33 protein-coding genes, 1 tRNA gene and 1 pseudogene are annotated in these 45,916 nt (G+C 46.1%); 17 read left to right on the top strand and 18 right to left on the bottom strand.

Annotation, left to right across the window (positions count from 1 at the left end):
• Positions 1–86: 86 nt before the first annotated feature.
• The 5 genes from B0H50_RS01645 to B0H50_RS01620 all read left to right on the top strand — a co-directional run bounded on the left by B0H50_RS01645 (position 87) and on the right by B0H50_RS01620 (position 9,333).
• Complete coding sequence (locus B0H50_RS01645) at positions 87–818, top strand: hypothetical protein (RefSeq protein WP_146193653.1); 732 nt, start codon at positions 87–89, stop codon at positions 816–818.
• A 406-nt stretch (positions 819–1,224) separates the two neighbouring features.
• Complete coding sequence (locus B0H50_RS01635) at positions 1,225–1,956, top strand: DsbA family protein (RefSeq protein WP_106198152.1); 732 nt, start codon at positions 1,225–1,227, stop codon at positions 1,954–1,956.
• A gap of 45 nt (positions 1,957–2,001) precedes the next feature.
• On the top strand, positions 2,002–5,184 hold the full coding sequence (locus tag B0H50_RS01630) for a carbohydrate binding domain-containing protein (RefSeq protein WP_106198151.1): 3,183 nt from the start codon (positions 2,002–2,004) through the stop codon (positions 5,182–5,184).
• A gap of 171 nt (positions 5,185–5,355) precedes the next feature.
• Entirely contained in the window at positions 5,356–7,314 is a 1,959-nt protein-coding gene (locus B0H50_RS01625) for an FISUMP domain-containing protein (RefSeq protein ID WP_109587138.1), read from the top strand.
• A gap of 12 nt (positions 7,315–7,326) precedes the next feature.
• A complete protein-coding gene (locus B0H50_RS01620; RefSeq protein WP_106198149.1) occupies positions 7,327–9,333 on the top strand; it encodes an FISUMP domain-containing protein in 2,007 nt (668 codons plus the stop codon).
• A gap of 87 nt (positions 9,334–9,420) precedes the next feature.
• On the opposite strand, the gene B0H50_RS01615 is transcribed toward B0H50_RS01620, so the two are convergent.
• Together B0H50_RS01615 and B0H50_RS01610 are read right to left on the bottom strand one after the other, a co-directional pair.
• A complete protein-coding gene (locus B0H50_RS01615; RefSeq protein WP_106198148.1) occupies positions 9,421–9,996 on the bottom strand; it encodes a uracil-DNA glycosylase family protein in 576 nt (191 codons plus the stop codon).
• On the bottom strand, positions 9,993–11,204 hold the full coding sequence (locus tag B0H50_RS01610) for a tetratricopeptide repeat protein (protein WP_158256443.1): 1,212 nt from the start codon (positions 11,202–11,204) through the stop codon (positions 9,993–9,995). The genes B0H50_RS01615 and B0H50_RS01610 overlap by 4 nt, the downstream gene beginning before the upstream one ends.
• A gap of 76 nt (positions 11,205–11,280) precedes the next feature.
• On the opposite strand from B0H50_RS01610, the gene B0H50_RS01605 reads away from it, so the two are divergent.
• The 9 genes from B0H50_RS01605 to B0H50_RS01565 all read left to right on the top strand — a co-directional run bounded on the left by B0H50_RS01605 (position 11,281) and on the right by B0H50_RS01565 (position 21,198).
• Positions 11,281–12,114 (top strand): undecaprenyl-diphosphate phosphatase, encoded by an 834-nt coding sequence (locus B0H50_RS01605; protein WP_106198159.1) that lies wholly within the window; start codon positions 11,281–11,283, stop codon positions 12,112–12,114.
• Positions 12,115–12,151: 37 nt separating this feature from the next.
• On the top strand, positions 12,152–13,300 hold the full coding sequence (locus B0H50_RS01600) for an MraY family glycosyltransferase (RefSeq protein ID WP_106198146.1): 1,149 nt from the start codon (positions 12,152–12,154) through the stop codon (positions 13,298–13,300).
• 7 nt (positions 13,301–13,307) lie between these two features.
• The gene (locus B0H50_RS01595) at positions 13,308–14,534 is read left to right on the top strand and encodes a UTP--glucose-1-phosphate uridylyltransferase (RefSeq protein ID WP_109587137.1); all 1,227 of its coding nucleotides are present in this window, start codon (positions 13,308–13,310) and stop codon (positions 14,532–14,534) included.
• A 6-nt stretch (positions 14,535–14,540) separates the two neighbouring features.
• Entirely contained in the window at positions 14,541–15,371 is an 831-nt protein-coding gene (locus B0H50_RS01590; protein ID WP_109587136.1) for a lysophospholipid acyltransferase family protein, read from the top strand.
• Positions 15,368–15,835, top strand: a complete 468-nt coding sequence (locus B0H50_RS01585; RefSeq protein WP_106198143.1) for a Smr/MutS family protein — start codon at positions 15,368–15,370, stop codon at positions 15,833–15,835. The genes B0H50_RS01590 and B0H50_RS01585 overlap by 4 nt, the downstream gene beginning before the upstream one ends.
• A gap of 64 nt (positions 15,836–15,899) precedes the next feature.
• Positions 15,900–15,973, top strand: a tRNA-Pro gene (locus B0H50_RS01580).
• Between the two features lie 108 nt (positions 15,974–16,081).
• Positions 16,082–16,573, top strand: coding sequence for a hypothetical protein (locus B0H50_RS01575; RefSeq protein ID WP_109587135.1), 492 nt, complete (start codon positions 16,082–16,084; stop codon positions 16,571–16,573).
• Positions 16,574–16,756: 183 nt separating this feature from the next.
• Positions 16,757–18,607 carry a DNA topoisomerase IV subunit B gene (locus tag B0H50_RS01570; protein WP_106198141.1) on the top strand — a complete coding sequence of 617 codons (1,851 nt, stop codon included), beginning with the start codon at positions 16,757–16,759 and terminating at the stop codon, positions 18,605–18,607.
• The gene (locus tag B0H50_RS01565; RefSeq protein WP_106198140.1) at positions 18,607–21,198 is read left to right on the top strand and encodes a DNA gyrase/topoisomerase IV subunit A; all 2,592 of its coding nucleotides are present in this window, start codon (positions 18,607–18,609) and stop codon (positions 21,196–21,198) included. Before B0H50_RS01570 ends, B0H50_RS01565 begins: the two co-directional genes overlap by 1 nt.
• A 545-nt stretch (positions 21,199–21,743) precedes the next feature.
• Here B0H50_RS01565 and B0H50_RS01555 read toward each other — a convergent pair.
• Positions 21,744–22,601, bottom strand: a complete 858-nt coding sequence (locus B0H50_RS01555) for a patatin-like phospholipase family protein (RefSeq protein WP_106198138.1) — start codon at positions 22,599–22,601, stop codon at positions 21,744–21,746.
• A 66-nt stretch (positions 22,602–22,667) separates the two neighbouring features.
• Here B0H50_RS01555 and B0H50_RS01550 point away from each other — a divergent pair, with 66 nt between their 5' ends.
• Both B0H50_RS01550 and sufB read left to right on the top strand, forming a co-directional pair.
• Entirely contained in the window at positions 22,668–23,456 is a 789-nt protein-coding gene (locus B0H50_RS01550) for a NifU family protein (RefSeq protein ID WP_158256442.1), read from the top strand.
• 1 nt (position 23,457) lies between these two features.
• Positions 23,458–24,894, top strand: a complete 1,437-nt coding sequence (sufB, locus tag B0H50_RS01545; RefSeq protein WP_106198136.1) for a Fe-S cluster assembly protein SufB — start codon at positions 23,458–23,460, stop codon at positions 24,892–24,894.
• Positions 24,895–24,937: 43 nt separating this feature from the next.
• Here sufB and B0H50_RS01540 read toward each other — a convergent pair whose 3' ends face one another.
• Positions 24,938–25,954 (bottom strand): hypothetical protein, encoded by a 1,017-nt coding sequence (locus B0H50_RS01540; RefSeq protein WP_106198135.1) that lies wholly within the window; start codon positions 25,952–25,954, stop codon positions 24,938–24,940.
• Positions 25,955–26,030: 76 nt separating this feature from the next.
• Here B0H50_RS01540 and B0H50_RS01535 point away from each other — a divergent pair, with 76 nt between their 5' ends.
• The gene (locus B0H50_RS01535) at positions 26,031–26,273 is read left to right on the top strand and encodes a zinc ribbon domain-containing protein (protein WP_106198134.1); all 243 of its coding nucleotides are present in this window, start codon (positions 26,031–26,033) and stop codon (positions 26,271–26,273) included.
• On the opposite strand, the gene B0H50_RS01530 is transcribed toward B0H50_RS01535, so the two are convergent.
• The 14 genes and pseudogenes from B0H50_RS01530 to B0H50_RS13250 form a co-directional block, all read right to left on the bottom strand.
• A complete protein-coding gene (locus B0H50_RS01530; protein ID WP_109587133.1) occupies positions 26,253–30,194 on the bottom strand; it encodes a response regulator in 3,942 nt (1,313 codons plus the stop codon). The two genes, B0H50_RS01535 and B0H50_RS01530, sit on opposite strands and share 21 nt — an antisense overlap.
• Positions 30,194–31,282: a response regulator gene (locus tag B0H50_RS01525; protein WP_106198132.1), complete on the bottom strand. Its 1,089-nt coding sequence runs from the start codon at positions 31,280–31,282 to the stop codon at positions 30,194–30,196. The genes B0H50_RS01530 and B0H50_RS01525 overlap by 1 nt, the downstream gene beginning before the upstream one ends.
• A 115-nt stretch (positions 31,283–31,397) precedes the next feature.
• Positions 31,398–33,011: a cellulase family glycosylhydrolase gene (locus B0H50_RS01520; protein WP_106198131.1), complete on the bottom strand. Its 1,614-nt coding sequence runs from the start codon at positions 33,009–33,011 to the stop codon at positions 31,398–31,400.
• 186 nt (positions 33,012–33,197) lie between these two features.
• Positions 33,198–35,225 (bottom strand): OmpA family protein, encoded by a 2,028-nt coding sequence (locus tag B0H50_RS01515; RefSeq protein WP_109587132.1) that lies wholly within the window; start codon positions 35,223–35,225, stop codon positions 33,198–33,200.
• Positions 35,226–35,533: 308 nt separating this feature from the next.
• Positions 35,534–36,565 carry a hypothetical protein gene (locus tag B0H50_RS01510; RefSeq protein WP_106198129.1) on the bottom strand — a complete coding sequence of 344 codons (1,032 nt, stop codon included), beginning with the start codon at positions 36,563–36,565 and terminating at the stop codon, positions 35,534–35,536.
• Positions 36,566–36,582: 17 nt separating this feature from the next.
• Positions 36,583–38,706, bottom strand: coding sequence for a caspase family protein (locus B0H50_RS01505; RefSeq protein ID WP_106198128.1), 2,124 nt, complete (start codon positions 38,704–38,706; stop codon positions 36,583–36,585).
• Positions 38,706–39,467, bottom strand: a complete 762-nt coding sequence (locus B0H50_RS01500; protein ID WP_109587131.1) for an anti-sigma factor family protein — start codon at positions 39,465–39,467, stop codon at positions 38,706–38,708. Before B0H50_RS01500 ends, B0H50_RS01505 begins: the two co-directional genes overlap by 1 nt.
• Positions 39,454–39,969, bottom strand: a complete 516-nt coding sequence (locus B0H50_RS01495; RefSeq protein ID WP_106198126.1) for an RNA polymerase sigma factor — start codon at positions 39,967–39,969, stop codon at positions 39,454–39,456. The genes B0H50_RS01500 and B0H50_RS01495 overlap by 14 nt, the downstream gene beginning before the upstream one ends.
• Positions 39,970–40,016: 47 nt before the next feature.
• Positions 40,017–41,099 carry a hypothetical protein gene (locus B0H50_RS01490; protein ID WP_106198125.1) on the bottom strand — a complete coding sequence of 361 codons (1,083 nt, stop codon included), beginning with the start codon at positions 41,097–41,099 and terminating at the stop codon, positions 40,017–40,019.
• A 43-nt stretch (positions 41,100–41,142) separates the two neighbouring features.
• Positions 41,143–41,946 (bottom strand): metal ABC transporter permease, encoded by an 804-nt coding sequence (locus B0H50_RS01485; protein ID WP_106198124.1) that lies wholly within the window; start codon positions 41,944–41,946, stop codon positions 41,143–41,145.
• 51 nt (positions 41,947–41,997) lie between these two features.
• On the bottom strand, positions 41,998–42,708 hold the full coding sequence (locus B0H50_RS01480) for a glutaminyl-peptide cyclotransferase (protein WP_106198123.1): 711 nt from the start codon (positions 42,706–42,708) through the stop codon (positions 41,998–42,000).
• Complete coding sequence (locus B0H50_RS01475; protein ID WP_109587130.1) at positions 42,708–43,745, bottom strand: TolB family protein; 1,038 nt, start codon at positions 43,743–43,745, stop codon at positions 42,708–42,710. The genes B0H50_RS01480 and B0H50_RS01475 overlap by 1 nt, the downstream gene beginning before the upstream one ends.
• Positions 43,746–43,785: 40 nt before the next feature.
• A complete protein-coding gene (locus B0H50_RS01470; protein ID WP_109587129.1) occupies positions 43,786–44,721 on the bottom strand; it encodes a hypothetical protein in 936 nt (311 codons plus the stop codon).
• Positions 44,722–44,807: 86 nt separating this feature from the next.
• Positions 44,808–45,916: pseudogene (locus tag B0H50_RS13250) on the bottom strand (TIGR02171 family lipoprotein); the annotation flags it as partial.

Raw genomic sequence — 45,916 nt, 5'->3', positions numbered from 1 at the left:
TCTGGTCCCGCCCGGCCCTCCCGCTCCTGCGGGCCGCCTAGAACCCGTATCCGGCCCCGAATCCGGACGTCATCCACGCAAGCCCGATGCCGCCGACAGACGCCTACATAAAGAAAATATTTGCGGACTCCAGCGGACTTTATGTGGGGACCTACCGATCCGGGGAAATCTGGCGATATTCACCGGAAGACAAAACATGGACAAGACTGTTGAAAAAAAACAATGACGCAGGTGGAGAATTCCATGTTGTCGGCATCGGAAATCTTTCCGGACGATTGGTCGCAAGCATTGCCGGATACAAGGACAGTCTTGACAAGGCGGAAAAACGCATCACGACAGTCATCGCCATCCAGAAGGATTCCAGTTGGGATCAATACGAAGAGGAAGACGGCCTGCAATTTTTGAGCACTGTAGAAATTTCCGGCACATTCTTTGTCGCTGCATACGATTTGGGCGTCTGCAAATTGGATCTGAACTCAGGAACCTACCAAAAGCTCGCACGATTTCCGCCTTACCTTCAGGAAGACTCCGTCAATTGGATCGATGAGCTCCTCGTCCACAAAGAAAAACTCTACGCCCTCACGCAAAGCATCATCTACCAATGGGACGAAGCCGGATACTGGATATCGATTGACAGCATTTACTACGAACAACGCGAGGTTTTCCGGATAATTCACAGCAGTGCACCGAATTACATCAACGCATTCGCGACAGATGGAAAACATCTGTTCTCCGGCGGAAGAATCCCCTCCATTCCGATGGTCTATATGGGCGACTACGGGCCGCCTTACGGAAGTGACCCCAAAGGTTGGCCCTGATTGACGGCAACTGGTGTACCAAGCATGAATGCCAAAGTAAAGACGCCATTCGAAGCCTTGACGCGGTCGGCGACACGCTTTATGCAGCCACGGGAGATGGCCTGTTCAAATTTCCTCTCGCAGAACTGGACAGCACTATTGCGAAAGAAGATTCTTACTACTTGATCCCCGGGGATTGATTGATTCATCCCGTCGAACAGTGCGGTTTCTAGCGGAGGAAATCCTTCATTCAGAAGAAAAGCTTTTCACAACAAGCTCTTCATTCCAGTCCAGCTTTTTGCGCTCAATTGTAAATTTTTGTTTTTCTAAAAACGGATTCCTTCGTAACCGAAAGTCTTTTTTTTAAGTTCCATCAAACATCCTTTTATATATTTTGACAAACGAAATTTCACCATAAGGATAATCCATGAAATCATTCCCGTTGGCGCTTTCTGCCGCTCTTCTCTTTTCTCTTTCCGCTTGCAATCAAGCTTCTGCGGGTTCTGCTTCGTCAAACGCAAAACTCGATAGTCTTGCAGCCGAAGTCGCCACAATGCACGAAGAATTTGAAGTGCTCAAATACGGTCTCGAAAAGCGCGGTCTTTCGATTGAACAGATGAAAGCTGAAATGGAAGCCGACAATAAAGTTTGGGAAATTCCCGATGGCAATAGCCCGGTTTTCGGCAACACCAAAAATCCGAAGCTCACCATCGTTGAATTTTCGGAATTTCAGTGCCCGTATTGCGCACGCATCGCTCCCGCTATTCACGATTTGATGGACAAGCATAAAGACGAAATCAAATTTGTCTTCAAACATTTCCCGCTCAGTTTCCACCAAGATGCGGGTCCAGCGGCAGCCGCTTCGATCGCTGCTCAAGAACAAGGAAAATTCTGGGAATTCCGTTATGCGCTCGCCAGCCATAACCGCGAACTCAATCCGGAAACCTTCAAGAAAGTGGCTAAGGAAGTCGGACTCGATATGGCGAAGTTCGAAAAGAGCATGGCGCTCGATTCCGCAAAACAAAAACGCATCGACGAAGACTTCCAGTTGGGCGTAAAAGTCGGCGTGCAAGGAACTCCGAATTTCTACATCAACGGCAAGCGTCAAGACCGCTTTAGCCCAGAACTCGTGGAAAAACTCTTGAAAGAAGCCAAGTAAGGCTTTGCATTTCTAAAAACACAACAACAAAAAGGAACATACCGAATGAAACATCAATTTCTGAAGGCGTCCTCTTTGCTCTTCTTAGGGCTTGCAACGACTGCAGCGATGGCACAGCGTCCGCCGCGCATCGTCGTTTACAAGTTCTTTGATGACGCTTATCGTCAGGGTGGCTACGACTACTCTTACGGTGGCAAAAGCAAAGGCGTGACCATTACGAAAGAAGGCGGCTACAAGTCCAAATCCGCATTGGACATTCAGTTGGATCCGAGCGAATACTCGGGCGCATCCATCTGCCTTTACAACGAAGTGTTCGACTTGAACAAGTTGATGCTGGATTCGAAACTCGAATTCATGATCAAGGGCAAACACGGCGGCGAATCCGTTAAAATCGGTCTTTTGGACGAAGAAGTTTCTGACGGTAAAAAGACTCAAGTTGTGCTCCCGATGAACAAATACATCGAAGGTGGCGCAGTTACTACCGATTGGAAAAAAGTTTCTATTCCTCTCGTCGACTTCCCGGACCGCGGCCTCTACTGGGACAACACCCGCAAGTCCGAATTCCCGGCTCGCATCGATTGGGATAAGATTGCCGAAATCCGCTTCTCGATTGATAAGAGCGGCGCAAAGGATTTCGAAATTTGGGTCGATAATATCGAAATCGTCAAGGGCAACAAGAAGGCAAAGCCAAAAGCCAAGATTGTCTACTGGGACGAAAATAGCGATGTAATCGATGGTCCGAAGAATCCAGAAAAACTTGACGGCAAGGCAAAGCCTGTCAAGAACGGCATCTTCTACGATAACCAGCTCAAGGGCTTCAGCTACAGCTACGGTGGCCTTTCTGCTCAACGTGAAGCTGATTCGAAGACTCCGGGCAACCCGAATGTCCTCGCGCTTTACATCGATAATAACGACTGGTCTGGTGTGACTTACTCGCTCGGCGAAGGCAAGTACATCGATCTTTCGAAGGTTCGCAACAAGGGCGGTCTCTACTTCTGGATCAAGGGTAAGCTCGGTGGCGAAAAAGTTTACGTCGGTATCTTGGACAACCAAGGCAACGACATCAAGAGCCAGACGAAGATCAGCTTGAACGACTGGATCGAAGGCTCGAAAGTCGGCACCGATTGGAAACTCGTGAAGATTCCTCTGAAGAAGTTCGTCGACAAGGGTAAAGCTTGGGACGCAAACAAGCAAGCCGAAGTTGCAAAGGACGTTCAGTGGGATAAGATTCAAGAAATCCGCTTCTCTGTCGGCAAGGGTGAAAACCAGGGCGAACCGGGCAAGCCGGCTCCTGTCACCATCTTTGTAGACCAGATTACCTTCACCGAAAATATCGACTGGATCGACCCGGATATCAAGTGGGATAACTGGAAGTCGAAGACTCCGGATCTCGTGATTTCGGACTTCGAAGGTAACTTCGCCAAAGACAACTGGGAACCGTCTAAGGGTCCGAAGTCTCAGGTCGAAGTGGAAGTTCCGTTCAAGTCCAAGACTCTCGATGGCAACTCTTTGAACGTCAAGCATTTCGTGATGTCTGACTGGGTTGACATTGTTCTTGATTTCACAAAGAATACAGCAAACCATGGCGCAAAGCTCCGCGATTGGACAAATCACTGGGGCATCATGTTCGACGTTTACTCCGAACGTGCATGGCAGTCCATCACCGTCCAAATCGGCGATGCGGGCAACGAACTCTTTGTTGCAAACACCGGCGTTCCTCGCGGCCGCACAACCGTGATCGTTCCGTTCCGCAACTTCTCGAAGTTCCCGTATTATCAACCGCCTAACGCAAAAGAAAACGGCGTCTTCGATTTGAAGGGCGTTGTTTCTCTCGACTTCAAACCGGGTGGAGAAGGTTCGAACGGTTCCTTCGAAATCGATAACATTAAGCTCACGAACCAGAAAGAAGTCAAGGCTGCTGCTCGTCCGGCTGTCGTGAAGATTGACGTGAAGGGCTCTTCGAAGGTCATCAACCCGAATATTTCGGGCGGACTCTTCGGTATCAACTCTGCACTTTGGGATGGCGACATGCTCGACAATTCGAAGTTCAAAGTTCAGACCCGCGACTTCGTCAAGCGCATCAACCACGGCATTATCCGTTACCCGGGTGGTCTCCGCGCTGATGACGACCACTGGAAGGAAATTCTTGACAATAAGGACTGGATGGTCGATACCGACGAATTCCTTGAATGGTTGAAGAAGACTGGTTCGAATGCTATGTTCACGGTGAACTTCGGTTCGGGTACCGAACAAGAAGCTGCCGCATGGGTGAAGCATACGAACGTCGATAAGAAGGCGGGCATCAAGTACTGGGAAATCGGTAACGAAGTCTACGGTAACTGGCATCCGTACTACGAAAAGTATGGTAAGGACGGCGGTACCATTTACGGTAAGCGCGCTCGCAAGTTCATCGAAGCGATGAAGAAAGTCGACCCGACTATTAAGGTCGCAGTCCTCGGCGTTCTTGATGGCGAATGGAACGAAAACGTTCTCCGCGAAACCGGCGACATCGCTGACGGTCTTATCGTTCACCACTATCCGCAGCACTACGGCGAAGAAAACGACTTCGCTATGCTCTCGGCTCCGCAGGACCTCGTTCCTATCTACAGCCGCCTGCACAAGACTGTCGACAAGTGGACCGAACACTTCAAGAAAGACAAGAAGATTGAACTCTGGCTCACCGAATGGAACTCGGTCGACTTCAACCCGGGTCCGCAGACGATTTCTCTTGAAAACGGTCTCTTCGTTGCCGACTACCTCGCTATGCTCGCCACCGAAAATGTGGACAACGCACAGTACTGGGATATTCACAACGATATGACTCCGGAAGGCGGTGACTACGGCTACCTCACTCGTTCGGGTGAAGAATGCATGAACTGCCCGCGTCCGAGCTACTGGGCTTTCCAGATGGCATCTGACGCTCTCCGCGGTAAGCTCCTCGAAACAACCATCTCCGGTGACAAGGAATCGCTCATCACGACTTACTACACCGAAAATGGCAAGAAGAAGAGCCTCCTTGTCGTAAACAAGAACCCGTACAGCGATTACGAAATGAAGCTTGACATTCCGGGCTTCAAGGGTAAAGCTAAGATGCAAGTTCTTGACCGCTCGACAGAAAAGCTCAAAGAAGGCTGGGCAAACGATCCTTCCAAGAAGGCTAAGCCCGTTGACTTGAGCAAGCCTGTCAAGGTTGGCAAGCGCACGCTTACTTTGATTGTTCTTGAATAATCAAAGCTTTGCAAAATTGCAGAAAAGCCTCAGCGAAAGCTGAGGCTTTTTTATTATCCGAAAAAAAATTCTACGATTAACCACATTTTATTATAATGTAAGAAAAAAAAACATTTTATATTATTTTATTATTTTTCTTAAAAATATCAACACCCCTTTCTAGGAATAAAAATGAAGCTCAAAACCAAGTTGCTCGCGGTTCTGCTTTATGGACTTTCCTCTTTATTTGTGCTTGCCTGTGGCGACGATACGTCAAGCAAACCCGAAGACGCCCAAGTACAAGTAAATGTCGAAGTTCGTTACGATACGATTCGTGTGAACGATTCGACAATTGTAATTGACACGATTAAAACGGTCTATTACGATTCACTTTACGTAACCGACTCAATCAAAGCAATCTTGGTGATGAAGCACGATACCGCCTACGTGACGGATTCGATTGATGTGCGTTACCTAAAATCGATTGAACGGTTCGATTCTTGCTTTACCAGGTGGGAAGGTTTTCGCATTGTGTTTTCGAAGGATTCTGCGATTTACGAATGCCAGAACGGAATCTGGGACACGATTACTTACCGCGTGAATCACGTGGACTTGATTGGCTTTGCTCAAAAGGGCGCATTCAAATTTAACTCGCCCGTTTATTTGCGCGAAGCTTTGAACGATACGCTTAAATTTGGCAAGGACACGATTAAAGACGAAGTCTCGGGCAATAACGGCGAATTTGTCATCCCGAGTTTAAACTTGATGAACCCACGAATTTCTCTCGAAGTCAAGGGTCAATATAAAAACGAGGTGACAGGCAAATACAGCACAAAAGCAATCACGCTGCAAGCCTTAGTGGAACTTCCTAAGACCGATGTCGACGAACCGCGCACCAAGGTCAAAGCAAACATTAATTTGCTTACACACTTGGAATACGACCGCGCGTTAAAACTTGTTCGAAAAGGATACGGCCTGAAGGCCGCGAAAAAACAGGCGCAGCAAGAAATCATGAATGCCCTTGCCTTGAATGTACAAACCCAAAATGATTCAAACGACAAAGCCGAATTGCTTGAAATTCAAAATCACGGGCTTTTGCTTGCGGTATCGTTACTGTTTTTGGGCGATGATAACGAAGACTCCATTGCGAAAAATATTAAGCAGTTTAGAGAAGACATCGCCGACAATGGCGCTTGGGATAAAAATCAAAACAAAGTCAAAATGGCGGACTGGGCTTACGACCTGGAATTTGGCGATATTCACAAAAACATTGCCCATTGGAATTTGTCAAAAGCGTCGGACTTTCAAATTTACTTGAATCAATTCTGGAGCAACGTTTATGGCATTGGCGAATGCGCTGCGGGCCGCGCAAACGAGCTTATCAAGAATCAAAATGCGAAAAGTGTAAACAAAGAACGCTACTTTGTTTCTAGAAACACAGCAGGCGTTTTGGCGTGGGATACCGCCACGGTCTACGAAGCCGATACTTACGGCTGGGAAGACGGCGAAGATGGCGAAGGAGAAATTTATCATCAAAAATATGTGTATGACGAACAAATTCAAAAATGGCGCGAACCGAAACTCATCGAAACGCATATTGGAAAATGCACCGCAAAATTGGATGGTGAAACAGTTACCTACCCGATAAATGACGGCAAATTTAAATGCCTAAATAACGAATGGCTTGCGCAAAAAGATGGCTCGGTTACTTACAAGTTTGCGGAAGTTAACGGACAAATATGGTTTACCTGGTCATATGGTTGGTATTCTGATGAGCTGTCGTTGGGTCCATGCCCTACAGGGTGGAGACTCCCATCTCGCGAAGATTGGCAAGCTTTGATTGATTATTCCTTGAGTGAACATAATCAAAATCTGGCAGAAGCTTTAGCGGCCTTAAAAGATGAGACATCGTGGACTTCGGGCACAAAAGGCACGAATGAATATGGTCTTGGCTTAAAAGCAGAAGGTTTCTATAGCAAACCGATGGATACTTATTACTCTAAGGGGTCCGATTTTTACTCTTGGATCTCTGAAAAAAATGATGATGGCCGTGGCTTTATAAACATTCATGAAGATGGATATAAATTTGATGTTCAAGGATATTCAACGGTAAAATATTCCGCACACTGCATCATGAAGCTTACAAAGTAAAAGGAGTAAAAAATGAAATTTCAAATTAAAATTTTAGCCGTTTTAGCCTACTTGCTTTTGACTTTGTTCGCTGTTGCCTGCGGTGATGACAGCTCTGCTTCTAAACCCAGCGACGATACGCCCGATGTCGAAGTCCGTTACGATACCGTTCGCGTAAACGATTCGACGATTGTAATCGATACCATAAGAAAGATAGTGAAGGATAACCGCAAGGATTCCTTATACGTTTCGAATTCCGTGAAAGTTATCCTTGTGATGAATCACGATACATTGTACATCAAGGATTCCATCGAATACCGCTACTTGCAATCGATTGAAAATTTCGATACCTGCTTTAGCAAGTGGGAAGGTTCCAAGGTTGTCGTGACTTATAAAAATTCGGTGTTTGAATGCCGCGATGGCGTTTGGAAAACGATTTCGTATAAAGTGAACAACTTGGACTTGAGCGGCTACGCACAAAAAGGCGCGTTCAAATTCCACTCGCCCATTTACTTGCGCGAAGCTTTAAACGATACGCTTGCTTTCGCTAAAGATACCGTTATCGACGAAGTCTCCGGCAACAACGGCGAATTTGTCATCCCAAGTTTATATTTGAAAAATAACGTTGTCTCGCTCGAAGTCAAAGGCGAATATAAAAACGAGGTAACGGGCACCGTAAGCATGAAACCGCTGACTTTGCAAGCGATTGTAGAACTTCCCGAAACGAGACTCTATAACGAAAACGAATCGCACGCAAACATCAATTTGCTCACGCACTTGGAATACGACCGCGTGATCAAACTTGTGAAAAAAGGCTACAATGTCGAAGCAGCCAAAAGGCAAGCGCAAGAAGAAATCTTGAATGCTCTTTTATTGAATGTGCAAACTGTGAATGATTCCAACGACAAAGCCGAAAAATTGGATATTCAAAATCACGGGCTTTTGCTTGCGGTATCGATTTTGTTCCTCGCCGATAACGACGAAGAAACGATTATCAAAAACATCAAACAATTTAGAGAAGACATTGCAGATAATGGCGCCTGGGATAAAAACATCAATCGCAGCAAAATGGCGGACTGGGCGTTTGACTTTGAATTTGGAAAAGTGAACTTGAACATTGCGCAATGGAATTTGTCGAAAGCATCGGACTTTGCGGTTTACTTAACTCAGCTTTGGCATAACCAATACGGCCTTGGCGACTGTAACGCCTTGCGTGCAAAAGAAGTCTTGAAAAATGAAGACGAAAACAGCAGCAATTCAGAACGCTACTTTATTTGCCGCGATAACGCGGGCGTGTTCACCTGGGACCGCGCAACGGTTTTCGAAAAGGACACTTACGGCTGGGTCGATGGCGAAGACGCCGAAATTAAGGGCGGAAACGTTACTTCTAACGAATATGTGTTCGACAAGGATTTAGGCAAGTGGAGGCTTGTCGGCGCCTTGGAAAGTAAAATCGGCGTATGCACCAAGGGTTTAAATAAAAAGACTGTAAAAATGGAAAATGAAGCCGTTTTCAAGTGTGTCGAAAAACAGTGGTACGCAATCGATGGCCGCACAACCGACAGCACCATGTATAAGGTTGCTTCTGTAGGCGATAAAGTTTGGTTTGCCGAAGACTTGAAAACTGCGGGTCATCAAAAATCCTCGTATGGTTACGCTTATACTTCTGATGAAGCCACAGATGCATGCCCAGCAGGCTGGAAATTGCCTAATATAGTAGATGCAGAAGCGTTGATTGAATTTTCAAAAAGCGAACATGAACAGGATGAAAAATTAGCGCTAGCCGCTTTAAAGGATTCTGAAACTTGGACCAAGGGCGCAAAGGGTACTGATGAATATGGTTTAGGCTTGCAGGCAAAAGGCGGTTATCATTCAACAAATGGAATTACCGATGCCGGAAAAGTGGGTGCTTATTGGTTTTATTTACCGCATAACCTTCCACCTCGCAGTGTGTTTAAAATTGACGGAGACATCTGCACATATACGAAAGTCTCGGATAGCAAAATGTATTACCCTATCCGATGCGTGTTGGAAGAATAGCAGAAAAGCCTCAGCGAAAGCTGAGGCTTTTTTAATGAAAAATGAAAAGCGAAAAAAGACAATTTCCTGCGTAAATTGTTCAAAATTTCATTTTAGAATTTTTAATTCTTCAAACATTTTTTGATAAAATTCCGCTTTCTTTTCTAACGCTAGCGGATACGCGCGGCTAGAACTCGGCGTGCGATACAGAAATAAGCGACGATCGTCCAAAAGAAACGGCACTTTTTCACCGACTTTCGGCGGCTTTATCTGAAACATTTCTGAGAGAGTTTCCGTTGCCAATGTTCCCGTTGTATTCACCGCTAAACACTCCGGAATTTTGCGGAGCATTGCAGCAACATTCGTCGGTTTTACGATTTGCAAAAACGCATCCGAAGCGTTTCCTTTTTCGCGGAAAACTTCCGTTGCCGTATCAAAAATTCCAATTCCCACTTCATTTAAAAAAGCAATGATGCGCTCTTTATCAAATTTTTTTTCGGAGGAAAGCACAAAATAATTGCGATTGTGAAAGAAAATATGCCCGAAAATTCGCCACATGTCATTGTTGAAATTCGGGTAATAAAATTCTATGCACCAGCGCACTTTCGGCGGAGGAAAACTGCCGAGCATTAAAAGCTTCGCATTTTTAGGCAAAAAAGGTTCTAGCGGATGCGATTCTTTCATCGAGCAGAACGCAATTCCTTTGCATTTTTCTCTTGCCAAACGGCGTCTTCCCAAGCGCGCTGCGCTTCGACGGACCATTCTGAAGACGGATAAAGTTCCACGAGTTCGCGGAATTTAGAAACCGCCGAACGGAAATCGCGGCGAGAGCGATAAACGTTTCCGATTTGGAAAAGTAAATATGCCCGCGTATTTTCATCGCGGAATTTTTTCTGCAACTCTTGATATTGCGAAAGCGCCGACGCATAATCGCCTTGACGATACGCTTCATTCGCTTGTTCCATCGGACTCATCGGCTTTTTCGGTGCAGGAGGATTTTTGACTTCGACTGGCTGCGGAGCGGGTTCGGCTTTGGCTTCAACCGGTTTCACTTCTTCTAGAGATTTTTCCGTTGCCGGTGCACTTTCTACTGGAGCCGCAGGCGTTTCTGTTTTCACGACTTCGGAATTGGATTTTCCCGAAAGTTCTGCGATGCGAGTTCGCGCTTTGGCGACCGCCGATTCATTTTTTGAAAACTTCACGTAGGCTTCGAGTTCCGCTTTTTCCAAATCCGCTTTGCCTTGCTTTTTATAAATAAGTGCGAGGTAATAGTGCGCATTGAATCCGAGTTCTGCATATTCAAAGGAACGTTTGAGATTGTATTCCGCTTTATCGAATTCGCCGAGTTCATAGCGTCCTGCGCCCGCGTAATAATAAGCGCCAGGATTTCCCGGATCTTTTGCTAACACTTCACGCGCCGCAGAACATGCCGTTTTGTAATCCTTGGCGTCAAATGCCGCACGCGCTTTGGCGAGCAAATCGCTGCCAGCGCTTTTCGCAGAAGCATTCGTCGATTTCGTTTCTTCTTTCGCCGCTTTTGCATTCGGATTTTTCTGCCGTTCCGCAGCCGCTTTCGTCTTGTCGCCGAGTTTTTCGTAAGCCTTCGCAGCGCCTTCGTAAGCTTCGTTCATCTTCGGCGCATATTTATAGGCGAGCTGATAATTGGCAATCGCACCTTTGTAATCTTTCATTTTAAAACGGACTGAGCCCGCTGCATAAAATGCATTGGCATTATGCGGTTCCGCAGAAAGAATCGCACGGTATTCGCCGAGCGCTTTTTCATATTGCCCCGCTGCTTCAAAACGCGCACCTTGATCAAAACGAGGATTTTGCGCCGCGGAAAGCAACGATGCAGCACAAAAAACGGTAAAAAAAACTCCAAACTTTTTCATGCATTTTAAGATAGAAAAATGCAAAAATCTTCTGGATTTTCTGCAGCATCTTTCGCGCATTTTCTACTTTTATTTTATGATTGAATCTATCCTTTTAGGTCTTCTTCAAGGCCTCGCTGAATTTTTGCCGATTTCTAGTTCCGGTCATCTCGTTCTCGGAAAATATTTTTTGAATATGCAAGATGCGGGCATGTTTTTTGACATCATGCTGCATGCGGGGACTCTCCTTTCGATTTTCGTCGTCTTCCGCAAAAAAATTATCACCATTCTTCTCGGCTGTCTCCGCCGCGATTCCGCCCAACTCAAAGAAGCGGGTTACATTATTCTCGCATCGATTCCGACCGCAGCTATCGGCATCGGTTTTAAAAATCAACTGGAATCGCTTTTCGAAAATCCGCGGGCCGTTTGCTTTGCACTCCTTTTCACAGGGACTCTTCTCTTCCTTTCGAAGTGGGCAAAGACCGGCGCAAATCACCCCGAAGAAGAAGGCAAAGGCATGAATTGGTGGCGCGCCATTCTCACGGGAATTACGCAAGGAATCGCTTGCATTCCAGGCATTAGCCGCAGCGGTTCTACGATTTCGGCGATGCTTTTTATGGGCACAAATCGCAAATATGCGGGCGAATTCAGTTTCTTAATGAGCATTCCCGCAGTCGGCGGTGCCGCACTTCTCGACCTCGTAAAATGGGTGAAATGTCAAAATTTTAATCCGATTGAAAAGCCCGAAATGATTGCCAAATGCGCAGAAAGCGGAGACTTTTCTTTCGCTCTGATTCTCGGAATGATCGTCGCATTTATCTTCGGCGTCATCGCGCTCAAATGGTTGATGAATTTTGTGCAAAAAGGAAAATTCCATTACTTCTCTTATTACTTGTGGGCGGTGGGAATTCTCGGACTCATTTTTATTTAACCTAAAAGGTTTCACCCTAAAATTCTAAATTCTGCTTATGCTCTGCGAATGGATTTACCACATTACAAACAATCCTCTTTTTGATAGTCGCCTTTTCCGTGCTGGGATGGCGGCGCTTCTTTCCATTATTCTCGTCCTTTCGACGATGCCTGCGTATATTCGCTTTTTGCAAAAGTCCGATGCGACTTCAGATTTTGATGCGAATAGCAAAGTCAAAGCTCCTCCCATTATGGGCGGCGTTCTTTTAGTCGTCGTCGTCATTCTCGTTTCGCTTCTCACGTGTAAACTCAACGGTTACACGATTTCAACTCTTCTCGTTCTCGCTGCGTTCAGTTCTGTCGGCGCAATCGATGACTTGGCAAAAGTCAAAACGAAACGTCTCATCGCCCAAGGCAAAGCGAAAGCGGCTTCTTACATGGAAAAAGCCGACGGCATTTCGAGTTCTGTGCGCTTGGGACTTTACTTTTTATTCAGCTTCATTATCGCAATTTTCTGCTACAAATTCATCCCCGATTTACGCGGCAATTTAACGGTTCCCTTTGTCCCTGTCGATGTTTTCCAAATTCATTTACCGAACTGGGTTTTCATCGGATTTATGACCTTCGTCATCGCCGCCACTGCAAACGGAACGAACTTCACCGATGGACTTGACAGTCTCGTTTCTGTCCCGATTTTAACGAGCATGATTTTCGTCGGCGTCGTCGCTTATGTCTGCGGAAATTTCATTTTTAGCAATTATTTGAATATGCCGTTCCTTCCGGGCTGCGATGAACTTTTCCCGCTTGCGATGGCGATTGCGGGCGCTCTTCTCGCCTACCTTTGGTTCAACAGTCCTCCCGCCGAAATTTATATGGGCGACGCGGGCTCGGTCGGATTTGGCGCAGCGATTGGCATTATGTTCATCTTGGTGCAAGCAGGACTTTTCCTTCCGCTCGTATGCATTATCATTATCGCCGAAGCGTGCTCGGTTCTGCTCCAAATTTCTTGGTTCAAAGCGACGAAAAAAATGACCGGCGAAGGAAAGCGCCTTTTCCTCTGCGCACCGTTACATCACCATTATCAGAAAAAATGGGGCGATCATTTTGTGAGCAAGCCGCTCATGAATTCAAAAATCGTTTGGCGCATGCATTTGATTAGCATCTTCGCGCTCATCGTGAGCTTTGTGATTTTCTTCGGAATCCGCTGAGGTTTTTATGGCTCAAATCGACTTGGAATTTTTGAAAAAACTCTACGCAGAATTTTCGAATAAAAAAGAGACGACAAGCGCCGCAGACAAAATTCAACCGCTACCGTTCAATATGGCGGATGAAGATCAGCGTCGCGAAATGTGGACCGAAACGGGCAATCTTCTTTTCAAGCAAGGAAGCGTCGCCGCATTTACTCTCGCAGGCGGTCAAGGTTCTCGCTTAGGATTTGACGGTCCGAAAGGCGCTTACGATTTTGGACTTCCGAGTCACGCAACTCTTTTCCGTTTACAAGCTCGCCGTCTGATGAATCTCGGCGCGAAAGCGGGAAAACCGATTCCGTGGGCGATTATGACATCTCCACTCAATCACAGCGAAACCATTCAGCATTTTGAAGACCATTCTTACTTCGGATACAACCGCGATTATATCCGCTTTTTTGAACAAGGAATGCTTTGCGCTCTACGCCCCGATGGCACTCCGCTCACCGACGAAAACGGCGACTATGTCGAAGCGCCCGATGGAAACGGCGGCTGTTTCCGCGCACTCGCCAAAAGCGGAACTCTCGCGTGGTTTATCGAAAAAGGTGTGCGTTTCGTTTTCCTTTGTAACATCGATAACGCTCTCGTCAAAATGGCTGACCCCACTTTCATCGGAGCGCTCGCCGGAAGCGGTCTCCCCTGCGCAGCCAAAGTCGTGCACAAAAAAAATGCCGCAGAAAAAGTCGGCATCTTTGCGAGCAAAAATGGAAAGCCTGCCGTCCTCGAATACTCCGACGTTTCGGATGAACTTCGCAATAAAACAAACGCAGACGGTTCGCTTCAATTTGACGGTGGAAATACCGGCATGTACGTGTTCCGCATCGATTCTCTGCGAAAAATCGCTTCGCAAGAATTGCCGTGGCACGCAGCGCGGAAAACCGTGAGCGGCGTCGCCGACTGTTGGAAATTTGAACAATTTCTTCTCGACGCATTCCCCTTCCTCGGAAAAATTTTTCTCTTTGGCGTAGAACGCGAAGATGAATTTGCGCCCGTAAAAAATGCGACCGGAAATGACTCGCCCGAAAGCGCTTGTAAAATGCTCGGCAATTTACATCGTTATTGGTTGGAACAAGCCAAAGTCAAATTGAAAGCCGGAAAACTCTACGAAATTTCGCCGCGGTTAACTTACGCTGGAGAAAATCTTTCGCAAGAAGTTTTTGATCGCGAACTCGGTCGCGGGATTTTTGAATTTTAATTTCTCATGGATTTTGCATACAAAGGAATTCTCCAGATTTTGCTTCATTTGCCGAAGCCGCTCGAGAATTTTCTCTTTGTTTTGATTTATCCGATTTATCAAATTCTCCATCGAAATCGCGCTTGGGGCCGCGTCCAAAGGCATTTGGAATTGACGCATCTCGAAACGCAAACGAGCCCGCGAAAAATTTTCTTCGCACTTTATAAAAATTATTTACAAAGTCTGCGTTACCTTTGCCACATGCCGAAAGCTCTCCAATGCGTGCAATTTGAAAACGAAGAAATTATCCGAGAGCCTCTCGAAAACGGCATTCCCGTCGTCGCGACAGGCATTCATCAAGGCGCATTCGAAATGATGCACCGCGTACTCACCCGCTATTCCGCTCACGTTTATCTTTTTACGCACAGTTTTCCAAGTCAAGCGCTCACCCGCTTGCTGCATCAAATCCGCAAAACTCCCGGCTTAGAAGAACGCGAAACCGAATCCGTTGCGAAAACTCTCCGCGAATTTTTGAAGAACAAAGGCATCTTAGCGATGCTCATCGATCAAGCGACAGAAGCCCGCGGAACTCCCGTCGAAATTTTGCACCGCCCCGCCGAATTATTTTTAAGACTTCCGCTCAAGGCGATGGAAATGGGCGCAGGCATTGTCACTTTCCGCACATTTTACGAAAACGGAAAACACATCATCTGCTTCGAAAAATTTTATCCGCCCAAATCCAATTCGGAAAATGTTTCCGTGCAAATTGCCGACGACATTTCGCATTGGATTAGCGAACACCCGTCGCAGTGGACGTGGAATTATCACCGCAATTTTACAAGAGGAATAGAAAAATGAACGAAGAACTCAGCGAAATCGAAAAAATGCAACTCGCTTGGATGGATAATCATCCGATGCACGACAAAGATGGAGTCATCGAAGCCGCCAAAGCCGAAGAAGACAAAAAACAAAAAATGGTGAAAAAATTTAAGCCGCGGAAAAATCCTGCTGCTTGGAATTTCCCAGAACCCGAAGAAGAAATCGACTTGCACGGTTACGTCGCCGAAGAAGCCGCTGCCGCCGTCGAAAATTTGATGGAAGGCATGAAACGCGCAGGGCTTTCTGTTCTCCGGATTATTCACGGCGGCGGAAACCCCGAATACGGAAATGTCAAACACATTATCGATAAAAAAGTTGCAACGGTTTGGAAGCACAAAGTTCTCTTTTACAAAACCGAACCGAATAATTCGGGCTCAAGCATTTTAAAAATCGGAAGAAATGACGGTTTTAATGTCATCCCTCGCGATAAAAGACGAAAATAATGCAAAAAAATCTGCCCACACCCCTTGCCAGTGAAAAACTTTTTTCCTAAATTAGGGGCGTCCTCGGAATATAGCTCAGTCTGGTAGAGCGCTTGCTTCGGGAGCAAGAGGTCGTGGGTCCGAATCCCGCTATTCCGATAAAAACACTTCGCCAAAACGAAGTGTTTTTTTATGTTCTTCTCAAAATGGAATTTCGCCATTTTTTGTCGTTTTTAAATGTTATATTTTTGAAAAAAGGAGTTCGGTATGCGAGATTTTTTGAAATCATTCAAGAGTTTGGGCCGCATCGCTTATTTTGCTACCATTTTCTGCGCATTCGCGCTGACAGCCTGCAGAGTTTTTGACAGCAGCGATGCAGAAAACGACGAAATCATACCGGGGAAAGATTTTACCATTTCCGATCAATTTTTTACCGATCGTTGGGATAATGATTTTGAAATCGTTTTCCTGAATCAACGAAATTTTAGCTATAGTCTCGTGTTCGATTACAATTATACTTGCAGCAATTCTGATATACCGACTTACGGTTCTGAAACTCTCCGCTTCTCAGCGCACTCGCAAGAAATCAAAACTTTTTATGTGACAAACAAAGATAAAAAAGACTCTCTCCTCTCCTGCACTTTCCGCATTACCGCCATTCGCCCATCAGCTTACTCTTATTATTCGCAGCCTGATTTTGACGATTGGCTCGGCGTTTTCATCATTGAAATCGACAAGCAACGCAAAAACAATCCATAAACGAAAATTTTTTACTTAAAAATGCAGAAAAATCCTCATTTTACTGCACAAAATTGCACTCATATTGAGCAGTTTTTACTATTTTTGAAGAAAAATTGAACCGCAGCGGCTGGTTTGCTCCAACTCGGTTCAAAATTTTAATCATATTTGGCACGATTTTAACGAATGCTTTAGGTGAACGTTATGGCAGTGAAATATACAGAAGACAACATTAAATCTTTGGAATGGCACGAACACATCCGGATGCGTCCGGGGATGTACATCGGTAAATTAGGCAACGGACAAAGTCCCGACGATGGCATTTATGTTCTCGCCAAAGAAATCATCGACAACTCCATCGATGAATTTGTGATGGGCGCCGGCAAGCGCATCGAAATTGAAATTCAAGACCGCGAAGTGCATGTGCGCGATTATGGTCGCGGCATTCCTCTCGGCAAAGTCATCGATTGCGTTTCGAAGATGAACACCGGCGGCAAATACGATTCCGAAGCTTTCCAAAAATCGGTCGGCTTAAACGGCGTCGGTACGAAAGCGGTCAATGCTCTTTCCGAAAAATTTATCGTGCAAAGTTTCCGCGACGGCAAATGCAAGAAAGCCGAATTTAGCCGCGGCGTTTTGGTAAAAGAATACGGCGAATGCAAAACCGACGAAAAGACGGGAACCGAAATTATCTTTTCGCCCGATCCGACGATTTTTGATAAAAATTACCGCTTTCTTCCGGCGTATATGGAAGAAAAAATTTGGAATTACGCCTATCTCAATACCGGCCTCACCCTCGTGATGAACGGCAAAGAATATGTGAGCAAAGACGGTCTATTGGATTTGCTTTCCGGACGCGTAGACGATACGCTGCGTTATCCGATTGCGCACATGAAAGCGAAGGATATCGAAATCGCTTTTACCCACGGCAGTCAATACGGCGAACATTACTTCAGCTTTGTAAACGGACAGCACACGACGCAAGGCGGAACGCATCAGCAAGCTTTCCGCGAAGGCTTTGTGAAAGGTGTCCGCGACCATTACAAGAAAGATTTAGATCCCGCGGACATTCGAAATTGCATTATCGCAGCGATTTCCGTCCGCATTCAAGAACCGGTTTTTGAATCGCAGACAAAGACGAAACTCGGCAGCACAACGACTGCGCCCGATGGTCCTTCTCTCCGCACGTGGATTGTCGATTATGTTTCGACCGAAGTCGATAATTATCTGCACAAATATCCCGAAGCCGAAAAAGCTTTACAAGATCGCATTTTACAAAGCGAACGCGAACGCAAAGATATTGCCGGCATTCGGAAACTTGCGAACGAACGCGCCCGCAAAGCGAATTTGAACAATAAAAAACTCCGCGATTGCAAAGTGCACTTGCCCGATGTCAAAAATCCCGTTCACAAAGAAACGATGATTTTCTTGACCGAAGGTGACTCCGCATCCGGAACTCTTACCAAAGCGCGCAATGTGCAAAACCAAGCGGTCTTTAGCCTCCGCGGTAAACCGCTCAACAGTTTTGGGCTCACGAAAAAAGTCGTTTACGAAAACGAAGAATTTAATCTGCTGCAGCACGCGCTCGATATTGAAAATGGCCTTGACTCGTTGCGTTATGACAAAGTGATTATCGCAACCGATGCCGATGTCGATGGCATGCATATTCGTCTATTGCTCATGACTTTCTTTTTGCAATTCTTCCCCGAACTCGTGGAACAACGCCACTTGTATATTTTGCAAACGCCGCTATTCCGCGTTCGCAATTCAAAGAAGAATAAAGTGCTTTATTGCTACGATGAAGCAGAACGCGATGAAGCCGCAAAAGTTCTCGCGGGAAAAGATTTGGAAATCAGCCGATTCAAAGGTTTGGGCGAAATCAACCCCGAAGAATTCCGTCAATTTATCGGCGAAACGATGCGCCTCGAAAGCGTTGTATCGCCTCCGGATGCATCTCTTACAAAAATGCTCGGCTATTACATGGGCAAAAACACACCTGAACGCCAAGAACGCATTGTGAAAAATCTGCGCGCTGACGCGGTGGAGGAATTATAATGAGCGACATTAAAAATCCGGGCGAAGAAAAAGACAAATTTGAAAATGCGCCCGAAGTCAATGTGCAAAGTGAAACCGAAATTCTCGGGCTTTCCAATGCAAATCATTTGGAAAAACTTTACGACGGTTGGTTTCTCGATTATGCGAGTTATGTGATTCTCGACCGCGCTGTCCCCTATTTTGAAGATGGCTTAAAGCCGGTGCAGCGCCGCATTTTGCATACCCTTTCCGAGATGAATAACGGGCACTTGATTAAAGTGGCGAATGTTGTCGGGGCGACGATGAAATATCACCCGCATGGCGATTCGTCCATTTACACAGCGCTCGTCGGCTTAGGGCAAAAAGATTTGCTCATCGATACGCAAGGAAACTGGGGAAACCCATTAACCGGCGACGGCGCTGCTGCAGGCCGTTATATCGAAGGTCGCCTTTCGCAATTTGCGCAAGAAGTTCTCTTCAATCCCGAAACGACGGAATGGATTCCGAACTACGACGGCACCCGCAAAGAACCGGTAACTCTTCCCGCAAAATTCCCGCTCCTTTTAGCGCAAGGAGTCGACGGCATTGCTGTCGGTCTTTCGACTTATATTTTGCCGCATAATTTTAATGAACTTTGCGAAGCGAGCGTTGCGTATTTAAAAGGCAAAAAATTTACTCTCTATCCGGACTTTTTCACCGGCGGCACGGCAGACGTTTCGCATTACGATGACGGCGCCCGCGGCGGTCGCATCAAAGTCCGCGCGAAAATTGAAGTTCAAGACGCAAAAACTCTCGTCATCCGCGAAATTCCTTACGGCACAACGACCGGTTCTCTTATCGAAACCATCGTTGCGGCAAACGACAAAGGCAAAATCAAAATCAAGCGCGTGGACGACGATACCGCTCAAGACGTCGAAATCGTCATTCACCTCTTGCCGGGTTCCGATCCCCAAAAGATGATCGAAGCGCTCTACGCATTTACCGATTGCGAAAAATCGCTTTCGCCGTGCACTTGCGTCATCATCAACAAAAAGCCGTGCTTTACCACGACGACGGAACTGCTCAAGTTAAGCGTCGATCACACGAAGCACTTGCTCAAGTGGGAACTCGAAAACGAACTGCGCCACACGCAAGAAAAATGGCACGCGACGAGTCTTGAAAAAATCTTCATCGAAAAAGAAGTTTACGAAGTCATCAAAAAGTCTAAAGACCGCGAAGATATGCTGCGCTTAATCGGCGAAGGTTTAATGCCTTACACGAAAAAATTGCGCCGCGAAATCACGACCGAAGACTTGGAAAAACTCGCCGAAATTCCGATGCGAAAATTGTCGCATTTTGACCGGAAAAAAGCCGACGAATTTTTGAAAGAACTCGATGAACACATCGAAAAAGTGCAAAGCGATTTGGAACATTTGACCGATTACACGATTGCCCATTTCAAAAATTTGCAGAAAAAATACGGCGCAGGCCGCGAACGCAAAACGCAACTTGCGGAATTCGGCAAAGTCGATGCGGTTCACGTAGCGATGGCGAATCAAAAATTCTACGTCAATCGCAGCGAAGGATTTATCGGCACCGGACTCAAAAAAGAAGAATATCTTTTTGATGTTTCGGAATACGATGACATTATCGCCTTCAAAGCCGACGGCACTTATAAAATCGTCAAAGTTTCGGACAAAGATTTTGTCGGCAAAGACATTCTCCTCGTCGAAAAATTCAACAAAGACGATGAACGTCGCATTTACAATGTCATTTACCAAGACGGCAAAGACGGCCCTGCTCTCATTAAACGCTTTAATGTCGGCGGCGTCACCCGCAATAAAGATTACCCGATGGGTAAGGGAAAACCGGGCACAAAAATTCTTTACATTTCGTCGAATCCGAATGGCGAAGCCGAAGTGGTAAAAGTGATTTTAAAGCCGCGTCCACGCGTCAAATTAAATTTCGAAGTCAATTTCGCCGATACCGAAATCAAGGGCCGCAATACCCTTGGCAATCAAGTGACCAAGTACGCTGTCCGCGCAATCAAAAAAGTAAGCGCGGGCGAAAGCACTCTCGGCGCAAAGGTGTATTACTTCGATGCTATTTCGGGCATTGTCAGCACACAGCGCAAAGGCGATTCTCTCGGCGAATTTGAAGACGATGAAAAGCTGATTTCTGTACGCAGCAATGGCATGACGAAATTGCACGAGATGAAGGACCCGATTCTCGTCGGAACCGATGTTCTTTACGTCGGGCGATTCGATCCGAAGCAAGTCTTTACCGTGCTTTACTTCGAAGGCGCAAGCTTCAGCTATATGGTCAAACGTTTCACCTTAGAAAATTGTCCGACGACGACGGAATTTAATATTCTCTCGGATCATCCGGACACAAAAATGGTGGAATTCTTCGATACCGATTCGGCTCGTGTCCAAATGGATTATCAATCCGGACATAAAGTTGAAACGGAAGAGCTCGATTTGACGGAACTCGCTGATGTCAAAACCTACAAAGCTCTCGGCAGTAAATTCACTGCGAAAAAAGTAAAGCGATTTACCAAAATCGAAGAAGATAACGGCGGAGAACTTCCGGACGATCAAAAAGATCCGAATTCTCCGGACTTATTCGGGTAATGTCTGCGGAATCGCCGCCGAAGGCGGCGATAGCGTGGAATGTCTGCGTTTGCGCGCGCCGTCTCGGCGCGCGCATTCATTTTACTTGTAAAAAAATCCGCGGACAATTTCAAAATCTTTCCAAGTTAAATAAAAAAAATTTTCACAGACAAATTTCAAATTTTCCCGAAGCAAACGAAAAAAAAAATTTCCGCAAATAATTTTCAAAATCTTTCCGAAGCAAACGAAAAAAAATTTCCGCAATAAAATTTCAAAATCTTTCCAAGTTAAGCAAAAAAATTCCGCAATCAAATTTCAAAACTTTTCCGAATTAAACAAAAAAAATTTCACAGACAAATTTCAAATCTTTCCAAGTTAAACGAAAAAATTTCCGCGGACAATTTCAAAATCTTTCCAAGTTAAACAAAAAATTTTCACAGACAAATTTCAAAATTTTTTCGAGTTAAACAAAAAAAAAATTCCGCAATCAATTTTTCAAAATTTTCTAAGGCGCACATTTCTCAATGCAAAAAATGTCTGCAGAAAAATTCCGCAGACTTTTGTTTTTATCGATTCGCAAATTTTTTCAATTCTTCGAAACGCGCTTTGGTTTCGGCGATTCCTTCTTCGTAAAGGAGCGAAAGTTTGCTCACGTCGCGTTCTAAGCGTTTGACTTCAACCGTTTTCTCGGGGCGAATGACAAAAACTTCGCCGTTCGCTTCGGCTTTTTCTAATTCCTCTAACGTGCGATTGTATTGTAAATAACGATTCTCGCAAGCCTGAATAAAGCGCGGATATTTCCGATATTTAATGCGGATAATCGGCATGAGCGGATTCGGCTTTTTGCGGTATCCTTTCGCTCGCGTCAACACTACAATGCACTTGTAACCCGCCCGTTCAAAAGACTTAAACGGAATCGAGTCTGCGATGCCGCCGTCTAAATGCGGGACGCTATCGATATTCACCAAATTCGAAACGAGCGGAAGCGAGCCCGATGCGCGCAATTTATCCATATCTTCATTCAAATCGCGGAGCTCTAAATTTTCCGCTTCGCCGGTGAGCACATTCGTAACCGTCGCAAAGCAACGCGTCGGAGACGCTGCAAAGGTTTCATAATCAAACGGATCGAGTTCATTCGGAATCGTTTCGTAGCAAAATTTCTTGTTAAAAATATCGCCCGAAAAAAGGAGCGAACGCAGACTCATATACCGTTTATCGTTGATGTATTCCGCCGTCACACGAAAGCCGCGCTTCGGTTGTTTCGATACAAAATTGACCGCTTGCACTGCGCCAGCGCTTACGCCCACGACACCGTCCACGGTGAAATTTTCACTTTGCAAAAAATCGAGCACGCCCGCGGTATAAACACCGCGCATTCCGCCGCCTTCAAGCACAAGTCCGACTTTTCCGCTAGGATTTTCCATTCGCCTTCTCCTTTTCCGGCTTTTTCTATGGAATTTACAAATTTCTTTTTCTATTTTTGGCGTACTATGAGTGAAATTTCAGAATCTTTCGTTTCCGAAAAAGTCAAAAACATCGCCCGCGCACCCAAATACCGCGGCGCTATTTTCCAAGTCGAAGCCGATGAACGCGGACTTGCGCTCATCGATGGCAAAGAAGAAAGCCTTAAAATTTACATCACCGTAGATCCCGAAAAAGATCAAATCGTCGAAACGCGATTCTTCACTTATGGCGGTCCCATTTTCACAGCGCTTGCCGACACTCTTTGCGAGCATTTGCAAGGGAAAGCGATTGAATTTTTGGAAAAGACGAACGTGCACAATTTGGAAAAAGAATTGCGCGACGATCCCGAAAAGCCCGCCTTCCCCGCTGCCGCAACCGAAGTGCAAAGCTTAGCAAAGCTCATTCAAAAACTCGTCGACTCGTATCCCGAAAAGAAAGCGATTGCGCTCGCCGCCCGCGAAACGATGGAACAAGTCAAATACCGCACCCAAACCGTCGAAGGCCGAAACGAAGCCGACAAAGAATGGGCAGCTCTTTCCCAAGAAGAACGTTTGCAAAAAATCGCCGACTGCCTGCATGTCAATGTGCGTTCTACTTTGCAAATGGACGGCGGCGACTTAGAAATCCTCGGCATGTTAGACGACACTCATGTGAAAATTCGTTTCCAAGGCGCTTGCGCCGGATGCTCCGCATCGAGCGGAGGCACTCTCTATTACATCGAAGATCAACTTCGCGACAATGTTTATTACAATTTGAATGTCGTCCCAGAAGATACCTTTACCGACGCCTTAGCCGCCCAGACTCCGGAGACATAAAATGTCCGCAGAAGCCGAAGCTTACAGAGAGCCGTATAAATACGGCTTTGTGACTCCCATCGAAAACGATTCCTTTGAAAAAGGATTAAACGAAGACATTATCCGCCGCGCATCCAAAATTCGGAAAGAACCCGAATTTATGCTCAAGTTTCGGTTAAATGCCTACGAAAAATTATTACAAATGCAAGAACCGCGTTGGGCCGAACTCAAATTCGCCCCCGTCAATTTGCAAGACATCGTTTACTATTCTGCACCGAAGACAAAGAAATCGCACGATTCCATCGCCGATGTCGACCCAGAACTTCTCGAAACTTTCGACAAATTAGGCATTCCTTTGGACGAACAAAAGCGCCTTGCGAATGTCGCCGTCGATGCGGTTTTCGATAGCGTTAGCATTTATACAAGCCACAAGAAAAAACTCATGGAAATGGGAATTCTCTTCTGCTCCATTTCCGATGCGATTCAAGAATATCCCGAGCTCATCGAACAATATATGGGAAGCGTCGTCCCCGCGGGCGATAATTATTTTGCAGCACTCAACAGCGCCGTTTTCGGCGACGGAAGCTTTGTGTATATTCCGCCTGGAGTCAAGTGCCCGATGGATCTTTCGACCTACTTCCGCATTAACAACAAAGAAGCGGGTCAATTTGAACGGACTCTTATCATCGCGGATCAAGATGCAAGCGTGAGCTACCTTGAAGGCTGCACCGCTCCCGAATTTTCGAGCAATCAGCTGCATTCTGCTATCGTAGAACTCATCGCTCTCGATAATGCGAGCATCAAATACAGCACCGTGCAAAACTGGTATGCAGGCGACCGCGAAACCGGAAAAGGCGGAGTCTATAATTTCGTCACCAAACGCGGAAAATGCGCCGGGAAAAATTCTCACATTAGCTGGACCCAAGTCGAAACGGGCAGCGCAATTACTTGGAAATATCCGAGTTGCATTTTACAAGGCGACGATTCCCGCTGCGAATTTTATTCGGTCGCACTCACCAATGGAAAAATGCAAGCCGATACCGGCACGAAGATGATTCATCTCGGCAAGAATACGAAGAGCACGATTATCAGCAAAGGCATTAGCGCAGACGAAAGTTCCAACGCTTACCGCGGACTCGTGGACATTCACAAAAGCGCAACCGGTTCCCGCAATTACACAGAATGCGATAATATGCTCGTCGGAAACCGCAGCGCCGCGCATACATTCCCGTATATCAGCGTTGCAAACAAATCTTCTTCAACCGAACACGAAGCCTCGACAAGTCGCATTAGCGAAGATCAACTCTTCTATTTTGAAAGCCGCGGCATCCGCCGTGAAGATGCGATTCAAGCCCTCGTCGGCGGCTTCTGCAAAGATGTTTTCAAAGAACTCCCCGGCGAATTTGCCACCGAAGCCAAACAACTTCTCACGCTAAAATTGGAACACAGTGTTGGATAATGAGGAATTCGTTCCTCATAAAAAAAGCGGCTAAGCCGCTTTTTTAAAATGTTCTCGTTGCGAGGAAAATAATGTGTGGAATGGTCCAATCGGAGCCGACGCGTTCTTGGAGAAGCTCTTCGTCTGAGTCGTAGTGGTAATGGCGGAATTTGCGTTCGCGTTCAATGTTTACCATCAAGAGGCCGCTCCACTTTTCATTGAATTGGACTGAAAGCATCGGCGTAATCGTAATTTCTTTAAAGCCCGGATCATAGGGATCGTAAACGGCGTCATAATCCGATTCGTGGACGATGCCGCTCACCGTATATTTGACCATCGCCGACGGGAAATATTTAAATGGCAAAAGATAAATGAGAGTCGCACCATAAGAATAGCGGTAACCATTTGCCGAATATTCATTGCCGACTTTCCAGAATTCGCCATCTTCTGCGCCCGTGTAATATAAATTCGTTAACGATGCGCTCGGCTTAATCATGATTTTTGTCCAATCGGACTTGGGTAAAAACGACATCAAAGGAATTGTGAGAGTCGCAAAATATTTCACATCGAACAACGCTTCGGTTCCAAAATTATCGCCTTCCAATTCTTTTTTTTCGGGATTGTAAACGCCCATAAAAATGATGCTCGAATTCGAAGAGCTGTAATTAAACGCCGAAGTTACGCTGCCAATGATGCCCAAATCAAGAAGTCCCATCCATTTCGTAGCGGCCATCGCCCGCACCGATGTGCCAAATACATTGAGGTCGCCCGAAAAATCCGTGTTAATCGAAAGCAATTTGCCAAATTTTTTATCCAAAGAAATGGAAGAAGTCCAACTCAGCGGAAATGCGAATGCAAAAAACGGCCAACTTTTGAGAGAGCCGGAATTGCGGAGTGCGCTATGCGGCAAATAAAATCCCAAAAAATTCAAATTATGTTCAATGTCCACTTGAAATGATTCTTCTTTCGGCGATGAATTCGAGGAATCCAAAGAATCCGCAGAAGCTTCACCGTTTTCATTTGCGAATGCGAATGTCGCGCCAAACAAAGAACTCAAAAGGAATCGTCTTAAAAATTTCATACCCCATATATATAAAAGTTTACAAAGATTCAAAGTGATACGCACCACGTTTCCGATAAAACCTATATTTTACGCTATGAAAATATGCCCCCATTGCGGAAATGAACTCGAAGATAGCGCAATCGTCTGCAAGAATTGCGGAAGCGATGCCGAAACCGGTTGGAAAGATGGCGCAGAAAACGCCGATTTAGAACTCCCCGATTACGAAGAAATCGTCGAAAATGAATTGGGGAAAAAGAAAAATCTCGCTGCAAAAATCGCGACCGCGGTAATCGTCACCGTGATTGCGCTCACATTTTTACTTGTTTTCTGTCTTTGATTTTAATTGACTCAGAATTTTTTCTGCCGCTTCAAAATCAAAATCATCGATGGATTTTTCTAACTGCCGAATGAGTTCCATCCGACAAGAATCAAAGCGGAGATTTGAAATCAGTTGAATCGCTGCGCGCGCATCGGCGGGAATCGCATCGCGAATCGCGGGCAAAAGAAGTTCCATCGCTTTTTGCAATTTACTTTCCGCTTCGGGATCGTCGACGATTTTTTCTTGGTGCTCCCCGAGACATTCCGAGGCAAGCGGAATTGTTTTGCGCAAACGTTCAATTAAAGTTTGTAACGAATCGTTTAACGCAGTCCACGGCGTGAGTTTTAATTCTTCGTTGTCTTCGGCAATTTGCGATTCCATTTTGGCAAAGGCTTCTTGCAAATGCGCACAACCAATCGTTCCTAAAATTCCTTTAATCGTATGCGCCATCCGCATCGCCGTTTCTTTTTCGCCCGATGACAAGCAATTCTGAATCCGCGGAATATAATTTTCAAAATCTTCGACAAAGCGGCGAATGACTTTTAAATAAATCGTTTGACTGCCCGCCGAACGATAAAGTCCGAGTTCTGCATTCAATTCGGGAATGCGTTCGAAAAGCGATAAGAACGGATCTTTCGTCAGCGCTAAATTTTCATTTTCCGAAGATGCAGCGTCGGATTTTTCTTCGCACGGAATCCAATGCGAAAGTTCGCGGTAAAGTTCTGCGGGATCAATCGGCTTGGTGACGTGAGCGTTTAATCCCGCGGCCAAACTTTTTTCTTTGTCACCGTGAAGCGCGTGCGCACTCATCGCAATGATGGGAAGGTTGCATTTGTCTTCGCCGAGTGCGCGAATTTTTGCAGTCGCTTCGTAACCGTCCATCACCGGCATTTGCAAATCCATCAAAACGAGAGCGTAATCTTTTTGCTTGACCGCATTCACCCCTTCGCGTCCATTATTTGCCACATCAACTTCTAAGCCTACGCGCGAAAGCAAATCGACAGCGAGTTCTTGGTTTAGCAAATTGTCTTCGACGAGCAAAACGCGCGCATGTTTAAAGCGGTAAACCGTCTGCGTTTTCGCTTTTACCGGGCGAATTTCCATCGGGCAAATGCCGAGGATTTCTTTGAGCGCCAGCGCAAAATCCGAAAGCAAGAATGGCTTTGGCAAATAACGTTTAAATCCCGCTTGTTGCACTTCTTTAAATCGCGCTTCATCATTTCGCATCGAAACGACGAGAATCGGCGGAAGATTAAGACCTGTCGCCTTTAATTTTTCGGCAAATGTCACCGGAGAAATATCGCAAGAATCCCACGAAAGAATAATCGCATCGTAGGGATTCGCAAAATTCTTTTCAAAATTTTCAAACGCTTTTTCGCTCGACGAAGTCGCATCGGCTTTTGCGAGCAAAGCCTTCGCCATTTTTTCTTGAATCGCAAGAGACGTTGCGTTATTGTCCAAAATTAAAAGACGTTTGCCCGCAAGTTCTGCAGTTTCTTCCCGAACATTTTCGCTCACATCAAATGTCAATGTAAAATAAAATTCGCTGCCCTTTCCCGCTTCACTTTTTACGCGAAGTTCTCCGCCCGAAAGTTCGACGAGAGAATGTGAAATCGCAAGGCCGAGTCCTGTACCGCCGTATTTCCGCGTCGTCGAGCCGTCGGCTTGCGTAAACATGTGGAAAAGTTTTCCGGATTGTTCCGGCGTCATTCCGATACCCGAATCGATGACCGCAGTATAAATCGTCGCCTGCGCATTTTCACACTCCACAAGCTCCATTTTGAGAACGACTTGTCCCGCTTCCGTAAATTTTTCGGCGTTGTTGATTAAGTTCGTGAGAATTTGCGAAAGGTGCAGCGGATCGCCGAAAACTCGCGTCGGAATTTTTTCATCGATGTCCGCTAAAAGTTCAATCGGTTTCCCGGCGATGCGCACAACGGCAATCGAAAGCACATTCGAAACGCATTCGCGAATGTTAAATGGAATATGTTCGAGTTCTTGTTTTTTCGCTTCGATTTTTGAATAATCCAAAATGTTGTTGATGATGCCGAGAAGCGATTTTGCTGCATAAGAAATGCGGTCTAAATAATGTTCTTGCTGCGGCGATAATTCCGTCGAAAGCGCTAAATCCGACATGCCGATAATCGCATTCATCGGCGTTCGAATTTCGTGACTCATATTCGCCAAAAATTCGCTCTTTGCCCGCGTTGCATTTTTCGCTTCTTGTTCAGCGCGAATAATCGGCGTAATATCGGTGATGAAGAAAAGGTAACCGATTCCGCTCGAATCTTTGGACGGCAAAACAGAACCTTGTCCGCGGCACCAAATTTTTGTGCCATTCGGAAGCGGCAATTCAAAATTTTCATTCCAAACCGAGCCATTTTCCAAAGCTTCTAACGGTTTCTCTAAAATTTTTGCGGGCACACCGATTTGTTCTAAGTCATCGTAATACATGCCGATAAATTTTTCCGAAGGAACGCCGAAAAGATCCGAGACGCGCTTTGACGCATAAGTGATTTTCATTTCATTGTCGAAAATGATAATCGTATTCTGCGACGAAAGCATAATGGAATCCAAAATGGAATCTTTTTGAACGGCAGAAGTTTCATCGGTAACGAGGAAAAGATAACGCACCGACGCATCGTCTTCGATGAGCAAATTAAAGGAGATATTCCACCAGAGAATTTTTCCGTCTTGTTTTTGCACAACGATTTGATGTGAGCCGATTTCACTTGTCTGCGGCGCAGCCGTTTTTTGTGCGTTCAGTACAAAGTCTTTGAATTCGGGATTCGGAATAATATCCCACAAATTTTTTCCCTGCAAATCGTGCCAGTCTTCACCGCCGTTTACATCGGCGATATTAGAACTCGCCCGCAAAACATGAAAATTATTATCCGTTAAAATCAGCGAAAAATATTGACTTCCAAGAATCGCATCAAAGAGCGCGCTCGAATTGACGCTGTCCGTTAAATCTTTCGAAATCATTCGGCGGAAAAGAATTCGGCTCGTGATAAAAGTGACGATGATTAAAAGCAAAATACAAATGCCCGCGAACATGATAAAGTTCCACGTCTTTCCGCTTAAAAGGGCTGCGGTTTTATTTTGCGGGACGATGTGAATCAAATGCATCGGCAATTTATTGAGCGGCGAAACCATCGCCATATATTGTCGCCCATGCGCATCTTTAAATTCAAAATTGGAAACTCCCGCCGGAAGAGAATCCACATCAAATAATTCTTGCGTTGAATGCAATAAAGTATAAACGCTATCGAGAGTGATTTCGCCGAGACTTGTCAAATACGGAAAATAAGTGTAAACGCTATCCGATTCATTGTTGACGAGCATTGTAATGCCGCCGCTTTCTTTGGAAAGAGTCGAAAGGGCTGAGCGAAAATCGTTCACATCGACATCTTTTGCGATGACGCCTTGAATGCGATTTTGCTTGGTCCAAATCGGAAGAGAAAGTGTAAAGACGCGTTTTTCTGCACCAAAATTGAATGTCGGTTCGGAATAAGCGAAGCCTTCATTGCGACACGCTTCTAAGTACCAAGACTTCATGCGAAATTCAGGATGTGCGGGATCGCGACGATATCCGCGGGCACTGACATAGACGCCATTAGAACCGCCGTAATACAAATCGACGGCATCTTGCCTCCGCAATTCCGAGGAAAGAAATATCTTCAAATTCGAAGGTAATTTGTGCGCAATTTTTGAATGAAAGCGTTGAAACGGCGAAGTGTATAAAGCCATTTTTTCTTCACACGCTTGCGACATTTGCTGCAATTTTTTCCCCGATTCCGCATACGCATTTTCAAAAAGAAAGGAGCGCATGTAAAAGGTAAACGCCAAAAAGCAAACGATCATCGCCACAAGAGTCGGGATAGAATACACCCAAATAATGCGAGAACTGAGAGCGCTCTTCGTTTGGCGAATTTTCATTAGTCAGCAAATCTCTTATAAAATTCAGGAAGTGTATCGGCGAAAGTTTCAAACGCCTGAACGACAGCGGGATCAAAATGCGAACCGCTGCCTTCGCGGATAATTTGCATCGATTCCGCATGCGAAAGCGCATTTTTGTAAACGCGTTTTGAAACGAGAGCGTCGTAGACATCGGCAACGGCCATCATCCGCGCACAAAGCGGAATTTCTTTGCCCGCAATTCCTGTGGGATATCCTGAGCCGTCCCATTTTTCATGATGATATTTCGCAATGTTTGCTGCGATAACAACCATTGGATTATTGTGCAATTCTTGAGTCGCCGAAAGCAAAACTTGATAACCGAGAATCGTGTGCTTTTTCATTTGCTCGCGTTCTTCATGAGTCAAAGGGCCTGGCTTCCGTAAAATGCCATCGGGAATTCCCACTTTGCCGATATCGTGAAGAGGCGCAGCAATCGCATATTCTTCAATGATTTCTTCGCTATTCAATTCTTCTTTAAATTCGTCAAAGCCGCTCATCACTTCGGCGAGCTTGCGCACGATAAATTGCGTCCGCCGTAAATGCGTTCCCGTTTCGTTATCGCGGAATTCGGCGAGGGCGCCCAAACTCGTAAGCATCACTTGCAAAGTTTTTTGCAAATCTTTCGTCTTCTGCGAAAGTTGCGCCGTCCGTTTTTCGACCAAGTCTGCGAGATGATCGCGGAAAAATTTCCGTTCGAGTTGATTGCGAATGCGAAGCCGCAAAAGTCCTTGATTGAACGGTTTCGTCACATAATCGTCGGCGCCGAGTGCGAGACCTTTCATTTCGCTTTCGCTTTCAATTTGCGCCGTTAAAAAAATCACCGGAACATCTTTGCAAGATGGAATTTCCCGCAGGCGACGATAAGTTTCGTAGCCATCCATTTCGGGCATCATCACATCCAAAAGAATTAAATCGGGAACACTGCGTTTCACGAGTTCAAGCGCACGCTTTCCGCTAAGCGCGACGTGTACATCGTAATTTTCTTGAACAAGAGCCCCTTCTAAGACTTCAATATTCGGCTTCGTATCGTCGACGATTAAAATCTGGGGTTTGCAGTTATCTTCCATATAAGAATAATCTATTCTATTTCAATAAAAAAAGAACAATTATAAGTTTTTCGTTGTTTTTGCAAGAAAACAAAAAAGCGCCCGAAGTGGACGCTTTCTTCTTATTCTTTGATTTTTATTTGTCTTTAATCACCATGATGCCGCTGCGTTCGATTTTTGGGAAAGGCTTCATGCCTTCGCCGCCTTTTCCCTTATCGAGGACTTCGAGCAATTCGCCGTCTGCGGAATATAAATGCAATTCCCACGGACCTGCGGGCGCATTAAAGTAGCCCGAATTTTTCTGCACATTTCGCTGAAAGCTTTTATTTAAGCGATCCGAAACGCTTCGCGCTTGCACGAGCGAAACGTCGGACAAATTCCAACCCGTGTCGCAACCGCCCATGTCGAAAATTAGAACCGCATTTTCGTCGGTCGGTTCTTTCATCGTGAACTTCCAACTAAAATCTTGCCAACTCGTCGAAAGATCCAAGAAGCGACCGTTTGCATAAGGCACATAATTTTCGGATTCGCGTTTGATGTCTACATTTAATGTGCGCGGTTTATCGGCCTTTGCCCGCATGCTAAACACATAAGTGACGCCGTTTCGAAGCGGGAAGCTTTGCTTGAATTGCAAATTCCACGATTCTTTGCCCGCATCTTGAATGTCAAAGTGAGCGATGCGATTTTCGACGCGGAATGTCGCCTTGCCGCCCCAAAAGTCTGCAGTCCAACCGGCGGTGCCTTCGGTAAAGTCGCCGTTAGAAATCAAATTGCGTCCGCGGTCCGAAATGCCTGTTGTAAAATCAGCATTTTGGATGAAAGTTGGGATAACGCTCGTATTTTGAATGCCGAGCGGACTATCGACGCAGACATCTTTTCCCCAGCCGACGAGAGTATTGAACGATCCGTGAGTCGTCATATCCATTTCGGGGCTATCGAAATTTCCCGGTCCCCAGCTCCAAGCGAGCCAGCCGATTTCTAAGCGTTCTGCTTCGGACATGATAAATTTATACGGGATTTCGCGGGCGCCGTTCACTGCGACAGGCGCAAATTCGCCGACGATTAACGGCAAATTTTTCTCGACCGATTCTTCGAGGACGCCGGTAATGCGTTCTTTCACCGTGGCGTAGCCCGTCTTTTCGGGATTGTGCCGTTCTGTCGGCCACCACATGTGAATGTCAAAAATCAAATTGTGTTCGGGATCTGCTGCGAGTAAACGATTTCCTTCGTTCAAAATATTCGTGGAACTTTGTCCCCAGTTATCCGCATCGATAATCAGCGGAACACGAATTCCCGCGGCGCGCATCCGCGTAACAGCCGAAGCATACGCTTCGTAAAATTCTTCAGGGCGTTCTTCTTCGCCGCCGACTTCGTTCCCGATATTCACCAGTAAATATTCTTGGTGATCGAGGATTAACTGCATCGCATCTTCGCGGGTCCAGAAATTCACCAATTCCGGAAGGCGACTCCACTGCCCTGTCGCATCGTGCAATTCCACTATCGGAATCATATTGTTGACGATACTTTCATCGACCAAACGATACAAATCCGAGATGCGCCCGTGCATATTCCACACAATGCGAACGCAGTTGGCGCCGGTTTTTGCGATTTCGGGAATGGATTTTCCTTCGCGGTCTGTCCAAATAAACATGTGATTCACCCCGCGGAGAATCACTTTTTCATTGTCTTTGGTATAAAGAAAACGCCCCTGAACAAAAAAGCCTGGCTTTGAGTTGTTTACAGATTCCATCGGAATACCTATTCTAAAATGATTACGACTCTAAAATAACAAAAAAACGCCCTGAAATGTTCAAAATTTTGAATGGCAGAAAAAAAGCGGCATTTTTACGAAAATGGGCGAAAGAATCCAGAGAAACAAAAACTGCCGCCTTATCGATTAGGCGGCAGTTTTTACGCTCATTCAGCTGCGATTTGATTATTCAAACGGAACGAGTTCGACGCGGCGGTTCGCTTTGCGACCCTTCTTCGTCTTGTTGTCAGCGATCGGGCGGGTATTGCCATAGCCCACAGCGCGGATGCGGTCTTCAGAGACGCCTTTCTTGATAATGTAATTGGCGACGCTCTTCGCACGGTCTTCGGAAAGCTTTTGGTTGTGTTCTGCAGAACCGCTTTCGTCGGTGTGACCTTGCACTTCGATCTTCGCTTGTTCATACTTTTTCATCAAGTTTGCGACATCGTCCAAAGTGCCGAAGCTCTTCTTCGTGAGCTTTGCCGAGTTCAGCTGGAAGGCAATGCCTTTGCGGAGCTGGCTCAAGTCTTCTTTTTTGCGGACAGGGCATCCGACTTTATCGACTTCAACACCGTGAAGAGTATTCGGGCATTGATCAATCGCATCGATGACTCCGTCTTTATCGCTATCGAGAATGCAGCCGGTGCTATCGACGACGGCACCCTTCGGCGTATTCGGGCATTTATCGTGGAAGTCGGCAACGCCATCTTTATCCGAATCGAGCGGGCAACCGGTGCTATCGACCATGACACCGCTTAATGTATTCGGGCATTTGTCTAAGCCGTCATAAACATTATCCTTATCGCTATCGAGCGGGCAGCCGGTGCTATCGACAACGGCACCCTTCGGCGTATTCGGGCATTTATCGTTTGCATCATAAACGCCATCTTTATCGGTATCGGTTGTATCGACGCGGGCAGCGCAAATGGCAGCGGTATCAATCGGAGCGTTCTTTGCCGAATCCGCAGCGGCAAGCGCTTTCGCAAGGCTATCGGCACGAGCAGAATCCACCGGATTCTTCACCGGGCAACCGATGCTATCGACAGCAGTTCCAGCCGGAGTTCCTGCGCACTTGTCTAAGTAATCCGGAATGCCATCTTTATCTTCGTCCATCGGGCAACCGTTTGCGTCGACATTCACACCGCTCGGCGTATGAGCGCATTGATCTTTCTTATCTTCGACGCCATCGTTATCTTCGTCATTATCCTTCGCAAACGGATTTCCGCGCCAAGTTAAGAGGGCAGATGCACCGTAGTCTGCGGCACCTGTCTTATAACGGACCACTTTTCCGCCTTGATGCTTGTCCACGCTTACGTATTTTTCGGTGAGTTTATCTTCGTCGATGAAGGCGGTGATACCGATGTCAGCGCCCACTGCCAAATCAACTCCCTTTGCCAAGTGGAAACGCACACCCGGAGTAATGCGCATCGGATCGGAAAGCGGATCGCGCCAATGGCTCGAATTCGTTTTTTCAACTCGCATTTCACCTGAATATTCGAGGAAGATATCCATCGCTTCAATGCCGGTGAAGTTTAAGCCGGTGCCGTAAAGCATCGTGTTTGCGCCTTCGTTAAAGACGCCGACAAATCCGATGTTGCTGTTCCAACGGAGAGGAATTCCTAGACGATTAAAGTCCAAAGTCAAAAGGAGGCTCGCTTCTAACGCCCAATCGTCGGCGGTAAAGGCGTGATCTTCGCCCCAAGCGTTCACATACCAAACATGGCGAGGACGCATACCGGCTTTTTTGTCACCGGTCGGGAAGTAAATTTGTCCGAGAACAGCGACGTTCACTAAATCCGTCGTATCGAACATCGGCAAGCGGAATTTTGTCCAAAGTTGAATATCACCGAGTCCCCAGCCATTCAATTCGGCGTCTTCGTCATCGGGGTTAATGTCATCGTAATGAATCGGAACCACAACACCGAGGTCTAAGAAGTCCAAAAGACCGACGGCTGCGTGGAAATTTCCAGAAATCGAAGGCATCAAGCTGTTGACCATCGTCGCTTGACCATTCGAATAGTAATAGTAATCATAGGCAGAAGGCTGCGCATCGGCAACGCCTTCGGCGCCGATACCGACAGAGATTCCCCACTGTCCTAATGTTTTTGCACTTTGCTGATGAAGACCGTCACGGCCCCCTTCTAGCCCCGTTTCTGCAAAAGCAATTCCGACCGAAAGCCCGAGAATTGCTGCGATTAGAGATTTTGTTCTCATATCATCTTCCCTTGAAAATCAAAATTTGCAAGCGAAATGTAGCCAAAATCCGTAAAATTGTCCAGTTAAAATGCAGATTTTTCCGATAAGTGTGCGATATAACACACTAGCGCGCGGGCTTTCCCTTTTGCGGATAACTCATTTTTCATTTTTGATCGCCGCTACAATTCGGTGGATAAAATAAAGATTTTGATGACCGCTACAATTGAAATGGCGCCCCGAGGTTTTGAGAACTTAGAGCGGAGAAAATTCTAAGCTCTAAATTCTAAGTTCTAAGCTCTTGCATTACCACGCGGCAAAGCCGCTTTTTAAAATTTTCTTTGCACAATAAAAATGACCGTTGGCACAGCCCATTCGTAGCCGATGCGTTTTTGGAGAAGTTCTTCGTCTTCGTCGAAATGGTAACGGGCGAATTTGCGGACGCGTTCAATTTTTGTCATCAACATACCGCTCCATTTTTTGCTGAATTGAATAGAAAGCATCGGCGTAATGCTGATATTTTTGAAACTCGGATCGTAATCGTCGTAGACCGCATCGTAATCTGACTTGTGCACGATTCCAATGACATTATACGAAAGCATCGCCATCGGGAGATACCGAAATGGAAGCATGTAGAGAAGAGTTGCGCCGTATTGATAACGATAACCGTTTGCAGCAAGTTCATTTCCCGCTTTCCACATTTCTTTGTCGGCGGCTCCCGTGTAATGCAAAAAAGTAAAACTCGCATTTGGCTTGAGCAAAATTTTTGTCCAATCGCTTTTCGGAAGAATTGCCATCAAAGGGAAAGTCATCGCGGCAAAATATTTGACGTTGAACAAAAATTCCGTCATGAAATAATCATTTTCGAATTTCTTTTTTTCGGAATTGTAAACACCCATTTGCGTCATATCGCTGCTGTAATTGATTGCAGAATTGACGCTGCCGAGAGTTCCGATTTCGAACAAATGCAAAAGTTCAATCGATGCCGTAGCCCGCACTCCTGCGCCCATGAGATTCAAGTCGCCGGTGAATGCGGATTTGACGCCGAGTAATTTGCCGAAATTTTTCTGCATTTTGAGAGTTGATGTCCAACCGAGAGGAGTTGCAATCAGAAAGAATGGCCAACTGCGCATATTATCGGAATTGCGTAAACTCCGATGCGAAAGAAAAATCGCGGCGAAGGAAAAACTATTTTCCCAATTGATTTGAAGAGCATTCGCTTTCGACGAATCCGCTGCATTTTCTTTGGTGGAATCTGGAGCATCTTTTTTGACGGTGTTCGCCGATGCAATGCTTAGAAAGCCGCAGACGAAGCACACGAGAAAAAATACTCTTCGGAAATCAAAGAAAATTTTTTGCATACAATTACCCCAAGCGATTAAAATCTTCCGAGGGTAATGCCAGCGTAAAGTCCGGGCCAGAATTTCGCCTTGTGCCCTTTCACGCTCCAATCATCGTGCCACTTGCCTTTCGGTTCGAGCATCACCGATTGCAAATCGCCTTCGGACGCAAGGTTGAGCGAAAAGCCTGCCGAGATGCCGACGAACGGAAGGAGTCTTGCTACGCCACCGAAACGCAGCCGATGATGATAATTGCTGTTGTCATCGTCAAAGGAATCTTGCGCAAAGAGGAACATATATTCGAGTTCAAAATGCGTTCCGTATTTGCCGAATTGCGTGCCGATGCCGAGTCCCGATTCGTAAATATCTTCGTAGCGGTCAAATCCTTTTTCGAGTTCCCGCGACATTTCAATCGAAGTAAAGAAATACGCTGTTCCAAAATGAAATGCAAATGCGGTGGCGCTCATTTCGTTAATGCTTCCGGTCACATTCCAAACGCCGTTTCCGACAAAGTTCAAAAGACCGATCGGCGTTTTGTCCGCGTATCCTACGAAGTTGATAAGACCGAATTGACGCCCATGCGTTTTCCATCCGAAATTGATGACGGAAACTTGCGGCGCATTTGTTTCTTTGGCGACGTTCATTAAGCCCGCTTGCACATTCACATTTTCAGAAACGTTTAGAACACCGACTTGCACTTTGGATTTTTTCGAAATATTTCCTAAGCCGATTTGCAAATCAGAAACTTTCGCAATATTCGCTCCCGAGCTGAGTTGCGCGCCTTTGAGTGTATCGGTATAGTTAAAAATTCCCGAAATTTGAATGCCTTCGATTTTTTCAAATTCCATGTTGAATAAACCGGAAACTTGTGCGCCGTGCATTTCTTTTTTCGCAACGCTTCCGATTAAACTCACTTGCGTTCCCAAAAGAATGTCATCGGATTTGTTGAAGAAAATGCCGAGCATTAAACCTTTCCGCGGATTCGGTTCCAAATCGGCAGCGTTAAATGTCACGCGATATTTTCCGCAATGATCGAGAGAATCGATGCGCGAATTGAAATTCTTTCCGCCGATTTCTCCGCGAGAAACCGTTTCTTCGGCAGCGACTGCTTTGAAATTCGCCGAAGCGAGATTTTGAATTTTTCCTTCTTGCAAAACGACTTTGGCTTCTTGATATTCTGCGGGCTTTTCTAAGCGGACAGAATAATTCCCCGCCGGAAGCCCAAGACTCATCGCGCGTCCCGATTTTTTATAAAGTTCTGCGACGAGTTCGCCTTTTTCATCGCGGATAAAAACGCGGCCTTCTAAATTTTCAGCCAGGCCTAAGCCCGCTTTGGTGCTCCGCAAATCGGTCATCACGACATCGCCCGTTCCCGTTAAGCTCATGTCACGACTTGGATGTTGTGCACCGCCGATTGTCGTTTCGGTTTTTTGAAGAGTTTCGTTAAATGCGAATTGATACGCTTCGGATAAAGTCACTTTGCCGTCGCCGCTCAAATCGCCCGCGCCGCGTAATCCGCTCACGAGAGAATGTGTAAAGAAAGAACCTTTGAGTTTATCGCTTTCTTGGCTCGCTTCATCTTGAGTGCTGCTCGTGATGAAAGCATAACCTTTCATATCGCTGCTCTGATCGATCATAAAAGCGGGAACTTGTGCGCCGCCCTTTGCCCGCGTAATTGCGCCCGAGCCACACGCATCGATGACGGCGATTTTTACATCTGCATTTAATGCATCCACGCGTTTACGAAATTTTTGCCATGCGACGAGTTCATTTCCTAAACGCAGACCATTTTCGTCAGCGTGACCGCTATAATAAATCAGCACTTCTTCGCGACCATTTCCCGCATTCTTTTTTAAGCGAGAATCGAGAGCGTCGAATTGTTTTTCGAGTTCCGAAACTTTCGGCTCTTTCACAAAGATAATGTTCTGTTTCGGAGTTCCGCCCATTTCGCCGATGACAGCGGCAAAAGATTTGGCATCAAATTCCGCATAGCGTAAATGCGGACGTCCTTCGCCACCGTAATTTGAACTAATCGCAAAAACATAACGGTTTATCGTTCCCGAATTTCCGGCCGCAGCGGAAAATGAAGCTGCGACTAAGAGAATGAAAATCCAACTCATCGTGAGAATCGATTCATCAAAAAATTTTTTCAGTTGACGCATTATTTTGCCTCCTTACGCACCGTAAATGTTACCGTTTGAATCTCCTTCTGTTTTAATATGGAATCAAAATCATCCGCATTGACTGCAAAACTTTTTGCCGAAGTGAGGAGGAAAAATTTTTCAAAATGCGGAGCGTCGTCTAATTTATAAGCGAAAGGAAGAGTCGTCATTTTCCCCGGTTCTAATTCTACTGCGGAATTGCCGTTTCCTAAATGCACCGTGAGAACGCCGCGCCCATCCATACTCAAGAAAATGCCAAAACATTTCTGTGGCACAAGATAACGCAACTGCAATTCATCGCCTTCGCGCACTGCGTCTAAATTTTGCAAAAGCACCGCCGTATCTGCAGATTTTTTCCAGACTTCAATTCGGCTTTGCATGCCTTTAATTCGCACATCCGAATCCGAAAGCATCGCAACTTCGACGCCTGCGATTTCCGAAACCGGCACAATTTGCCGTTCGGATTTTGCGATGAAAATCACCGAAAGAATTCCGAATGCGACGACAATCATCGCTGCAATTTTAATCATCCAATTTGAATGATTCGGTTTATTTCTCCGTTCTTGAAGAAGCGCGTCAAAGCGTTCTTCCGAAAATTCTTCGCGGATTTTTTGATTTTGTTTGCGCAGAAATTCCACGCGGGCGCGGAAAATTTCATCGGTCGCTTCGCGCTCTTGTAAAAGTTTCATTTCGTCTGCCGGGAGTTCCCCGAGCAGATATTTTTCGAGTTTTAAATCCGAAAGGACTTTACCGGATTTCATTTTTTGCCTCCAATTCTTGGACATGGTTTTGCAAATTGCGCAAACGTTTGCGCACGCCGCTTACCGAAAGTCCTACGGTTTCTGCTGTTTCTTCGAGAGTCATGCCATCGACAAAATGGAGCACCGCAATCGTCCGCGTCGATTTTGGCTCTTTTGAGAATATCCGTTGGAGAATTCCCTTCGATTCAAAATCGTCCGCTTCATCTTGGGCGCAGGCAATTTGTAAAAGCAAATCTTCGCTAGAAACATGCACTCCTCGGCGCACTTTATCACGCAAACGATTGAGGCAAAGCCGCGTCGCTGTATTCCAAAGTAAGCTAGACGGAGACGAAAGATCGAGATGTTCCCATCGATCGTAAATCCGCAGGAAAACATTTTGCATTATGTCGCCCGCTTCGGCATGATCCTTTAACAGAAATTCACAACGCCGAAAAACCATCGGTGAATATTCCGTATAAAGTTTCGAAAAAGCCTCGCGGCGGGTTTCATTTTGCTGTTTCATGCCATTGTAACACCTGAGGAGGAAAAAAGTGTTACTCTTTTTTTTAATTATTCTTCATATTCGTATTCATCTTCATCATCTTCGCCGTGATCTTCGTATTCGTCCTTTTCATTCGGGAGAATAACAAGGCCAAGAGTCACCGGCTCGCCTTTTTCATTTAAAAATCCTTCGAGGTAAAGGGTCGTCGAAAGGCGAATTAAGCGTAAATCCATCATCGTGCCGCCGTCGTGAATGCTTTTCGGACCGTGCGGAATAAAGAGAAATTTTTTGCGGACATATTCAAATCGATTCGCTTCAAAGTTCCAAGCCCAACGCGATTCGCCGTCTTCGGATTCTTTGTAAGTGCAAATTTCGGCATCGACATCGCATTCAAACGAAGAATTATCCTGGTAACGTTTATTCCATTCGGTGCTAAATGCGCAAGTTTTAATGCTGTGTCCGCCGTTCATATTCGAATTCAATTTATCGTTAATCGTCACAATGTCCATTTTTTCATCTTTGACTTGATTCCAAACATCGCGTAAAATCAGATAACTTTCAATTCCGCGCGGACAATTTCCGGTGCGGTTCACTTCTTCGTGGGCGGCGAGAAGTTTCTGCTGCAAATCCACATCGACCGTCATCGGAATTTCGACTTCTTTAATTTTTTCGATAACTTTTTTCGGCGGAACGGCGATAATTTTGTCGCCTTTTTTCACCAAATAACCGAGTTCATCGCGGACCATATTTAAGCACTGCTGCACGTGAATGCCAACGGTATTCGAAGCCGCACTCACAAAGTCCACGCCGATTTCCAAATTCCATTCGCCGACTTGCGATGAATTTTTATCGAGTTTGCAATACGATTCTTCGCGGACACCGTCGATGTAAACGATTTTCGCTTTGAGTTTCGTAAGCATTTCGCCTTCTTCTTCCAAGCGTTCGAGGCTCCAAAAATCCGGATGCTGCCGCAAAAGTTCTGCGAAAGCTTTATCGCCGTCAAGCGCAGGCAAAAGCGAATCGTTACGCGCATTTTTTTCTTGTAAAAGCGCAGAATATTCTGTCGTAATATCGGGATTATTAAAAAGGGAATGTTTCGCTGCCAAAGAAATTGTCGAAGCGATGAAAAGGAAAAAAAGAATTCTAAACATAAACGCAATTTAGAAAACTTCCGTTCCTAAGAAAAGAAAATTTCTACGAACTTCTCCGCGTGAAAATTCGATTCCCCGCATACAGTAAAACGCCGAGCAAAATGATGACTGGGCCGACGGTAAAATTCAACTGATACGCGAGAAGAAGTCCTGCGAGAGAAAGTAAAAGCGAAAGCCCGCAAGCGAGAAGCATCATCTGTTTTAAATTCCGAGAATGACTTTCGGCAACGTATGCGGGAATCGTCAAAAGCGCAATCACTAAAATCAGTCCGACGGTTTGCACTGCCATGACGACAGTGCACGCAATCATCGCCATCAAAAGCATGTAAAGGCGAAGCACAGGAACGCCGCGGATACGAGCAAATTCCGCGTCGTGCGAAATCGCTAAAAATTGCCGAAAGAAAATAATCGATACCGCTAAAATTCCTGCGGTTAAAATCGTCATGCCGAGAAGAAGTTCCCGCGGAACCGTGAGAATGCTCCCGAATAAAAAGCTCATCAAATCGCCGCTATATCCCGGCGTTAAATCCGTGAGAATGACGCCCGTCGCCATACCGCCCGCCCAAATGACATTGATGAGAGTGTCCGCACGTTCGCGTTTTGTCCATGTGACATATCCCATGATAAACGCACAAGCGAGAGCGACGCCAAGCGCACCGAGCATCGGAGAAAATCCAAAAAAGCAAGCGAGTCCAATTCCTGTAAAAGAAGCGTGCGCAACTCCGCCCGCTGTTCCTGCAATTTTATTGACTACGACATAAGAGCCCATCACCCCGCAAGAAATCGCAACAAGAACCGCTGCGATTAAAGCGTTTTGCATAAACTCTAACGAAAGCATTTCAAGCATAGACCAAGTATAGTTAAATTCAAATGGAGAGAAAAAATTTTAGCGGCATTTCTATTTCCGCAAAATCTTCAACGTTTTCTTCCAATACTTTCCCGTAATCCAAAGAAATTTTCCGTCGTAAGCGATGCCGTTTAAAACTTCAGCTTTGGAATTTTGACGACGTTCCGCTTCGGCGATTTTCGAAAAATCCAACCATTCTAAAACCGCGCCCGAATGGATGTCGATGACCGCGATAGAATCCGAAAGCCAGACGTTTGCGTAAAGTTTTCCGTCAACCATTTCGAGCTCATTTAAATTTTTGATTTTCCTTTCGCCATCGCGCACTTCGAGGGTTTTAAAAACACGTTTATCTCCCGGCGAAATCCAATAAAGATTTGCTGAGCCATCGGAAAGAATCAAAGCGCCACCGTCGAGAGTGAGCCCCCAACCTTCTCCCGGAATTTCGAATTCCGATTTTTTCGTCAATGTTTTCGCATCGATGACGAAAGCTTTTCCTTCGCGCCATGTGAGCCAAAAAATATCGTTTCCGAATTGAACAGAACCTTCGCCAAAATATTTCGATGAAAGTTTTAACGAATCCGTCGCCGGCTTCCCCGCTTCGGGATAACGCAAAAGACGGGAATCGCCGTAGCGTCCCGTCGTCTCGTATAAAGTTTTCCCGTGAAAGAAAAAGCCCTGCGTATAATTCTCGGGATGATGTTCTACGGAATCGAGAACAGAAAATTGCCCGAGAAGAGCGGCCAATGCAATTTCGGCAAACATTATTTTTCAAGCCAAATATCGGGCCAGCGATCGTTTGCCGTGTGATAAGTCAAACGGGCTGCGGTCTTTGCCGGCGTTCCGATTTGCCACAAATACAATTCGTAATCGTAAATGTCGTGATCGTGACCTTTTGCGGTTGCGCCCCAAACGAGCCATTTTCCATCGGCAGAAACGCGCGGAAAATATTCGTGCGAACGACGACCCGGAAGATCCATTAACTTCGCCGCTTTCGGCACGCCGAAGAATCCGATTTTTTCTTGCTGCACACCGTCTTTTAATGTGAACCACAAAATTTCACTCGGCGCTGCGGTGCCACCGTTTCCTGTCGGATTCACGCGATAAACGCGGCTGCCATCTGCAAAGAAATCGATTTGGCAACCGTCACCCGACTTGTTCCATTTCTTTTTGGCGATGTCCCAAATTCCCGTTTCACGCATCGATCCGCGGAGAGTAATCGCCAAATATTTTCCATCGGGAGATAAATTCGGCTCTTGTAAAATGACGCCTTTTTCGTCAAATGCTTTGACGCCATCCAAGAGAAGAGTTTCTTCGCCCGAGCTCAAATTTTTCTGATATACATTTGCACCGCGCGAAAAGACAATCGATTTTCCATCGGGGCGGAAAGTTCCCCACGTTGCATTTTCTGCGACTTTCTTTTCGTCCGAGCCATCGGCATTGATCGTCCACAAATCCCACTTTTCCGGATAATTCGCATCGTTTTCCGGAGTCCATCCGCCTTTTGAACGCGTAAAAATAATCGTCTTGCCATCAGGAGAAAAACGCGGGAACCAATCGACCGTCGTGGAATTGGTCAGCTGTTTTTTTTCGGAGCCGTCGGCGTTCATCAGCCACAAATCATGAGTGGAATGGCTGCGCGAAGACGACCAGACGATTTTGCCTTTCAATTTTCCCTGAAGAGCATTCAACGCGGCCTGTTCCTCGGATGTCGGAGAAACGGGTGCGCCTGTCGGAGCCTCGTCGGCAAAGGCGGATGTGGAAAAGGCAAGAGTCGCCATCAAGATTTTCAAAAATTTCATAATGTTCCTTTCAGATTTTTACAGATGAAGATAGAAAAATTCAAGGCTGAAGCCAGACGTCAGGATGCCAGAGATCCGAACCGGAAACGAGCGAGTGAACCGAAGAATCGCGGATATCGACAAGTAAAACGGTTTCGTGGACATCGCTGGTCTTCATGGCGGTCAAGAGGAAATCCGAGCCGAAAACCCATTCGGGTTGATCAAAACTGTAAGGTTCCGGCGAGGGAATGCTCCCGATCAAATTCCCGACCGAGTCTGCAACGAGAATACGGTGATGCGCCAAATAATCTTCGCCGGAAAATATCCGTCCCCGTTCCGCGCCAAGGTCAAGAAAGATCGTGCGCAAGGATCCGTCCGTAGAAAGTGAAACGTTGCAAATCTGCGAGCTATCATACCAAATCGTATCACGCTCTTCGCCCTGGATTTTCGTGTGAACACGCAGAAAGTGCGCCCCAGTGACCGCAAGGCGCATATCATCGGAAATTCCGCCATGATAGTTGCCTTCAAGAATTTTCTGCGGCATGCCAAAAGCACCGTCCTTGAAGGAAACCATATAAGTCGATTGCTCTTTCCAGAAATCGTCTTTGCGGTTTACGCCTGCGCTCGTAACGTAGATAAGGACCGTATCGCCATTAATTATACGCCAACGCGGGATGGCCGCAGGTCCGCCGAGTGAAACCCGTGTCGAAGATTCCGGTCCGAGTTCCTGCACGTAAACTTCCGAATAAGTTCCAACCGGCTCCGGCGATGTTCCAAAAGCGACCCACTTGCCGTCCGGCGAAATCGTCGGATGATAGACGTTCAGTTCCGAAACAAATTCGACGGCTTGGGCGGAATCCCTGCTAAAGCGAATGTAGGTCAGATTTCCGGTCGAATCATTGCGGAATACAAGACGCGCTTCGGAAACCTTGAGCGAGTCGAACAGATAGGCGGAAGCGTTTTCTTCGATCGTGACCGCAGTTTCGGCAGTAGGCAATGGCTGTACCTGAAGCGGCGAAGATTCCGAGCAAGAGACTAGACCAAAAGTCAGAGAGAAAACAAGCGAAACTATGAGGGGACTTTTCATTGAATATCAAGTGTTTGAAAAAGTGAATCTAACCGGGCCGAGAATTGCTGGGCGCCCGCTTCCGAAAGATGATCCCAGTCGTAAGCCATTTCGTTCGTGTAATCGTGATTACCCATTTTATTTTCGTCCATCAAACGGAAATGCGGATATTCTGATTCCAGCTGTTGCAAGCGTTCAATCATCGTTTCTGCAAACGAACGGCGCAGTCCATAACGCCCAAAGGCTCCCGTATTTTTATAGTTCGGATTCTGCGGGAAAATCACGCCAATCGCATAGATGCCAGACGCCTCCGCTTTTTCGAGAATTTCCCGAATTTTGGCGAATGCTTTTTCGACGCCATTCTTTTCAAATCCCGTCCAAGTCGTATCGTCCGAAATTTCCAATTTTTTTGTCCAGCCGATTTCCGATCCGGGGGGCATAGGAATAATCATGCCATAAGTCGAATCATAGCGAATCCGCTCTGATTCGTTCGCCCCGTAAGCGTTCACCGTTAGATCGTAAAGTTCTTCCGGAAAGCCGTCTTTCCAGAAATCGTGATCGATGTCGTAGCGGATTCCCGGCGAATTTTGGCCTAGGAAATTCGCTTCCCAAGAATTGTGGTTGCGATGATAGTGATAAGAAAGCAGATCCAAATCGATACCAAAGACAACTACTTTAAGATTTGGCAAAATCGAGCGTCCATAACCAAAAAGCATTCGTTCCGAGGCATTGATGTCAATCGACGCATTGGCGGCGTTCACCACAAAAAGTCGCGAATTTTCTCGGCGATTCCAGTAGCGCGGATCGATAGCTATCTGCGGTCTCGAAGATCCTGTTACAAGTACCGAAGCAGAATCCCGATATTTATACAGAACTTGCAAAGTGATTCTAATCGCCGTCATCTCGGCCCCCGTATTTTCTGTTTCATACACCCCCGCGCTGTCCAAGTCCAGTTCAAAGTCCGAGACATTCAGCCCATCCACCCACAGGTCCGGATGCCAGAGTTCCGCGCCCGAGGCAAGTTCCACAACGTTCGAATCGCGCGTGTTCACAAGGGCGATCTTCGAATGCGCGCCGTCCATGTCCGTGAGGGTCGCCACGGCGAAGTCCTTTTTGCCATGCACCC

The sequence above is a fragment of the Hallerella porci genome, assembly GCF_003148885.1.
Classification (GTDB): domain Bacteria; phylum Fibrobacterota; class Fibrobacteria; order Fibrobacterales; family Fibrobacteraceae; genus Hallerella; species Hallerella porci.
The sequence above is the reverse complement of the archived record's forward strand: the minus strand, read 5'-3'. Positions and strand labels throughout refer to the sequence as shown.

What these genes read in the sequence shown, in the direction of transcription:
- B0H50_RS01645 (WP_146193653.1), top strand. Translation starts at nt 87, where the DNA reads ATGCCGCCGACAGACGCCTACATAAAGAAAATATTTGCGGACTCCAGC.
- B0H50_RS01635 (WP_106198152.1), top strand. Translation starts at nt 1,225, where the DNA reads ATGAAATCATTCCCGTTGGCGCTTTCTGCCGCTCTTCTCTTTTCTCTT.
- B0H50_RS01630 (WP_106198151.1), top strand. Translation starts at nt 2,002, where the DNA reads ATGAAACATCAATTTCTGAAGGCGTCCTCTTTGCTCTTCTTAGGGCTT.
- B0H50_RS01625 (WP_109587138.1), top strand. Translation starts at nt 5,356, where the DNA reads ATGAAGCTCAAAACCAAGTTGCTCGCGGTTCTGCTTTATGGACTTTCC.
- B0H50_RS01620 (WP_106198149.1), top strand. Translation starts at nt 7,327, where the DNA reads ATGAAATTTCAAATTAAAATTTTAGCCGTTTTAGCCTACTTGCTTTTG.
- B0H50_RS01615 (WP_106198148.1), bottom strand. Translation starts at nt 9,996, where the DNA reads ATGAAAGAATCGCATCCGCTAGAACCTTTTTTGCCTAAAAATGCGAAG.
- B0H50_RS01610 (WP_158256443.1), bottom strand. Translation starts at nt 11,204, where the DNA reads ATGAAAAAGTTTGGAGTTTTTTTTACCGTTTTTTGTGCTGCATCGTTG.
- B0H50_RS01605 (WP_106198159.1), top strand. Translation starts at nt 11,281, where the DNA reads ATGATTGAATCTATCCTTTTAGGTCTTCTTCAAGGCCTCGCTGAATTT.
- B0H50_RS01600 (WP_106198146.1), top strand. Translation starts at nt 12,152, where the DNA reads ATGCTCTGCGAATGGATTTACCACATTACAAACAATCCTCTTTTTGAT.
- B0H50_RS01595 (WP_109587137.1), top strand. Translation starts at nt 13,308, where the DNA reads ATGGCTCAAATCGACTTGGAATTTTTGAAAAAACTCTACGCAGAATTT.
- B0H50_RS01590 (WP_109587136.1), top strand. Translation starts at nt 14,541, where the DNA reads ATGGATTTTGCATACAAAGGAATTCTCCAGATTTTGCTTCATTTGCCG.
- B0H50_RS01585 (WP_106198143.1), top strand. Translation starts at nt 15,368, where the DNA reads ATGAACGAAGAACTCAGCGAAATCGAAAAAATGCAACTCGCTTGGATG.
- B0H50_RS01575 (WP_109587135.1), top strand. Translation starts at nt 16,082, where the DNA reads ATGCGAGATTTTTTGAAATCATTCAAGAGTTTGGGCCGCATCGCTTAT.
- B0H50_RS01570 (WP_106198141.1), top strand. Translation starts at nt 16,757, where the DNA reads ATGGCAGTGAAATATACAGAAGACAACATTAAATCTTTGGAATGGCAC.
- B0H50_RS01565 (WP_106198140.1), top strand. Translation starts at nt 18,607, where the DNA reads ATGAGCGACATTAAAAATCCGGGCGAAGAAAAAGACAAATTTGAAAAT.
- B0H50_RS01555 (WP_106198138.1), bottom strand. Translation starts at nt 22,601, where the DNA reads ATGGAAAATCCTAGCGGAAAAGTCGGACTTGTGCTTGAAGGCGGCGGA.
- B0H50_RS01550 (WP_158256442.1), top strand. Translation starts at nt 22,668, where the DNA reads ATGAGTGAAATTTCAGAATCTTTCGTTTCCGAAAAAGTCAAAAACATC.
- sufB (WP_106198136.1), top strand. Translation starts at nt 23,458, where the DNA reads ATGTCCGCAGAAGCCGAAGCTTACAGAGAGCCGTATAAATACGGCTTT.
- B0H50_RS01540 (WP_106198135.1), bottom strand. Translation starts at nt 25,954, where the DNA reads ATGAAATTTTTAAGACGATTCCTTTTGAGTTCTTTGTTTGGCGCGACA.
- B0H50_RS01535 (WP_106198134.1), top strand. Translation starts at nt 26,031, where the DNA reads ATGAAAATATGCCCCCATTGCGGAAATGAACTCGAAGATAGCGCAATC.
- B0H50_RS01530 (WP_109587133.1), bottom strand. Translation starts at nt 30,194, where the DNA reads ATGAAAATTCGCCAAACGAAGAGCGCTCTCAGTTCTCGCATTATTTGG.
- B0H50_RS01525 (WP_106198132.1), bottom strand. Translation starts at nt 31,282, where the DNA reads ATGGAAGATAACTGCAAACCCCAGATTTTAATCGTCGACGATACGAAG.
- B0H50_RS01520 (WP_106198131.1), bottom strand. Translation starts at nt 33,011, where the DNA reads ATGGAATCTGTAAACAACTCAAAGCCAGGCTTTTTTGTTCAGGGGCGT.
- B0H50_RS01515 (WP_109587132.1), bottom strand. Translation starts at nt 35,225, where the DNA reads ATGAGAACAAAATCTCTAATCGCAGCAATTCTCGGGCTTTCGGTCGGA.
- B0H50_RS01510 (WP_106198129.1), bottom strand. Translation starts at nt 36,565, where the DNA reads ATGCAAAAAATTTTCTTTGATTTCCGAAGAGTATTTTTTCTCGTGTGC.
- B0H50_RS01505 (WP_106198128.1), bottom strand. Translation starts at nt 38,706, where the DNA reads ATGCGTCAACTGAAAAAATTTTTTGATGAATCGATTCTCACGATGAGT.
- B0H50_RS01500 (WP_109587131.1), bottom strand. Translation starts at nt 39,467, where the DNA reads ATGAAATCCGGTAAAGTCCTTTCGGATTTAAAACTCGAAAAATATCTG.
- B0H50_RS01495 (WP_106198126.1), bottom strand. Translation starts at nt 39,969, where the DNA reads ATGAAACAGCAAAATGAAACCCGCCGCGAGGCTTTTTCGAAACTTTAT.
- B0H50_RS01490 (WP_106198125.1), bottom strand. Translation starts at nt 41,099, where the DNA reads ATGTTTAGAATTCTTTTTTTCCTTTTCATCGCTTCGACAATTTCTTTG.
- B0H50_RS01485 (WP_106198124.1), bottom strand. Translation starts at nt 41,946, where the DNA reads ATGCTTGAAATGCTTTCGTTAGAGTTTATGCAAAACGCTTTAATCGCA.
- B0H50_RS01480 (WP_106198123.1), bottom strand. Translation starts at nt 42,708, where the DNA reads ATGTTTGCCGAAATTGCATTGGCCGCTCTTCTCGGGCAATTTTCTGTT.
- B0H50_RS01475 (WP_109587130.1), bottom strand. Translation starts at nt 43,745, where the DNA reads ATGAAATTTTTGAAAATCTTGATGGCGACTCTTGCCTTTTCCACATCC.